The organism is Hyunsoonleella flava, assembly GCF_004310325.1.
Taxonomy (GTDB): Bacteria; Bacteroidota; Bacteroidia; order Flavobacteriales; family Flavobacteriaceae; genus Jejuia; species Jejuia flava.
Window position 1 is genome coordinate 1 of sequence record NZ_SIRT01000002.1, and the last position, 57,671, is coordinate 57,671.

The following is a 57,671-nucleotide window of genomic DNA, read 5'->3' on the forward strand; positions in this document are numbered from 1 at the left end:
GAGACTAATACGCACGATAGCTCTTTTTAGCTAGTTAGGGATATAAGTTCACTCTGTCCTTTTTAAATGTAATAACAATTAATAGTATTTGCTAATCTAAAGGTTAGGGATTGCAGAGGAAAGCCCACAGCGACGGAGGAGCGAGGACTTGGAACGGAAAGCCCGACCCGATAGGGGAACGCCCAAAAAAAAGGAAATAAACCTGACTGATGCCGTTATAGGGAAAACAAATTGCCCGTTTGTAAGCTTTGGAATATTTTTTGACTAATTTTGTGTAATTAAAACGAATTAAAAATTTTTTAAACACATATATTATGGCATTAGAGATAACGGATGCGACTTTTGAGGAAACGGTATTAAAGAGTGAAAAGCCTGTGCTGGTTGATTTTTGGGCAGCTTGGTGTGGACCTTGTAGAATGGTTGGTCCTGTGATTGAGCAGATAAGCGAGGAGTATGACGGGAAAGCTGTTGTTGGAAAAGTGGATGTTGATGCTAACCAAGAGTTTGCTGCTAAATACGGTGTTCGTAATATCCCAACGGTTTTGGTATTTCAAAACGGTGAAGTTGTTGGAAGACAAGTGGGTGTTGCGCCGAAGAATGCGTATACAGATGCGATAGATTCGCTTTTGTAATAGAAAAAGAAAAGAAAGTTGAAAAGGTTTGCCTTATGGTGAACCTTTTTTTATTTTAGATGATTATTAAACTAAAATTAAGATGAGTAAAAATAAAGTTCAGGACGCGATAGATAATAAATTATTAGAACAACGCAAGGTGTTTTTGTGGGGGCAGGTGGATGATAAGTCGGCAAAACATGTGATAGACCGCTTGTTGTATTTGGATGCTTTGGAAACTGCGGATATTCAGTTGTACATTAATAGTCCGGGTGGTTATGTAACCTCTGGTTTTGCTATGTACGATTGTATTCAATCTTTAAATAGCGATGTGTCAACCATTTGTACAGGGTTGGCAGCTTCTATGGGTTCTATTTTATTATCGGTTGGTGCTAAGGGTAAACGTTTTATACAACCACACGCGCGTGTGATGATTCATCAACCTAGTGGTGGTGCTCGCGGGCAGGCTAGTGATATTGAAATTACTGCACAGGAGATTTTGAAAACAAAAGAATTGAGTGCAAAAATTTTAGCTGATAATTGCGGACAGACTTTTGAAAAAGTAATGAAAGATTTTAATCGTGACCATTGGATGGGGGCTGAGGAGTCTGTAGCTTATGGTATTGTGGATAAACTAATCTAAAAATCCTCACCTAACCTCCCCAAGGGGAGGAACTCTTACCTTGTCTTTGAGGAGTCGTGGGGTAGAAAAGTATAATGTTTAATCAGATAAAAAGATTTAGCTCGTTTTAATAGATTATGAGTGAAATTCCTCCCCCCTTGGGAGGGCAGGTGGGACCTCTCAATGGATTTACAAGCAGAACTAAATAAAGCCGAAGGTTTTAAAAACCTTGAATTACTTGCAAAACAGGTAGTTGAAGGCTTTATTGCTGGTATGCATAAAAGTCCGTTTCATGGGTTTTCGGCCGAATTTGCTGAACACAAGATTTACAATCGCGGCGAGAGTACACGCCATATTGATTGGAAATTATACGCTAAAACAGATAAGCTGTATACCAAGAGATACGATGATGAGACGAATTTGCGCTGTCACATCATCTTGGATAATAGTAGCTCTATGCATTATCCAAAGTTGGAGCAGTTTTCCATGGATAGTTTAAATAAGATTGGATTTTCGGTATTGGCAGCAGCATCTTTAATGCAGATTCTAAAGAAGCAGCGTGATGCTGTTGGTTTAAGTATTTATAGTGATAACTATGATTATTATGCGCCAGAAAAGGGTAGCGAACGCCATCATCAAATGTTGCTGAATCATTTAAGTGATGCTGTGATTTCAAAACCTTTGAATAAGGCAACAGAAACGTATAAGTATCTGCATGAAATTGCTGAAAAGATTCATAGACGCTCTATGATATTTTTATTTACCGATATGTTTCAAACTGCTGAAGATGAGGTAAAGCTATTTGAGGCGCTTAGACACTTAAAATACAATAAACATGAGGTGATTTTATTTCATGTATTTGATAAGGAAAAAGAGTTACAGTTCGATTTTGATAACAACCCCAAGCGTTTTATTGATGTAGAAACAGGCGAATATATCAACTTATATGCGGACACCATAAAGGAAAATTACAGTGAAGCGGTAAATGACTATTTTGAAGCGTTACGCTTAAAATGCATGCAGTATAAAATAAAATATGTTGAGGCTGACGTTAATAAGGATTTCAATTCTATATTGACAACTTATTTGGTGGAGCGTCAGAAATTTAGATAAAAAAGCACCTCCTAACCTCTCCATGGGGGAGGAACTCTAGCTGAAACGATCAAGTTATAAGAAGGTAAAAAATTACTCAAAAAACTTTAAAAAACATTTGACTTATAAAAAAAGGCGTGTATATTTGCAACCGCAATAACGCAACGGTCTGGTAGTTCAGTTGGTTAGAATATCTGCCTGTCACGCAGGGGGTCGCGGGTTCGAGTCCCGTCCAGACCGCAACTTAAAAAAGTTGTGTTGTTTATCTCGAAAGAGATAACGTAGTGAAAGCCCAATAATAATGGGCGATCCAATGAGAAGCTTTCCTTTTTTCTTTAGAGAAAATTGTGAAGCTTTTTTGTTTTATAACTATCCGAAAAAAGCTTTAATAATCTTATCCTTGATTTAACGTATACATTTTAAATAAATTTTTTCCTAAGTTCTACTGCTAAGATGATGACATTCTTTAGGAGTTACGATGTGTATTAAAAGTCACTCTTTAACACATCAGAAAAATGAAAACCAAAACATTAACTCTAAAAATTTTACTATTATTTGTTCTTTTATTTTTTACAGCATGCAGTAAAAACGAAGAATTAAAAGAAACACGTTCTACCGATTTTGCACCAGTTGAGGTAACCGTTGAGGTACCAGATGGAGCTAATTTGAATATGACTTCAACTAAAATGTATTCATTAAGCGTTACCTCCGATGTTACCGATACAGGAACGGGAATGCTGCCTTTTAACGAAAGCTTTAATGATTTAGCTTTTCTTTTGGATGAAAACGACAACGTGCTATTAGCAGCTTTTTTAACCAATAATAGGAAGGAAATTTCTATTGAAACAACTGCCGAGGTATTGGTTTATTATGCGTTGGATTACTATTTGCTTCCAAATAAATCTAAAGAAAAGTACATAAAAGCTATACAAGAAACAGGAAGTTTTGACGATTTGATAACCAATTTGAAAGAGCTGTTTGCCCAAAACAATTTAATGTTTCAACAAGGTGCCTATTTTGAAGATTTGAATAGTTTCTTGTCTTCCTTAACAAGTAAACATCCAGATATTAAGGACATATCCCATACAGGAAAAAGGATATTCACCAAAGATAAAAGAACTAAAAGTGGAATTACTGTGGCTAACGATGAAGATTCCAATGTTATACTCCAAAATTCATATCCGCGCAGAGGTAAGGTTTTTATTTATAAAAAAACATCATTGGATAGAGATGGTGTTGAGACTCAACTAAGCAATTACACAGACACGCCATTTTTGGAATTTGATTTAGAACCAGGAAAAACCCTGAATATTGAGGCCTTCAAAGTAGGATTTAAGGTGTCTCAAATGAACGCGCAATCAAGCGCCATAGAAAATACGGTAAGTAGTGACCCGATAAACCTACCTGTTAGCAGTAGCGAATATTCAGCTGGATATGAGTTTGTGATTTTGGGTTCTGGGGATTTATCAAATGCACCAAGGGCTTTAACCGATAAAGAGCAAATAGCCTACAATGAATTGACAAAGGAGGCTTATATATTAGACTATTTTCTACCCACGCTTCTAGATGTTGGCGGAAATAAAGAATTGTTGCCACCACCAGGCGACCCCAAGGAACAAGCACTTGCAAATGCTGTTTTGCCTATTTTAGAAGCTAACCCAGAAGTTCTGGAAGCTGTTATAAATAATGATTTTAAAACAGCTACCGAATTATTTTTGCCTGAACTTTATAGTGATGTTAGATTGTCGGATGATTTGCGAGATATTCTTAATAAGGTGTACGGAACGCTTTCTGAAGATAAAAGTTCCCCCAATACATTCATTCAAAGTCAAGAATTAGTTAGCAGCGGACATCCCAGACTGCAAAAAGTACTTAGTGTAGTTTATAAAAACATGGATTTGAAAACTAAGGGCAATATTCCTTTTTTAAGAACGGATGCCAATGCCATTGAAGATTGGTTTATAAAATCTATAGATGCTGACGTAAACATTAGCAATGATATTGACAGATTGTGTTTGGGGCAACCTACGGAAATTAGGGTTGGTGTAATAACAGAATACGAACCAGATTTTGAAGAGGTGGAGTTCCACTGGCAAACAAGTGGAGAATTTAAGGGTAGAATTCAAGATATTAATGATAATCCAAATAATTTTGGTACTTCTATAATCACAAAAACAAACTCAGTATCATACATAAGTGTTGCACAGGAATCAGAATTAGGTAGTGGTGATAATATTGAAACGGTTGAGGTTATTATTTATATGAAAAACAAAAGGAACGGGCAATTATCTGAAGTTGGAAGGGACTCAATGACCATAAACCATAAAATTTGTGTATCGTTTTATGTAGGATTTCAAAAAGAAGTTAAGATTTTAGAAAATGAGAATGCTTTGATTTGTGGTGGTAATACGGAGTATACCGTTGGTCACCCAACTTTTGTAGCAAAGTTTTCTGCTGTTGATGATGCCAAATCCTATAAAGGTAGAGTAAAGAGAAAAGACGGTACTTTTGCCGCAGAATTTCAAATGCAACAAATCAATGATTTAGGTGGTGGGAATTTAGAATATAAGTTAGGAGTGGGGCCTATTCATATAATTAAAACATGTAATCTTGAGCAAGCAGAGGAAGAACAACAAAAGAAATTTGATTATTTAGATGAAGTAGGGCACCAAGGCATAGAAATAACACCTATATTTTAAAGCCCGAAAATCAAAATTTCTGGTGTTATTCACCAACTGAAATCAGAATTCAAAAAAATACTTCCCTTTCTTTTCTAGATGAAATTATGGGGAGTATTTATTTTAAATAGTTGTAAATTTTATATTTTGTATCTTTATACTGTTACACTGTATATTATACATCATGAAAAGAAAACAACGTATTATATTATCCATTTTTTTATGTCTTATCACTGGTGCTTTCTATGCTCAGAAGAAAAACAAACAGAAAGTGGTCAAGTCAATCACTGGTATAGTAAAAGACATTAATAACAATCCCTTAACTGGTGTTTATATTTATTTAGATTCTGTGAGAACTAAAGTACGAACAAATAAAAAGGGATTTTATAAACTTAAAATTAAGCCTAATACTAAGGTTATTTCTGCATATTCACCAAATCATGGCATTTTAAGTTTAAGTTATTCTGGAGAGAAGAAAGTGAGTTTTGCATTTTCTGATGACGCTAAGCCACTACATAGAAGTGAACTGTCTGAAATGGGATTCGGAGATCCCTTGAGAGTAGGTGGTACTAAAGTTAGTTTCGAAGGTGTTAGGGGGTTAAATGGTTTCAACGATATTTACCAGTTGCTAGAAGGTGTTTTTGCCGGGGTTTCGGTTACAGGTACAAGCATAAATATAAGAGGCGCTACTACATCAACAACAAATTTTGGAAATCCTACGGAGCCACTATTACTGGTTGATAATGTGCCTTTTTTAGATATTAGCAATATTATCCCTTCCGAGGTAAAATCTATTGAGGTAATAAAAGGTCCTGATGCTGCTTATTATGGAGCGAGAGGGGTTTACGGTGTTGTAAAAATAAATTTGAAGAATTAGTCTATTTCTCAAGATTATTTTCTTCAAATTCATGGATAAATAAAAGTCATAAAGTAATTTTACTTTATGACTTTTACGTTTAATGGAGTATTTAATTTTTTAGCAAAATTACTCAAATACTGTTCCCACTCATATTGGTTTTTGAATTGCCCACTTTTTTGCCAAGTAAAACCTGCATAATATACCGTTTTACCATTGATTACTTTTAGGTGTGAAAAGGCGTTACTCAAATCTTTGGCTTCAGTTTCATATTTTTCAGAATCTATAAAGTATGTTGAAGGAGCTACTATGGCTGTACCCAATTCAGAATCACCATGTGGCTGCCAATAGTTTAACCACGTTTCGTCTTCATGCGATGTTACTACACCATCTTTTTCATGTAAAGTTAAACCAGCAGAAATAGTATCTACCCCTTTGATGGAAATTTCAAATTTTGAAAGGTTATTACCGTAATCTAAACTAATTTTTTTGGATTCCTTTACCGTTGTACCATCAGCTTCCCAAGTGCCGTAATCCAAAATAAAACTGGTTCTAATTGGTCCATTGGTTAATGTTTTGTGACTGATGAAATTTTTAGAAATATAGTATGTACTGTCCTTTTTGTAAGCAATACCTCCAACACCACGACTTGTACCCACATGAAAATTGTCTAATCCTTCACCTGTGTCTTCGTGATATGTCCCTGTTTTTTCTGTGTATTTTTTATACCATTTATCAATAATAGAATACTCCACACGTTTTAACCAAGCATCAATACCACTAGACAATGTGCCTTCTTTTAGTTTGTTTTCAAACCTATATTGTGCATTTGGGCCGTAGGTTCTAAAGGCTACTTTATTGTTTTCCCAGGCATAGTCATCTGTTCTTTCGGGAACAAATCGTGAGTAACATATTTTTTCATTTGAAGGTACAAAATCATCAGGAAGCTTAGCAATCTCGTACAATGCTTTGCTATTAGCTTTTACCTCAGGTTGAAATAGTAAGACGTCCATATTGCCATCTCCGTTACTGTCTATCAACTGGGAGACTAAGAACGTTTTTGAAGACACAGTTTTAATTCCCAAATTGTTTAAACTTTCAACCCCTAGTAACTCTTTAGAGATTTCTACAGTTTCAAAAGCTCTATCTAAGGACAACTCGTTTGAAACTTCAACGGTAATGTTTTCTTCTTGATGCTCACATGAAAAAGAAAAAAAGCCCAATGCTAAAGCAAAAAATAGCTTAATGAGTTTCATGGTATTATTTTAATTCGTTTGTTGGACATACATCCATATCTCCATAATCTAAATTTTCTCCTGCCATACCCCAAATAAAACTATAACTGCTAGTTCCAGAACCAGAGTGGATAGACCAAGGTGGTGATATTACAGCCTCATCGTTACCCATCCAAATGTGTCTGGTTTCATCTGTTTGTCCCATAAAATGACACACGGCTTGGTCTTCAGGAACTTCAAAATAAAAGTATACTTCCATGCGTCTGTCATGAACGTGAGCGGGCATTGTATTCCAAGAACTGCCTGTTTTTATCGTAGTCATTCCCATTTGCAGCTGGCACACATCTACAACACTGTTTACAATATATTTTCTTAGTGTTCTGGCATTAGCTGTTTCTGGAGCTCCAAGTTCAATAACTTCCAAATCTTCAGTACCAATTTTTTTGTTAGGATATGCTTTATGTGCAGGTGTCGAATTTAAATAGAATTTAGCAGGATTAGAGGCAGAATCACTAGAGAATATAACTTCCTTATTTCCGCGGCCAATATATAAGCCCTCTTTGTTATCTAAATCATACTGAGTGCCGTCCACAGAAACAGAGCCACTTCCCCCAATGTTTATGATACCTAATTCTCGTCTTTCCAAGAAATATTCTGCCTTTAACGGATCTATGGTTTCTAAACTAACTTTTTGATTTACTGGAGACACTCCCGCAGTTATAAATCTATCATAGTGAGAATAGATGTAACTGATTTCATCTTGCTTAAAAATATTTTGAATTAAGAACTCATCTCTTAATTCTTTAGTGTCCATTCGCTTTACTTCTCTTGGTGAGGCTGCATAACGCACTTCAAAATTGTTTGCCATCTTACTATATTTTAGTTTTTTTATTAGATAATTTCAGTAAAAATAATAAATTTCAATGAAAATACAATCGATTGTATTTATTAGTTTTTTTATATATTTATCACCTTAATAGAGAAACGTAAATCTTACGTAGTATATATTGTCAGAATGAATTCAGGAAAGGCTACTATTCACGATATTTCGAAGGCTTTAAATATTGATAGTTCTACGGTTTCGCGTGCTTTAAACAATAGCCCAAGAGTCTCTAGCAAAACAAAGGCAAAGATTTTAACAAAAGCCGCTGAGCTAGGATACCAAAGAAATAGTTTGGCTTCAAACTTAAGAACAAACAAAACCAACACTATCGGGGTTATTGTTCCTAGAATTTCCCGTAGTTTTTTCTCAAGTGTAATATCAGGAATTGAAGAGACGGCTTATAAGAATGGTTATAACGTGATAATCTGTCAATCCCTAGAGGATGTAAATAGAGAGAAAAAAATCATGGACAACTTACTATCTAATCGTGTAGATGGTGTTTTGATTTCTATTTCAATGCAAACAAGCTCTTATGAGCATTTGAAACCATTTAGGAATCATGGAGCGCCCATTGTTTTTTATGACAGACCATGTAATTTTGAAGGTTGCACCAGTGTAAGTATCGATGATTTTGAAGCAAGTTTTAAGGCCACTGAACATTTGATTTCCAATGGTTGTAAAAATATTGTGCACTTCGGTGGTCCTCAAAACATTGCATTATATAAAAACAGGAAAAAAGGCTATTTAGCTGCACTAGAAAAATATGGTTTAGAGATAAACGAGATATTTTGTTTTGAAAATGAGCTGAGTGAAAATGATGGAGTAATAATGGCAAAAGAAATATTGAAAATGAAAAATGTTGACGGGATTTATGCTGCCAATGATACTTCAGCAATAAGCGCACTACAATATTTAAAGTCTAAAGACGTGAAAATACCAGAGGATATTGCGATAGTAGGTTTTAATAACGACCCCATCTCATCTGTTATTGAGCCCTCACTCACTACTATAAATCAGCCAGATTTTGAGATGGGTAGGATGGCAACAAATGCTTTAATAGATCAAATTAAAGACACATCTTTAAGTGTAAGGCCTATTGTTTTGAAGTCGGAATTGATAGTGCGAAGTTCATCTAAAGTAATGCCCTAAAGATAAATAGTTAGCTAATTTTTCATGAAATTGTTGTATTATTGCATTTTGTATACAAAATGCAAAATAAGTTTATGATTGAATATACAGACTTAAGCCAACCTATCTATAAACGCCTTAAAGAGATGATTCGCAATGGCGAATTGAAACAAGGTGAGAAAATAGTGCAGGAGAAAATTGCTGAGGAGTTGGGTGTAAGTAGAACACCCTTGATGAAAGCACTTTTGGCTTTGGAAAATGAATATTTGGTTGAAAGTATTCCTAGACGGGGCATGTATTTACGTGTGTTAGACTACAAGGAAATCATTGATATATATGTATGCCGAGAAGCATTGGAAGGGATGGCAGCGAGAGTTCTTGCTGAAAAAAAAGACAAATCAGCAGTTCAAAAACTAAAAACCTGTTTTGCCCCTTTTTTAAACCAAAGTGAAATCGACGAAAAAGAATATGCCGAGGCTGATGAAAATTTCCATTCGCTATTAATTAAGTTAACCGGAAATGCGCCACTGGATAATATTTACTTTTTCAGTAACATACATGATAAAGTTGTGGGGCATGGTTTGGTAAGAACACCACAAGACACTTTGGAGGAACATTTCAACATTATAAAAGCTATAGAAGATGGTGACGCTGATAAAGCTGAAACGCTTGTGAGGTCCCACATCAATAAATCAAAAGAATTATTAATAAATCAACATAAAATTCAAAAAAGTGAGTAATTACAAAATTGCAGTTGTACCTGGAGATGGTATCGGAAACGAAATAGTACCTGAAGGATTAAGAGTAATTAAAGCAGTTGCTGAAAGGCATAATTTTTCAATCGAAACCGAAGAATTTGGTTGGGGTGCTGGTTATTATTTAAAGAACAATCAGTTTTTACCAGATGATGGTATTGATAAACTTAGAGCATTTGATGCTGTTTATTTTGGATCAGTAGGTCTTCCAGCTGTAGATGATACTTTACCAGCTAAAGATTATACATTTAAAGTGCGTACACATTTTAACCAATACGTAAATCACAGACCAGTAAGAACGTATCCTGGAGTAACTAGACCAATTCGTTCTGAAAAGCATATTGACTTTGTAATTGTTAGAGAAAACAATGAAGGTGAATTTGTGCAAATGGGTGGGCAGTATTTACCCGATTTTGAAAACGGTATGGGTATAGATACCAGCGTTTTTACACGAAAAGGTATAGAGCGTGTAGCGCATTATGCGTTTAAATTGGCACGAACAAGACGCAATAAAGTAACACATATTACAAAGTCTAACACGTTAATTAACAGTTTGTCCTATTGGGATAGAGTTATTGGCGAGGTTGCAGCACAATACCCAGATGTAGAGCATCAACAAATGTATATTGATAATTCTACAGCAATGTTCGTATTAAAACCAGAACAGTTTGATGTTGTTTTAACCACGAACTTATTTGGAGATATTTTAAGTGATTTAGGTGGTGCTATTATGGGAAGCCTTGGTTTAGGTGGAAGTGGAAACATAAATCCTGAAAAAGAATTTCCTTCTATGTTTGAGCCTATTCACGGTTCTGCTCCTGATATTGCAGGACAAAATATTGCTAATCCTTACGGACAAATTTGGTCAGCAGCATTAATGCTAGAACATTTAGGTGAAACTGAAGCGGCAAATAATATTATGGAAGCTATTGATAAATCTACCACTCAAGGTGTTTTAACTGTAGATTTAGGTGGTAATGCTAGCACTTCAGATGTTGCAGATGCCGTAATAGCTAATTTATAAGCGTAAAACTAATGAGTCGTGTTGTAGATCTTACATTGTCCTACCATAACAATGTTAATGGTTTTTCAAAAGAAATAGCAAGAACCAAAGACAAAGATGGGTGGAACGCTAGTACGCTAACGTTCTACTCTCATATTGGTACGCACATGGACGCGCCATTTCATTTTAATGTTAGTAACCAAACTATTGATGAAATACCAGTGTCTGATTTTGTAGGTGATGCTTGGGTTATTGATGCAAGAGATGTTGGCCCAAAAGGGTTAATTACTGTGGAGCATATTTCAGCAGATATCAAAGCGCGTTTTAAAGCAGGCGATAGTTTGATAATTTGGACAGGTTGGTCTCAATACGCATGGACTCAAAAATATAGAGATGAATTACCTAGAATTAGTGAAGCATTAGCATATTGGTGTATTGATAACAAGGTAAAAATGATTGGTGTTGAACCGCCTTCTGTTGCCGATGTTAATAATATTGAAGAAGTGACTAAAATTCATGAAATTCTCTTGGAGGGCGTCGTTATTATTGAAGGGTTAACTAATATTGAAAAATTAACCTCAAATAAGGTAGAACTTATTGCTTTACCCTTAAAAATTGAAGGTGGAGATGGTGCGCCGGCACGAGTAATTGCAATTGAAAGATAAATAATGAGTGTAAGCTTAAAAGAGATAATTAAAGGATTCCCTAGTGAAGATGAAAGCGATTATCGTTCTAAAAATAGAGCGCTTTTTTCTGAATTAGATAAAATCCTTGTAGTTGTTGATGATGATCCCACAGGAAATCAAACGGTATATGATATACCGCTTTTAAGTGCTTGGAGTACTGATGTTTTTGTAAAAGAATTTATTGAAGGTACACCAGTATTCTATGTTCTAACTAATTCTAGAAGTTTAACACCTGAAGCTACTTCTAAAGTTTACAAAGAAGTGGCTCAAAATTTACTGAAAGCCTCAGAGTTAACCCAAAAAAAGTTTACGGTTTTAAGTAGAGGAGACTCAACATTGCGTGGACATTTTCCGCTCGAACCAGAAACGCTTCAGCAGCATTTAAAACTGAATAATGCTATTACGGTTTTTATTCCTGTGATGTTTGAAGGCAATAGGGTTACAGTAAACAGCACGCATTATATTAAAGATGAAGATACACTTACACCAGTAAACGAAACACCATTTGCTCAAGACCATTCGTTTACATATTCAAAAGGAAACTTAAAGGAATATATTGAGGAAAAATCTAATGGCCACGTTAAATCTGATGAGGTATTTTCATTTGCAATTGAAGAGATACGACGTTGGGATGTGAAGATATTGGCTGAACATATTTTAGAAATACCCGAGGCATCTTATTGTGTTTTTGATAGTTTAAATTATAACGATTTAGATAAAGTAACGCACGCGCTTTTGCTTGCTGAAAAGTATGGGAAGCAAATTATATATAGAACCTCTAGCTCATTTGTACCTTCTTATATAGGTTTAAAGCCTAAAGGGTTACTGCTTCCTAAAGATGTTATAGATGACAATACTAAACATGGCGGCTTAACGGTTGTTGGGTCTTATGTTAAGAAGTCTTCAGAGCAATTGGCAAATGCTTTATCTCTCTTTGATGCAAGTCAAATTGTTGAAGTAGATGTGTCTCAAGTGCTTTCTGAAACATCAAATCAATATATAGCTGACTTAGTTTCGAGTATTGATACTACTATTTTAAAAGGAGAGGATGTTATTGTTTATACAAGCCGAAAACTTGTTACAGGAACAGATGGAAATGAGACGGTAAATATTGCAAGCAAAATTTCTAATGCTTTAGTTGCTATTGTAAAAGGTATCCGTGAAAGACCAAAATACTTAATGGCGAAAGGCGGTATTACCTCGCACGATTTGGCCACAAAAGGTTTGGGTATGGAGCGCGCTAAAGTATTAGGGCAAATTCAACCGGGAATTCCACTTTGGGAAATGGGAAGCGAAACTAAATTTTCAAAGTTACCATATATCGTTTTTCCAGGAAATGTAGGCGACGAAAACACACTTCAAACCATAATAACTAAACTAAACCACCATGATTAACAATTCCAAACGTTATCGCTTTTTCTTAGGCTCTTTCTTAATTACGCTTTTATTGTATGTAGACCGTGTATGTATATCGTCAGCAAAAGACGCTATCTCGGGAGACTTAAGTTTAACCGATATACAAATGGGGTGGGTGTTAAGTGCTTTTGCATTAGGTTATGCATTGTTTCAGGTACCGGGTGGTGCTTTGGGAGATAAATATGGTGTCCGAAAGGTAATGACAGGTATTATGGTATTATGGTCAATCTTCACATCACTAACTGGTGCCGCTTGGAATTACATTTCAATGCTATGTTTTAGATTCATTTTTGGTGCTGGAGAGGCTGGCGCTTTTCCAAACATATCTAGAGCAGCATTTTCTTGGATACCAACCAAAGAGCGTGGTGCTTTTCAAGGCATAAATTTTTCAGGATCAAGGTTAGGAGCAGCTTTTGCATTACCATTAGTTGCTTATTTAATAGATTCTTGGGGATGGCGAAACATATTTTATTTCTTTGGAGCCATTGGTATTTTGTTTGCTCTGATGTTTTATGCGTTTTTTAGAAATAAACCAGAGGACCATCCCGGATTATCCGACACTGAAAAAGATTACATTGTAAAAAATAGACAGCAGGAGGTAGAGAAGGAAGGCGGGAATTTACCTTTAGGGAAAATTCTTGGTTCCAAAAATGTTATTCTTGCCATGATTCAATATATAGGCAGTAATTTTATCTTCTTCTTTACGCTTACATGGTTGTTTCCCTATATAAAAGCTAAGTATGAGTTGAGTTTGGTAGATACTGGTTTATACGCCATGTTACCACTATTGGCCGGGGCAGTAGGTAACTGGACATCAGGTTTTATGGTAGATGCTATTTACAAAACTGGAAAATGGAAATTATCAAGACAGCTCCCAGCAACTATTGGATTCGTCCTGGTTGTAATCGGCATACTTTCTAGTTTATATATGGATACTGCTTTAGGGGCAGTACTTTGTTTGTCAGTAGCCATTTTTGGAGCAGATATGACGCTAAGTCCATCTTGGTCATTCTGTATGGATATAGGAGAAGAAAACTCCGGTAAAGTATCAGGGATGATGAATATGGCAGGAAATATAGGCGCATTTACCACAGCTTTAGCATTTCCTTATTTACAAGAATGGACAGGTTCTAACGAGCCATTTTTCTACGTAGCAGCAATTCTAGGTTTTATAGCCATCTTTTGTTGGTACTTTATGAATCCGGATAAAAAATTAAGCGATGCATAAATTAAAAGGAGTAGCCATCGGTGCAGGATATTTTAGTCAGTTTCAATATGAAGCATGGACAAGAATACCTGAAGTAGAAATTACAGCATTGTGTAATTCTAATCAAGGGCGCGCAAAAGGCATAATGGATGCCTATGGGGTTAAAAATCACTATACAGATTATAGGGAAATGATACTTCAGGAAAAACCTGACTTTGTAGATATCATTACACCTCCAGAAACCCATTTTGAAATGTGCAAATTTGCTGCAGATAATGGGGTTCATATCATTTGTCAAAAACCTTTAGCACCAACATTAGAGGAATCTCAGAAAATAGTAGACTATGTTTCAAAAAAAAATGTTCGGTTTGTAGTTCATGAAAATTTTAGATTTCAACCTTGGCACAGAGAAATTAAAAAGTTGATTGATAACGACGAGATTGGAGTACTTTTCAATTTAAATTTCAGATCCCGCATGGGAGACGGCTGGGGTGAAGACGCCTATTTATCCAGACAACCTTATTTTAGGGATTATAAAAAATTACTTATTTACGAAACAGGAGTACATTTTATAGATACATTTAGATACCATGCTGGAGAAGTAAAAAATGTATTCGCCATATTAAAACGCTTAAACCCCGTGATAAAAGGAGAGGATGCAGGATTGATGTTGTTAAATTTCGAATCTGATACCACAGCGCTTTGGGACGCTAATAGATATAATGAAAATAATTTTGCAAACCCTCGCTATACTTTTGGAGAGTATTTAGTTGAAGGTTCAAAAGGCACTATTCGCTTGTATACTGATGGTAAGATCACCATACAGCCTTTAGGTAAACCTGAAACAGAACATTCATATACTCATAATGATATTGGTTTTGCAGGAGATTGCTGCTATATTTTTCAAAGAGATTTTATAGATAGTTTAATTGCAGATAAACCTTTTGAAACCAATGGTCCTAATTATTTAAAAACCTTAAAAGTACAGGAAGCGGTCTATAAATCGGCCGAAACTAAACTGCCTGTAACTATTATTTAGGCTTCAATTACTGAAAACTTAGTTTTTTAGGGTTCTATTTTTGTAAATTGCATTCTCGTTTTAATCAATTTGAAATTATGGTAACCCTAAAACAGCTAGCTAAGGAGTTAAACGTATCCATTTCAACCGTTTCTAAAGCACTTAATGATAGTGAGGAAATTGGTGAGGAAACGAGAAAGCGCGTTAAAGAGCTTGCCAAATTATACAACTATAAGCCTAATAAAGTTGCGCTAAGCCTTAAGCAAAACAAAACAAAGACGATTGGTGTAATCATCCCGGATATTCTTAATCATTTTTTGTCAAAAGTGCTATTTGGAATTGAAAGAGAGGCAAATTTACATGGCTATAATATTATTACATGTATATCAAATGAATCGCTTCAAAAAGAAAAAGATAGCTTGCAACTACTAGCTAATGGCAGTGTAGATGGCTTTATTTTAAGTATTGCTGAAGAAACACAAACCGAAAATGAAATAAATCATTTTAAAGAAACAATTAGTCAAGGATTACCAATAGTAATGTTTGATAGGGTAGCACATGATGTAAAATGCGATAAGGTAATTGTTGATAATTTTGAAGCTACCTACAACGCTACAAAAAACCTAATTGCAGAAAATCGAAAGCACATTGTTTTTATTAGTAAAATTGATAATATTAGTGTAGGTAAACTAAGAGAGCGGGGTTACAACAAAGCTATGCTTGAAGAGGGTTTAGAAACCAATGTACTTAGAATTTTAAAGGGTGACGATACTCAACAAAAAATTAAGCGCCTTTATAAAAAGCATACAGAAATGGATGGTGTAGTTGCAGCCGATAGTGCTTCAGGGGTTATTGCCATTAATATGGCAAGAAATTTTAAGAAAAAAGTACCAAAAGATATTTCTGTAGTAGGGTTTTCAAGCAAAAGTGTATCAAACCATTCTGTGCCAAAATTGTCTATTATTCGTCAACATGCAAAAAAAATTGGAGCACAAGCAGCTCAATTGTTAATAGATAGATTGAATTCTAGCTCTGAAACTCATAACGATTACACAACCAAAATAGTAAAGACTACCTTGGTGAAAAGTAAATCTACCTTATAGAATTGGAAATTAACATTTTATAATATTTAAGGTTAAATATTGCCAGTTGTTTAGGTATGCAGTTCAACCTATGTATTTCGTCGATAAAAAAAGCATTTCATCGATTATATTGTATTCACTGTGTCTATTGCATGTAATTTAGCAGTGCTTTAGAGCACATAATCCCTCCGCTCACTAATAAAGCTTAATTAATCCTTTTTTTGACCCCTCGGTCTCAAATCCCCTCAAAAGAAAATAGCTTCGTATGCTTTTATGCATTCGATTTTAGTTAATTATTCCATTTATCCCTTCATCAAAACTTTTGTGTTAAAGGTTTTGATGTTAGAAAATTAACACAAAGGAAAAGTTTAAATTAAAATTGAATATTTATGAAAGCCCTAAAAATTACATTGATTTTAGCAGTATTATTTGGATCATTAACATCTTGTGTAAGACAAGACTTAAATGAAGACGATTTATTAGAAAACACAGAAACCGAATTGCAGATGCCTCCAACCGGTGGTCAAGGTCAAGATGGATAGACAAAGTATGATATAAAGTAGAAAGCCTCATTGTATAACTCAATGAGGTTTTTTTTATTTAATAAATATAGATACATTTGATTGAACTGTATGGCATATCTGTATTTTGAAAACTAAAAAATTTGTCCTTGCTTTTGTAATATTTGTAAATTATTTGAATACACAAAATGAAATCTTTACACGTAAGATAGATTCAGTAAAAGCCATTTTGTCAAATAAAAACGCTTCAGATTCATTAGCTGTTTCACGAGAGTATTATGTCTTAGGGGAGCTTTATCGAAAAACTTTAACAAATAATGATAGTGCCTATTTTTACTATCAAAAGGCTGAAAAATTATTTAGGCAAAATAATTTGCAACTTGAGTTTGCTCAAGCATTGTTTGGTATAGCAGTTTTACAAACAAATGACAAGGACTATACGGGAAGCGAAGTCACTTCAATTGAAGCAATAAGTGTTCTAGACAAGTTAACACGAACTAATGAGGTAGATAAGTATAAGGCATATCTTTACAATAATCTTGGTATCGTTTTCAATGAGCTAGGTCAATTTGATGAGTCTGTACGATACTATCAAATTGCCTTAGATTTAAAAAAGAGCCTTGAAGGTGATTTCAGAAGAAGCATTGCTTTGTCTGAAAATAATCTGGCTTTTGCTTATAAAAATGCTGGACTATATGAATCAGCTATACCTATTTATGAAAAAATGTTGGCTGATAAAGCTCTTATTGAAGAGTATCCTGATGTTCATGTTTTAGTGCTGGGTAACTATGCAAATACTCTTTATTTATCTAATAAACAAGAGCAGCTACCAACTCTATACCTCAAAGCTTTAAAAATTTGTGATAGCATAAATGATACATACAATTCCATCATAATAAATCAACATCTCGCGGAATTTTATAACGATAAAAATAAGATAGATTCCGCAAAATATTATGCTTACAAGGCTAAGGAAATGTCTGAGAATTATGCAAATGACGACTTGTTGAAATCACTTTTGCTACTTTCAAAAATTGAAGAGGGCGAAAAAGCAGCAGAACACTTAAAGGCTTATGTTAAATTAAGTGATAGCTTGCAAAAAGCCGAACGGAAAATTAGAAATAAATCAGCAAGAATCCGTTTTGAAACTCAACAAATAGAGCAAGAAAATATCAGGATAGCCCGAGAGCGTATGTGGTTGGTTATTATATCAATTATTTTACTTGTGGCTGGGGTACTTATCTATATTATCATATCTCAACGAGCGAAAAATAAGGAATTGAAATTTGCAAAACAACAGCAAGAGGCAAACGAAGAGATATATAATCTGATGTTAGGCGAACATGAAAAAGTAGAAGAGGCAAGAGCAATTGAAAAACAGCGCATTTCCCAAGAACTGCATGACGGTGTTTTAGGTAGGTTATTCGGAACAAGATTGAGTTTAGATAGTTTAAACATGAACAATAGCGATGAGGCTATCAAAACTAGAGGGCAATATATAAGCGAACTCAAAACCATTGAAGAAGATATTAGAAAAGTATCCCACGAGTTGAATACAGATTTTATTTCTGGTTCTGGCTTTATTGATATCATAAAGACGATGGTTGAAACGCAAACTGCAGTTTATAAATTGAATTATGATTTAAATTATAACGATGACATTAATTGGGACGCTGTGTCAAACAAATCTAAAATACATATTTACAGAATATTACAAGAATCGCTTCATAATATCCATAAACATGCTAATGCTACTTACATTATTATTAGCATAAAACTAGAAAATAATGTAATTTGCTTAACAGTGACAGACAATGGTTCTGGCTTTGACGTCTCAAAATCAAAAGCAGGAATCGGTCTCAAAAACATGAATGCTAGAATAAAAGAAGTAGATGGTTCAATATTAGTTGAATCGGAAAAAGATAAAGGAACAACTGTAAGTATAAAGGTCCCAACCAAATACCTGTAGCTTATGAATAAACCTGAGCACATTAAAATATTAATGATTGATGATCATCCTATCATTATTGAAGGGTATCAAAACACATTACAATTTACTAAGAAGGAACACCAAGAATTGGATATTGACATTGCCAATAACTGCGATGAAGCACTAGCCTACATGAGAAAGTCTGTAGATAGTAATACCCCCTATGATTTGCTGTTTGTTGATATAAGTTTACCACCTTCTAGTGATGGACGTATGAATTCAGGAGAAGACTTAGCGGAATATGCGCGTAAAGTTTTACCAGATGCAAAGATTATCATCCTTACTATGTTTAATGAATCGTTTAGAATTCATAATATCATAAAAAATATAGATCCTGAAGGGTTTTTGATTAAAAGCGACTTAACGTCGAGTGAACTCGCCAGTGCATTTCAGGCTGTACTTAGTAATCCTCCTTTTTATAGTGGTACCGTAAATAGTTTTATTAGAAAATCCATTACTAGTGACATCGTAATTGACGATAAAAATAGAAAGATTCTGTACCTACTCTCGCAAGGTGTAAAAACTAAAAACTTAGCATCTCATTTAGATATCTCTTTAAGTGCTGTAGAGAAAAGAAAAAAACAACTAAAAGAACTTTTTGAGATTGAAGATGGGCAGGACGAATCGTTATTGAATGCAGCTCGCGCAAAAGGATTTATTTAATAAAACACACTTTATTTCCTATTCAAAAGGTAGATTTTCGAAAATACGTTACTTTTTTTGAGCTTGAACCCCTTATTATGATTAGCTTCTATAAGTTCACCGTAATCTTGTTACGGTTTTTCCGCACCTTGAAGAGAAAACTTATACCTAAATTTGTAAAGTCAACATATCAGATTAATTAATCCCTCGATTTTTTTTGTTGATAATAGCAATTTACAAGGCCCTGTGGAGGTGAGAGACCCACAGGGCTTCTTCTTTTTAGTTATACATTAAAAAGTACTTCGCTGTATTCAATAAGCTTTCCAATATAAAGCCCAAAAAATATTACGGCCACAATAAACTTTAAAAGTGTTGAGGTTAAAAATCCAATAAAGGATCCAAAAGCAGCTTTCACGGCAGTTTTAGAGTCATTTTTATTAATCAATTCACCAATTAACGCTCCAACAAAGGGGCCAATGATGATACCACCGGGAATAGGCGACAACAATCCAACAATCAAACCTATAGTTGTACCAATCATACCATATTTAGAACCGCCAAAGCGTTTTGTGCCAATAGCAGGAATAATATAATCCAGTATCCATATAGAAGCAGCAATTATAAAAGTAACCACTAAAAACGTGGTATTCATTGGTATGACTTCAGTGAAATGTATAATGAGCAGACCTACCCAACTTGTAATAGGCCCGGGCAATACGGGTAGAAAGCTACCAAGTATACCAAGCAGCATAAAAAGAGCCGCAATAATTATTAGAATTATATCCATTTTTTTAATATCAGTCGATATAAAAATTTAATTGTTACAAAGTAATTAATTTCCCATATTTAGAATCTAAAAAAATTGTACTTTTCGCTTTCAGAAGAAACCTATGAAGCAATTTTGTGTCATTCTCTTAGTTTTGATGGTGAGTTCTTGCGACTATTTCAACGTAAAAAAAACATCATCAGAAGCTATTTTAAAAGAAGAATTACAAGCTTTTGATTGGGAGCATGTGGATACCTATCCAAGTTTTGCGCAATGCGATAGTCTTCAGCTAAAAGAAGAACAAAAAGCTTGTTTTGAGAGCACCTTGTATGCTGAGATTAGTGAGTTTCTTCAAAATGAAATAATTATTGTTACACAAGATATCAATGACACGTTAATATTAAAGTTAAGGGTTTCAAAAGAAGGAGATGTATCGTTATTGGATACAAAAATGGATTCCCTAACAAGAAGTGAAATTCCAGAGTTACAAAATCTTATATTGAAAAGTTTAGACGCGCTACCTAAGATAAATGCAGCGATCAAACGCAGTCAGCCCGTTACTACAGAATTTGAAATGCCTTTAATCGTTAAGGTTGAATAATAAAAAGCTTATTATTGATTAAAACCGAATGGCCAATTTTCGCATGAGTCGGAGAATTTCAACATATAACCAAACAAGCGTTACCAATAGTCCCCACGTAGCTAACCATTCCTTATATTTTGGAGATTTGTTCTTGTGCCGCTCAATATAATCAAAGTCCAGAAGCAAGGATAAAGAAGCAAAAATAGCCGCAACAATATTAAAAATGATAGCGGGCCAGGAAGTGCCCCAAATAAAAACTTTGATGCCAAAGAAACTAAGTATCCATGAAATGATATATATCACAAAAATGCTTGTTGCCACAGTAATAATAACGCTTCTCAGTTTTTTAGTTACTACAATAATTCGCGTTTGATACAGTAAGAGCATCACAAAAAAAGTCACCATCGTGATACCTATTGCCTGATAAGGTAAGTTTGGGAAATGTGCATGGGCATATGCCGTAGTAGCTCCAAGAAAAAACCCTTTGGCAATAGCATAGAGCGGTACCAAAATATGTGCCCAATGCTGTCGCACGGAAATCACAATACTAATTATAATGGCAGCCAACATGCCTCCCATGGAATACCATTTTATTGTGGCGCCCTCACTGTGCAACTTCCAAATGCCAATACAAATAATTATCATGATAAGAATAGACAGCAATGATTTTATGAAAATTCCAGTAACGGTCATCTTTCTAGGAGACGGATTGTCATTATTAAAAAAGTAACTGTTAAAAGCGGGGTTGGTAGTCCTATCAAGTAATTTCATGTCTAAATCTAATAAATTATCTTTTAAAACTGCGTCCTTTCCACTTGTAGCCTTTGAATAATGACAGTATAGCAACATAAACACTAAAAAAAGGATATATAAAAAAACTGATTAGAAAACTTCTAAACACTTGTCTTTGATTGAAAAAAGCAGAGGTTTTATATAATAGCAGGAAGTCAATATTAAGCTTAATAACCAAGATATAAACCCAAATTTTAATATTAAAAAAACCGAAAAGTGAAAGTACTGGTAAAATCAAAATCATAAGATTCATGAGAAAAACGGATAGTCCCGTGAGTTTCCCAAACCAACTATGATAGTTTCCCGTTTTTGCTGCCCACCGTATGCGTTGTTCAATGAGTGCAGCCCATGATGGTTGGGGTTTTGTGGAGACAATAGCCTTTTCGAATTTTAAATAATGTATCAATTTAGGATACTTAATAATAATTTTTTCAAGTAGAAAAATATCATCACCACTTGAGATATTGGAGTTACCTTCAAACCCATTTAGCTCTTGAAAAGTTGCTTTGGTGTATGCGAAATTTGCACCATTACAAAGAAAAGGTTGGCTTACACCGAAACCTCCAATCGTAGCACCTTGTAAACTCATGAAATCGAGACTTTGAAACCGACTTAAAAATGAATGTTCATCATAATATGTTACAGGAGCTGTTATACAAACCGTATTGTGATTTTGAATAAACCCATCAAAACTATCCAACCAAAATTTTGGTAAAATGCAGTCGGCGTCTGTTGTAACAATCCATTCATGTTTTGCTTGTTTTATTGCATTTGTAATAGCATCTTTTTTTGGTGCATTTGTAATGCGATCATTCTGAATAATTTTAAGATTCAAACCTGAATTGTTTAATGCAGTATTGATTAGGGCAACTGAATTATCTTCGGACTCATCATCAATTAAAATAACCTCAAACAGATGCTTTGAATAATTAAGATGTTCTAAGGAACGCAATAATTTTGGTAAGTTATAAGCTTCATTTCTAAATGGAATCACAACAGAAAACCTTGTTTTTGCTTGTATATCAGATAATACAAAGGTTTTTACTTTATCAAAACCAATAGTGAAACTTACTATCAACGCCAAGTATAAAACTGTGATGGTTATACAAAGGATTATCATGCTAATCGTTTTGGGTTAATTTAAAATTCAATACGTAGTAGCTTCCAAAAATACTTGGTATTGCAAAATTCAATAGCCACATGATAGTGATAGTACTTAAAATAATGAGTTCGTTTACTCCTAAAATACCAAAAAGGTAAACGGCAATACTGCCTTTTATAACCACATCAAAAATAAAAATTGATGGTAGTAGTGAAGCTATAAAATACATGCTTGTGATAACAGACATTGCCTCTAAATACGAAATATCAACTTTAAACAATGATAAAATGAGATAGAATTGGAACGAAAAAACGAGATAACGCATAAAAGATAAAACAAAGGCTATATAGAATTTTTGTTTGGGAAAATCAGAAAAAAATATTTTTATGCGTTCTATCGAAAATCCTTTTAATTTAAAACGCTTATGGGTAATTCCAAAAGCGGTAAGTAATACAACGGATAAGATTATAATTAAAAATCGACCAATGCTATAGTAATCTAGCTCTACATGGTAAGTATTAGCAAAAAAGCTAAAACCAATAATGCCCATTGCTACGGTTACACTCATTTGTAACATATTGCTCAAAAGGTTTGTGAGCATTACTTTTTTACGCAGATGAGGCAGATAGTAAATGGCTTTAGCACCATATTCTCCTATCCTGTTTGGTGTAAATAATGACGCGGTAAGTGAGCCCAAACTTTGCTCCATTGCATTTTTGAAGCTTATTTTGTTGATTGGACTTATCAAATTTTGCCATTTCAAAATTTCTAAAAACCAATTGAAAATAGATAAAAACAGTAGAAAAATGATATTTTTTGATGAGAAAACGCCATTTTTTGAAGTAAATTGAATAAAACGGTGAAATTCCAAATCGGGATTTTTTGCTAGTTTTTGATAAATAAAATAACTGGCCCCAACTACTATACTTAATTTAATAAGTACAAAAAAGAATTGTTTAGTTTTGTATGGAAGCCTGTAACCCATAGTTTGAGATTGCAAAATAATCATTAATGCAGTTATGAGTCCAAAAATCAACATACTTAAATGGAACCTTCTAATGGTTTGGTGTTATTTGAGTTGTTTTTCGGTTTCTGGACAGGGAGATACCAGCACATTTAAAGCTCAAATAGCGTTAGGGGTTAATAGTCCATCCAATGACGGATTTGTTCAAAATTTCAAAGGAAAGTCTGTTAATTTTCCAACAGTAAATTTGGGATTGCAGTATATGTTTACAAGACATTTGGGAGGTAAATTAGATTATGGTTTTAGTCGAATTTCGAATGAAACAAATTCACCAGAATTTAAATTAAACTATTCCCGTGTAAATCTACAGGCAGTTTATGATGCATCTAGAGTTGTTTCGTTTTCTCAAAGAATGGGGACGTTTTTACATGCTGGCCCAGGATTTTCAATGGTCAAGCCTTTGGGGAACTACACCAATAATGATGTGTCGTTCTTAAATGTTATGGGAGGTGTGGAGTTTCATTATGGTATTTCAGATAGTCTAACGTTGTTTTTAGATACGTCTTATATTCTTGGGATGGGCAGTGATTTTAATCCTGTATCTTCAGGTTTTGGAGCTTTTAATGGCGATTTATTAACAATAACCTTTGGTGCATCAATTTCACTAAGTGGTTGTTATTTTTGTGGAGATTGATGCAAAAGGAAAAAATTATTTTGGGTATTGACCCTGGAACAACCATTATGGGGTTCGGGCTTATAAAAGTGGTTGGTAAGACGATGACGTTTTTACAATTGAATGAACTGGATTTAAAAAAATACAGCGATCATTACTTAAAATTGAAGCTTATTTTTGAACGCACCATCGAGCTTATAGATACCCACAACCCAGATGAAATTGCCATTGAAGCCCCGTTTTATGGCAAAAATGTACAGAGTATGCTAAAATTGGGGCGCGCCCAAGGCGTAGCTATGGCAGCAGGTTTAAGCAGGGAAATACCCATTACGGAATATTTACCCAAGAAAATAAAAATGGCCATTACGGGCAACGGAAATGCTAGTAAAGAGCAGGTCGCCAAAATGCTACAAAGCTTATTGGGCTTAAAAACATTGCCAAAAAATTTGGATGCTACAGATGGATTGGCTGCTGCGGTATGTCACTTTTATAATTCTGGTAGAGTTGAGGTTGGTAAAAACTATTCGGGGTGGGCTAGTTTTGTGAAGCAGAATGAAGATAGAGTAGGCCCCCTAACCCCCAAAGGGGGAATGAAAAACGCAAAAAAATGAGTATGAGTAAGGGTTCCTTCCCTTCGGGGAGGCTAGGAGGGGCTGCCGGCATCTACATCCATATACCATTTTGTAAACAAGCATGTCACTACTGTGATTTTCATTTTTCAACATCATTAAAAAAGAAAGATTCGCTCATCGCATGTTTGGTTAAGGAACTTGAACTTAGAAAAGAAGAGCTTCAAAATAAAACTGTTGAAACTATTTATTTTGGTGGCGGAACACCCTCTTTATTGACGACTGATGAGTTACAATTTTTGATTTCGGAAGTCTATGAGAATTTTAAAGTTGCAGAACACCCTGAAATTACCTTAGAAGCTAATCCCGATGATTTAATGTCTGTTCGAGCGCAGTCGAGAACTATTTTTGAAGACTACAAGCAAATTGGAATAAACCGTCTTTCAATAGGTATTCAGTCGTTTTTTGAGCGGGATTTAAAACTGATGAATCGTGCGCATAATTCAGAGGAAGCCAAAGCCTGTTTAGAAGAAGCTACAAAATATTTTGATAATATTTCAGTCGATTTGATTTATGGAATTCCTGGATCAAGCAATAAAGAATGGATTCAAAATATAGATACAGCTTTGTCTTATGGCGTACCTCATGTTTCGTGTTACGCCCTAACAGTAGAGCCAAAAACGGCATTAGCATCATTTATTAAAAAAGGCATTATTGAAAATGTAGACGATGATTTGGCGCAGGAACAATTCAATATTTTAGTTGAAAAATTGGAGGAAGCAGGATTTGTAAATTATGAGTTGTCCAATTTTGGTAAACCTGAATATTTCAGTAAAAATAATTCGGCGTATTGGCAAGGGAAACCCTATTTGGGCATCGGGCCATCGGCACATTCCTTTAATGGTGACCAACGCAGTTGGAATGTGTCTAATAATACAAAGTATATTAAGAATATTCAACAAAACATATTGCCATCAGAACTGGAAGAACTCTCAACAACTGATAAGTTTAATGAGTATATTATGACGGGTTTAAGGACTATTTGGGGCGTGTCCTTAAACAAGGTTAATAACGACTTTGGAGGTGCTTACAAAAAGTATTTACTTGAGCAATCTGAAGTTTTTATAAATGAACATTTATTGTATATTGATGATGATAAACTTTTAGCCACAAAAAAAGGTAAGTTTCTAAGCGATGGTATCGCTTCCAGTCTTTTTAAAATTAATTTGTCTTGATTACAACGATACAATACAATTCCAGAAAATTACAAATCGATTTATCCAAACCGCTAGATATTTCAATACCCATGCGTGCGTCAAAATCCAATGTAAATGCATGGTATGTCGATGCTCCAAAAATTGAACCTGTAAAAGACGGCGATTGGGTTGCTACTGTAAAAGACGGGGCATGTATTAACTTCAACAACATTGAATTTAATCCTCATGCACATGGGACACATACAGAATGCGTAGGGCATATTACCAATAAGGTACATTCTGTAAACCAAAATTTAAAACAGTTTTTCTTTTTAGCAGAGGTAATTACCGTTGCGCCAGAGAATTACTTAAAAGACAAGGTTATTTCTAAAAAACAACTGCAGTTTGCCTTGGGCAATAAGAGAAGAGATGCTGTGGTGTTAAGGACTATCCCTAATACCAAGGAGAAATTATCGCGCCAGTATTCTAATACTAATTGGCCCTATTTGCTTAAAGATGCTGTTGAGCTTTTGGTGAAAAAAGGGATAAAGCATTTGCTAATTGATACTCCAAGTATAGACAGGGAAAAAGATGAATGTGAGTTATTGGGGCATAATGCCTTTTGGAATACCAAAGGGAAATTGCGAATGGATGCCACAATTACCGAACTTATTTTTGTGCCACATACCATTCCTGACGGGGAGTATTTTTTAAATTTACAAATAGCTCCTTTTGAGAATGATGCTACCCCAAGTAAACCTGTTTTATATAAAGTGATGAGCTAAATGGAAATTTTTATAACTATAATACTAGCAGTTTTGGTAACCTTAGGTGTGGTTACCGTTATAAAATCGTTTAAGAGGAAGCAATTGGTAAACGCACAGTCCACTATTCTCTTGAACAAGATTAAAAAGGTGTGTAAGTTTATTACTGTTGAAGGCGATTTTGCTGAGATTTACCATTATGAGGATGTAAAACAAAAATTTTTAAAATTGATTTCTAGCAAGAAGAAGGCCTTGGTGGTAATAAACGCAAAAGCCCATGTTGGATATGATTTGTCTAAAATTCAGTTGAAGTCTGATGTGGATAAAAAACGAATTATTTTGGAACATTTTCCGCAGCCTGAAGTGTTATCTATTGAAACGAATTTGAATTATTATGATAAATCGGACGGACTTTTTAACAAGTTTGAAGCTGCAGATTTAACCGGTTTACACAATGAAGCCAAGGTACATATAAAGGCTAAAATTCCAGAAAGCGGATTGATTCAAGTGGCACAGAAAGAAGCATTGGAGACTATTTTATTGATTGAAACTATTGTGGAAACAATCGGTTGGAAGTTGGATTATTCAGCTTTGAAAATTGACTCGGCAGATAAAAAGTTGCTGGAATAGATACTGCTGTTGGCGGATACGCCCGCGTTAGGGATTGAACGGTATGTTGGAGCTCCCGACGCAGGAGGAGCGACTAGTAAAAGCCCGACCACGCTTGAAGCGTGGTAACGTCCAAAATACCTTGCCTAGTTGTAATGAATATAGAACAAATAAGAGCATACTGTTTAGCTAAAAAAGCATCTACGGAAGAATTTCCTTTTGACGAGCACACCTTAGTTTTTAAGGTGCTGGGGAAAATGTTTTTGATGGCGCCATTGCGGAAATGGGAAGCTGGAGAGGCTACAATTACCTTGAAATGCGACCCAAACCGCACCATGGAATTGCGAGACCGTTACCCTAGTATATACGCTGGGCCTTATGTGAGTAATAAACATTGGAATACTGTTGATTTGTTTAAAGGTGAAATTTCTGCTGAGTTTACAAAGGAGCTTATTGACCATTCTTACGATATGGTTGTAAAGGGGATGACTAAAAAAATGAGGGATAGTTTATTATAAACGAGCGATGTTTTTAAAATGCCCTAAAAAACCTTATTCTTGCATAACAAACCATATAGATGAGCGTTTTACAGACTTTAAAGGATAGAAGTGGTAGCACTTGCGAGTTGTGTGCTTCTAAGAATGATTTACAACAATATAATATACCGCCCACACAAAATGAAAATGTTGAGCATGCTATTTTGGTTTGCAATACGTGTTTAAATCAAATTAATGGTGATGAGGAGATGCATCCCAACCACTGGCGTTGTTTAAATGATAGCATGTGGAGTGAACATATGCCAGTACAAGTAATGGCTTGGAGAATACTACAGAGGCTGAGAGATGAAGGGTGGCCGAAAGATTTGTTGGATATGATGTATTTATCAGATGAGGCACTTGCTCTAGCCAGAGCTACTGGGGAGCATGAGGAAGCTGAAAACAAAATAGTACATAAGGATGTAAATGGAGTGACGCTAACTACTGGAGATAATGTGGTACTTATTAAAGATTTAAAGGTGAAGGGTTCAAGCATGGTGGCAAAGCAAGGAACAGCGGTACGTAATATTCGTTTAGACCATGAAAACGAGAAATATATTGAGGGCAAAATAGGTGCGCAACAGATTGTAATTATTACAGATTTTGTTAAGAAAACTTAATCTTGATTCTTCTTTTTAAAAATCTCTAATCCTAAGGGGAACATAAAAACAAGGAAAACATATCTACCTGTTACCAAACCGTAGATGGTAATTGCTGCAAGAACTATCATGAGTAATACTTTGTAGCTGTATTTCATTTTTCTTAAATGATTATTTATTATTTTCAATGTATAAAAATAAATATACATGCTAGAGATTAGGCCAACTTGTGAAAATTGTAATACGCCCTTACCCTTCGATTCCGAAGAAGCGATGATCTGTACTTTTGAATGTACGTTTTGTAAAGACTGCGTAAATACTGTTTTGCAGCACGTTTGTCCTAATTGTGGTGGTGGTTTTGAAAAGCGGCCAATTAGACCAGCACGATTGCTGGAAAAATATCCTGTTTCAAACAAGATAGTCCACAAGCCCGTAGACGTAAGTAAGCATAATGATTTTCTTAATGGACCTAATAATAAACAAACCTAAACGGAAGTATCAGCAATAATTTTCCATTTACCATCAATCTTTTTAAATACTAGCATAAAGAGGCCATCGGCATTGCCAACCTCTCGTTTAATGTGATATTCTCCTAGAACATAATATGAATCTGGAGCTATATTATTAACGGCATTTATTTTAAAACTTAATTTTCCAGTATAGGCGGCTGTGGGGTAATAGGTTAAATAATGGTCTAAGGTGTTTTCCCAACCGTAGATAACGCCCTTATTACCATAGAAAGCTAGTGAGTCACTTTGCCAATACCCTTCCATATAACCCTCTATGTCATTATTGGACCATGCTATACGTTGCTTTTTTAATACTTTATTTATTGCTTTTATATCAGAGTCTTTATTTACTTGAGCATTGGTAAAGCCAAAAGCCAAAAAACAAAAAAGTGTAATTAATTTTCTCATAATTGTAGGTTTTCAATAGTAATTCTGGGTAAATGTAAACAAAAAATCATGCCAAAAGTGCTCATCGTCGATGAAAATGACATCCAAAATTCATTCAACGTTAGTAAAAATGGATTTGTCGAAAAAAAAAGTATTTTTTGATTTATGTAGCTATATTTACAACATAATCAGACGATTAATAGCCCAAATTTATTGTTGAATTAAAAATTTATGTTCTATGGACTTAAGAATTACCAATTGTAATAATTTCTTCAAATTAAAAGGTATTCTGAATAAGGATAATGTTGATGTATTTCGTTCAGAATTCCAAGAAGCATTCGAAAAATTTGATAGCCTCACTATAAGCATAGAAGGTTTGGAAAGCGTTGACCGCTTTGGTGTGAATGCTCTGGCAGATTTGCATACGCAATCTTTGAAAGTTAACAAGCAGTTTTCAATTGTAGGTTTGGGCTGTAAGGAGCTTTACGATCATTTTAAATCCTGTGAAGCGGCATAATTTTAGGAGACTGAAATACGTAATTTAGCCTATATGTTTTCTGTTTCAAAATCTTTTTTACTTATAATTGTAAGAAATTTAAATTATTTTATTACATTTACATCGAAAATAATCGATTAAAACCCAAATTTATCGATATAAAGCATGTTGTGATATGGATTTAAAAATAATTTCTTGTAATAATTTCTTCAAATTAAAGGGAGAGCTTAACGAAAAAAATGTTGCCCTATTTAAAACCGAGTTTCAAGAGGCTTTAGAAAACTTTAATATGTTAACCATTAGCGTTGAAGAGCTAAAAAAAGTTGACAATACAGGAGTTAATGCTTTTTTGGAATTGCAGTCCCAGTCTGTTAAAAATGATATTCAACTTTCAATAGTTGGAAATGGCTGTGAAGCACTTTTCCACAGTTTTAAAACTACTGACGTTGCTGTAGCATAATATGTGCTGCTTTCTATAAAATAGATTTCTGTTTTTTATAGAAAGCATCAGCTTGTAGTTGCAGTAACTCGCGGGCTTTTTTGCTTTTATAGGCATACAATTCCTCATCACGCTCAATATCGGAATAAACACTATCATTAAGTGTATTTTCTGTATTCAATAATGCCGCTCTTTGGTGTTTGTTTTGTAATATCAAATTCTTAACAGTTTCTTCTTCATCTTGCAATTTATAATCGTAGGCGCCTCTCGGAGATATAAGTTTTGCAAATATCGGAGCTGTTTCAATGGCTAAAAACAACAGGAATATGAAGAATGAAGGCAACCATGGTAGTTTGTTTAAAGCATTAATACGCGCCATTAAACCATCAAAGTTTGAAATGATGGGTTGTGTGCTTAACACCTTGTTGTTGTAATCCCCTTTTAATTCGGCAATTTTTGTTTCCGCCACTTGAATTTTTGCTTTGTTTTCTGCTTTTAACGCTTGTAAGTCTGCTAAGGCAGCATCATGTTTTTCACGCTTTTCTTTGTATACCGGCCCTTTTCCTAGGAGTTTTGTTCCTGCTGTTCCTTCTGCTTCAGAAATGTAAACATTATATAAGCTATTTACTTCATTTTCTTTAGAAGTAATTTGATTTTGTAAACGCGTTATTTCAGTATTTAAAGTTTCGATTTCAGGCGTAAATTGTTCTGCTATTTGATTTTGATTAGCCAACGTCATGGCATTTTTTTCTTCTAGCAGTACTTGGTTTATTTCTTTTTCAAAGATTTTTAACTCTAACGGTTTTGCTATAACGATAGCTATTATTATGGCTAAAATGATTCGTGGTGTAGCCTGAATAAACTCATCTAGGGCACTTCCTGTTTTTTTGATGGTAGAAACGATATATCTATCCAAATTAAAAATGAGCAGCCCCCAAATTAAGCCAAAAAAGATGGCGGCAAATACATTATCAAAAACTGTGTATAATGCATATCCGGCAGCTATAAATGCCATTATAGCGGTAAAGAAAACAGTGGCGCCAATGCCAACATATTTGTTTTGTTCGCCTGGGGAACAGTGCTCTAAAATTTGAGTGTCTGCACCAGAGCAGAGGATAAAAAAGCGCTTTAACATGATTGATTGTTTTTTGATTGATACTTCGACTGTGCTCAGCACAGGATGACTATTAGAACGCAAAAAGTCCTTTTTTGTTACATAATTTAATAAAAAAGACCTGACAGGTTCTTGAAACCTGACTTGTCTTCATGAAATAACAACTAAATAAACTATTTATGTTTTTTTGATGTGTTTCTATTTTTTGCCAGATAACATTTTGGTATAGAGGTTTTCTAGTTCTTTGTATTCTGCTGCAGTATAAAACTTTCTACCTTTTGACAGTGCATGGGCTTTTATTTTATTATAAAGAGCATTTACTTTTTTTGTTTGCTCCGTTGTTAAACCTTTTAAACTTTTAATATATTCACTAATAACACTTGGAGATTCCACCTTTTCTTTTTGAGCATTAGACATTTTATTAAATAATGTTTTTAAGTATTGAAGATTGTTATTTCTGTTGATGGGAATAAACTTGGTTCTTTTTGTTAGATTATTATATGTGTAAATAGTATCCATTGCAGGTGGTGGAGGTGGAGGCGCAAATTTAGGAAAAGGTTCTGCATATTTTTCCTTTTGGGTTTTAGTCATTAAACTATATAAATACTTTAAGCGTTTCAAGTCTTTCAGTTTTATGATACGTTTGTTTTCAGGTTGTTCGTTAAGCTTTTTAACGATTTTATTATATTCAGCAATTTGCTCTTTCGATGCGCCTTTTTGATTATCTGAGCTAGAAATATCAATAGGTTTATTGCCTTTTTTATGAATTATTTCTTGGTTGTAAGTTACAATACGATGAAAGCCATAATCGAGAACCGAATTGTAAATAAACCATACTTCTTCATCAGATACTAGTTTTTGGTCGTTAACATGAATATTTATTATGCGATTACGAATTTCAGGTGTAATATCTTGATGTAATTTATTAATAGTTGGTATAAATGTTGCTTTAGTAGCAGCAATACCGTCTATTTTATATGTGCCGTTGTCTAGTACTTCAACTTCAATACTTCTAGCGGTATGATGCAGTGTTGAGGTTTCTGAAGCAATGTACTTCTCTACTTTTTTGTGTGCACTGAAACTGTATACTAGGACAGCTAATAATGGTAGAAGTATAATAATCCTGCTCCATATTTTTGTTTTTGATGTTTTTGTTTTCATGACTGTGAATCGTTTTTTGATTAATGAATAATTTATGGCGTTTGCCAATCGATTGTGAGAAGCATTTGATGAGAATGCTAATAATAATTTTTGATATTGTTTTGTATTTGCTCCATTGTATATAACTGCTTGATCTGCTAAAAACTCGTGATTAAGTTTAATGTCTTTTTTTATGAAATGTAATAGTGGATTAAACCAGAAAACTATTTGAAGTATTTCAATAAACAAGATGTCTAGAGCATGCTTTTGTTTAGCATGAACTTGCTCATGTAAAAGGACCTCTTTTGGGATTAGCCTGTTCTCGTATTCATTTTTATTGAGAAAAATGTAATTGAAAAAGGTGTGTGGATGGATTAAATCATGCAATAAAACGTTAATAAACTTTTCATCTTTAAACTTCGGATTGGTTTTTATTTTATGAATAATTTTATATATATTTTTAAAGAATCTGAAAGAAAACATAATTACACCAATGGTATAGGTACTCCACAAAATTATTGGGGTGTAGTTTTGTTGTTGCTTGGTTTCGGTAGCTTCAAAAGCAGGCTGATTTATAAATTCTAGAGTTGGAATATTATTTTCGGGTTGCACCAAAATATACTCAGTAAAAGTAATAAACGGAATGCCAATTGAAATTAAAATTGCAATAATTAAATAGAATCGTTTAAAGGTATGCGCACTTGTTTGTTCTAAACAAAATTTATAAAACAACATAAAAATAGCTAAACAAGCACTAGATTTTAACAGGAGTAAAAGCATAACTATTTATTTTTTATTTCACTATCAATTAAGGTTTTTAAGTCTTTTAACTCCTCTTTTGTTAAGTTGGTTTCTTTGGTAAAAAAGGAGGCAAACTGCGATGCGCTATCGTTAAAAAAGTTTTTAATCAACCCGTTTACATGCCTTGAGAAATAATCTTTCTTTTTAACTAACGGATAATATTCTCTAGATTTTCCATATAATTTATAACCAACAAAACCTTTATCTGTCATGCGCTTTAAAAGTGTTGCTACGGTTGTATTTGCGGGCTTAGGTTCAGGGTAAGCATCTAATAAATCTTTCATAAAGGCTTTCTCAAGCTTCCAGAGGTAATTCATTAAATCTTCTTCGGTTTTAGATAACTGCATTGTTCTACAAAATTAGAATATTCTCTACAAATGTAGAACAAATATTCATGTTCTACAAATGTAGAAGTAAAAAAATAGATTATGCTTTTCTAGATCTAACACTCTCAATAACCACAGTAGCTAAGATTAAAGCACCTCCAATATAGGTGTTTGCTGTTGGAATTTCATTAAGAAAAAAGTAGGCCATTATAATTCCAAAAATAGGTTGTGCGCTGCCAATAATGCTTGCGGTACTCACGGAGAAGTGTTTTAAACTACTAATGAATAACGAATGCCCGAGTGCGGTGGTTACTAAACCTAAAATTAATAAATATGGTAGTTGTGTTTTTGTTTGGTCCAAATCTATATTAAACAGTACAGGTATTAGTAATATACTAACGATAATACATTGCTGCATCATAAGTACTGTGCCATCATAGGTGGTGACGTGACGTTTTAAAATAAGATTTCTTAGAGCATAGCAAAAGGCCGAAAACACACCTAGAAGTATACCTCTTAAATAAGAGCTCTCAAAATTTATTTCTGGTGCGAGAATATAAATTCCTAAAAGTACCATGAGCCCTAAAATTACGTGTATAGGGTTTAGTTTAGATTTTGTAAAGAAAGGTTCTATTAAGGCAGTAATTACTGGAAATGTAAACATAGAGAGCATGCCTACGGCAACGTTAGAAAGCTTTAAAGCCAAAAAATATGTAATCCAATGTGTGCCTAAAAGTATGCCTCCAATTATAATTGTAGGAACATCTTTTTTTGAATGTAGCTTGATATTTAATTTTCGGTATTTGCAAAAAAGGAAGAGGAAAACTGCTGCCAATGCGCTTCTAAACCAAATTATTAAAGGAGTGGGAAGGTTTATATATTTTCCTAAAACACCAGATGTGCTTATAAAAAGTGTGGCTAGACCTAATAAAACAAGATGGTTGGTATGTTGGTTTTTCATGTATGTTATGTAAACATTCGGGTTGCGTTAGGGATTGAACGGCATGTTTGAAATCCCCGACGAAGGAGGGATTGAGTAGTGAAAGCCCGACCCCTTGTGGGTAACGCCCAAATTATGTTTTAGACAATTCGGTAAAATACTTATAAAAATAGGGAATAGTTTCAATGCCTTTTAGGTAGTTCCAAATGCCAAAATGTTCATTTGGGGAGTGGATGGCGTCGCTATCTAGCCCAAAGCCCATTAAAATGGTTTTGCTTTTAAGTTCTTTTTCAAAAAGTGCAACTATTGGGATGCTACCACCACTACGTTGCGGAATAGGTGTTTTTCCAAAAGTGTCTTGATACGCCATACTTGCTGCTTTGTAGCCAATATTATCTATAGGCGTTACGTAACCTTGACCACCGTGGTGAGGTGTAACTTTTACCTTTGCGGCTTTTGGTGCGATACTTTCAAAGTGTGTTTTAAATAGTTGTGTAATATGTTCCCAATCTTGATTTGGTACCAATCGCATAGATATTTTGGCGTACGCTTTACTTGCAATAACGGTTTTAGCACCTTCGCCTGTATAGCCACCCCAAATACCATTAACATCTAGCGTGGGACGAATGGAATTTCGTTCGTTTGTGGTGTAGCCAGCTTCTCCGTAAACAGCATCAATATCTAATGCGTTTTTATAATCTTTAAGGTTGAAAGGTGCTGTTGCCATTTCAGCACGTTCTTCTTTAGATAGTTCTTCTACGTTATCATAAAACCCTGGAATGGTAATATGGTTGTTTTCGTCATGAAGTGATGCAATCATTTTTGTGAGTATATTGATAGGGTTTGCTACGGCACCACCATAAAGTCCAGAATGTAAATCTCGATTTGGTCCTGTAACTTCAACCTCTAAATAACTCAATCCGCGTAAGCCAGTGGTGATAGAAGGTACATCTTTGGCAATCATACCAGTATCCGAAATAAGGATAACATCGTTCTTTAATTTATTGTGATTGTTTTTTACGAATGTAGATAGGTTTTTGCTGCCCACTTCCTCTTCCCCCTCAATCATGAATTTTACATTACAAGGTAGTTGTTTGGTTTCAGTCATAAACTCCATTGCCTTTACATGCATGTACATTTGCCCTTTATCATCGCAAGCACCGCGCGCAAAAATAGCGCCCTCTGGATGAAGCTCAGTTTTCTCTATGATAGGCTCAAACGGTGCGGAATTCCATAATTCTATCGGGTCTGGAGGTTGTACATCGTAATGCCCATATACTAAAACAGTTGGTAAATTGCTGTTTATTATCTTTTCTCCGTAAACTATAGGGTAGCCATCGGTTTCACAAATTTCGACGGTATCGCATCCAGCTTTTTTTAAACTTGATTTTATAGCTTCGGCGGTTTTTAACACGTCTTTTGCATAGGCTGAATCCGCACTTATTGATGGTATTTTAAGCAGTTGGATAAGCTCATTAACAAATCTGTCTTCGTGTTCCTGTATGTAAGATTTTATATGATCCATGGTTTATTTTGAAAGGTAATATTCAAAAGTATAAAAAAGAATACTTTTTAGAGTTATGAGTTTGGAATTTAAAAATCTTGATTATATTTGCAGTCCTTTTGCGGGCGTGGTGGAATTGGTAGACACGCTAGACTTAGGATTTAACCTAATAAAAGTTCTTAAAATATTGAAAAAGCGGATGTGGTGGAACTGGTAGACACGTCAGACTTAGGATCTGATGCCGCGAGGTGTGCAGGTTCGATTCCTGTCATCCGCACTTTTTCAACTGCAAAGTTGCAGTCATAAAACCTCTCAGAAATGAGAGGTTTTTTTGTTTGGGTACAACATAGGTACAACATTTGCACTTTTTTTAGCTCGAATTGTATATTGATACTATATGCTTTCATTTAAAATCAAACATTATTTCTGCTTATAGATTTTAATAAATTATGTGTTTTCTCAACTATACTTCTTCGATTGAGAGTTTATTATCATACAATATACACGCAAGGTAAACTCGTAAAATACTTCCATCAAAAGACTACGGCATAAAGCCGACGCTTCTTCCACTACTCATTTATTCCGTTTCCTTTTGAGCCAAGATTTTATCTTCCGTTTGGTTTCTGCTCAAATATTGTTTAATCAAAAATTTGAGTATTATGACAACAAAAGCAAGTACCACAAAGAAGCGCAGTAGAGCAAAAGCAACTGCCAAAAAAGAAGTAAACGGAAAGAAATCACCCGTACTTCAAATTCAGAACTTACCATTAGGCAAAATCAAGCCTGACCCAGAACAACCAAGAAAGACTTTCAACAAAGATGCGTTACAGCAACTTTCTGAAAGCATCGAAGAGCACGGTGTATTGCAGCCAATTACGGTAAGGCTACTAAATGGCCATTACATCATAGTAATGGGCGAACGTCGATATCGTGCAAGCAAGCTGGCAGGAAAAAAGACCATACCCTGTATTGTGAGGACTTATGAGAACAATGATGTACTTGAAGTTCAAATCATCGAAAATCTACAAAGACGGGATGTAGAACCTACCGAAGAAGCTGAGGCAATTGCTTACCTAAGTGAGAAATATGCTTCTACCGAAATTGCAAAGCGATTGGGCAGAACAGATAACTTTATCAGACAACGCCTAAAATTGGCAGGTTTGATAGAAGGTTTTAAGCACTTTGTCCGCAATGGCGAAATGACCATTTCCTTAGGTATTGGTGTCGCACTTTTTACACCAGAGGAACAGCAAATGATGTTGGAAACGATGGGTGAAGATTTTAATGCCCATCAAATCAACAGGATGATTAAAGACCAGACCTATGACTTGGAAAAAGCATCTTTTGATGTAACCGATAAGAAGTTGGTACCCAAGGCTGGGTCTTGTGTAGAATGTCCGTTCAATGCCGCCAATCAAGGCAACCTGTTTGGCGAGGGTAAAATGGTCTGTACAAAATCAGCTTGCTTTGAAACGAAGAAAAGTAAATCGTTGTTGAACTTGATTGAGAAATCAAAGAAAGAGAATATCCTGCTGATTCCTGAAATACGACAGTATTGGGCAGATGATGAAAACAATCAGCTCATTATTTCACAGTTAGAAAAAAATAGCTTGAAAGTCTATTTGCTAGATGATTTAGAAATAATCGAAGAACCTATTTGCCCTACTATAAAGGATATCCAAGAAGAATATCGTAATTATGGTTTTCAAGAAGGCGAATTAGAGGAATGCTTTGAAGAAGCAATGACGGCATATAATGAAGAATTAAAAAATTACAATTCAGCCACTGATAATGGATTTGTAAATGGCATCGTTTTCCATCCTGGAAACTTCCAGAGCAAGGAAGTGTTTGTTAAGTTAATTGAGAAGTCAAAAGATGAATCCACGGAATATTCAGCACCATTGGCCAATAGGAAAATGGCTGATTGTACGCCCCAAGAACAAATCGTGAAAATCAACGAAAGGGAAATCCGCAAGAAGCACATCGAGAACAACAAGCATTTTGAAGAAGTTGTTCAGATGATTCGTGAGACCGGATACATCAATACAAAGAAGACACTTTCAACGGATGAAATGGTTGCGTTTTCGATATCGCTCTTTGAAAATAATGTGGACTATATGAGCCAACAAAAGTATTTTTCAAAGCTATTAGGCAACACGTCCAAGATGACCAAAGTTGAAATGGTTGAGAATTTCAAGAAGAAGTTCAAAAAAGAAATCTTCCATAAGTTGATACGATATATGCTTACAAAGCAAGTGCATTTTGGCGAAAGTAATCACGTTAATAACCTGACCAACATTTCATTCTACAATGCGATGCAGGGATATTACAAATCCAAGATTGCCGGCATCGAGAAGGAATATGCCGATAAACGAGACAAGCGTGAAGCACGTTTGAAAGAGCGTATCACAGTTCTTGAAAAGAAAATTCAGGAACTCAGCGATTAGCTTTTGTTGTTTGAAGAAGGGTTGGCATTCGTGCTGGCCCTTTTTCTTTTTTATGATAGTGCCTAAAAGAATGTATTTGCAAGGAAGGGGTTATCAATCAATAGTTAGCGCAAAGATAAACTCGTAAAATACACCCATCAAAAGACTACGGCATAAAGCCATTGCGCTCATCCCTCTTCACATTTATTCCGTTTCCTTTTGAGCTGAGATTTTAGCTTCCGTTTGGGTACTGCTCAAATATTGTTTAACTAAAATTTCAATTTTATGAAACGAGTATCAAGTAATTCCAAAATTCAATTAAATGAAGTGGAAAACCACTATCAATCGAGTCGTGAAAATTATGATATCGAAAGTGCGGAAAGTCACTTGGCTTATTATAGAGAAAAGCATCCAATCAATTATGCGGTTTTATTACAAAATGTTTAATCTAAAAATCAAAAGCTATGTATTTACAAAATTTGCAACAAGATGAAATATTTGTTCCATCAGAAATGAAATCATTAAAGAGTCTGACTCAGATGGAATCCCGAAGAGGGCTTGAAAATGCCATTATCTCAAATGGTAAAATCGTTAATGTGGTCTCGAACAGCTATGGCCACATTCCGAATCAACTGTTCTTCAAAAAAGCCGAAGAAATGCTTACCGATGAACAACTGAACTTCCACAAGCGCACCATCAATAAAAACGATAGGTCATTTATTACCGATTTTATAATCGACGACAAAAGCCAGTTTACCGTCAAGAACCATAAGGATTTGATATTGCCGATGCTTCGGTTCAAGAACTCGTATGATGGTAGTGAAAAGACCTCTGGCCACTTCGGTTTCTACAGAAAAGTATGTTCTAATGGCTTGCACGTTTCACAAGCGGAAATTGAGTTTTCCATTAAGCATAGTAAGAACAATACACACCTCATTATGCCGAGGTTGAATAATCTGTTCGATAAATTTCTGGATAATGAGTTTTACACCATTACCAAGAAATTCGATAAGATGAAGGGATTTAAAATTATCGATACACAGGAATTTGTAAAAGCCGTTCTCGATAAGACAAAGCTATTCAGATACGAGTGTAGCGACAAGAATAGCGAGCCTTCAAAAAAGTCTCGTGAAGTCATTGAGATATTAAATTACGAAGCCTTGCTGCTCAATGAAGAACCGAACCTTTGGCTTGGCTATAATGCATTCAATTCTGTACTTCATAATGTATTGAAAAAGAGTTTTGGCCAACAAGAACGGTTGGATAAAAAGGTGTTTGATGAAGTCTATGCTATGGCATAAATTAAATAAAGGTTTGTCCAGTACCTCAAACTGGATTTTTCATTTAATGAGAACGGTATTTACAAAACCACTTAGCACATTCCCCTACATTTCGCGAAAAGCTACATTCCGGAAAAAGAGCTTCACTACAAATATCTTGGACACAATCCACAATTTCAGCTTTCCATTCCGTTAACCCTTCCCGATGCTCTGGGAAGGAACACTACATTCCCAAGCCAAAATTGTGAATTAAGTCCGCTTTTTCATCGGAAAGCCATCACTTCGGTTTTCTTAACAGGATTTTCGGCGCGGTCTTCTTGAGCCCTCACTCGAAAATCCTTAAAAACCGAAACGCTGTCTTACACATTTTAAGGGGTTTATAATAGATAAAGCCTTTATTGTTTTTCGGGGCGTCGAAAAACAGGCACGACATAACCAACTCTAATTTAATCACAGCTGCTTATTTCGCTTAACTGTCGGTACGCTCAAACGCAACTGCGCTTAAAAGAATTGCTAATGTCCTTATGGAACTTGTCAAGACTATACGAGTTTTAGTGAAAAATAAGGTTTCTACTTCCTTGAAATCCGCAAAAAAGGCGGATTTACTACGTCGCAAACACACCTGATTTATTCCCTAAAAGTCTTGACAAAACCCACTCTATCCATTGTGCGGTGCACGAAAGAAAAGAACAAACACCCCTTAAAATTTAAGCTGTTTTAAATCAATAGGGGAAATATAAATCTTTTAAATATTTTATTATGAGTACTATTAAAAATCACGTACAGTTAATTGGAAACGTTGGACAAGAGCCAACCATTACGAACCTTGAAAGCGGAAAGAAAGTAGCCCGTTTTTCATTAGCCACAAATGAGTATTACAAGGATAGCAAGGGCGAAAAGCAAACAGATACGAATTGGCATACAATTGTAGCCTGGGGCAAGACTGCCGAAATTGTAGAGAAGTATGTTGCTAAGGGAAAAGAAGTGGGAATATCGGGTAAACTAAAAACCCGAAGCTACACAACCGATGATAATGAGCAACGCTATGTAACAGAAGTTGTAGCCGATGAAATCCTTTTACTTGGAAGTAAAGGCGATAAGTAAACCTAAGAATTAAAGAGGGCGTAACCGTCGAAAGATGCGTCCTCTTTTTTCATTATTCAAATCTTAAAAATTTCAAACAATGAAAGCACAAGTTAACGAAATCAAAGAAAATTTACAGACGTTTAGCGGTACTGATTTCTTCTACCAAATACCACTTTTAAAAACTCGGTTTACGGATGGACTAAAATATCTGTCGGAAGTAGCCGAATGTTTTTGGCTTATTACAGACACTTCCGTAATTGCAAAAAGTCTGATGAACAGAAGCGAATTTGTAACCATAGACTTCAAAAGATTATCTGAAGAAAAGCAGGATTTTACAGGCTACGAAGCCGAGATAATTTACACCGACGGTAACGACAATATTTTAGAAAAACACGGCTATCGTACAACTGATTTTCCGCTTGATGAACTACGGTTATTTTTTGTAAATGACACGCTGATGTTACCTAGCGAATATTAAATTTTGAGGTTATGATTTACATTAAATTTCAAGATTTGAGCGAGGAAAAACAAGAGGAACTTTTTCAAGTTTCTAGGGAACACGTTATACATCTTTTTGGGGAATCTATTCAAAAATATGTTGACGAAACTGGTGCAGATTTTGACAAGTTGATAGACGAGGAAATGATTAAAAATCTATACACGTATAACTTCGTTTTTAACATCTAATTTCCTAAAGTTAGTTTTTAAGCACCTCTAATGTTAGGGGTGTTTTTGTGTGCAATTCACATTCAATTCAAGAAAAAAATGTATCTTTACAATGCTGAAATTCAGCGCACAAATTAAAGTAAGGTTATCCAATTTTTGACTTTCGCCGATACCCTTACACATCGAAAAATAACATATCGGAAAATCATTTTCCTTGAAAATGGCAATCGGCTTTTTAGCCGGATTGTATGGATTTTTGTCACGCTTGCGCGTGACGAAAAGGAATAGCAAGAGGGTAACACGCTTCGCGATGTTTCGGATTCCTTTTCGTTTCCAAATAGCTGATTACCAGCGATTTGAATATATTTTAATTTCCTAACAATCAACGATTTGCGACAAACGGGCTGAGAACGCCCATTTTTAGAGAAGGTTTTGCGACAAATCGGCGAAATATGGACTCATTTACTGGCATTAGATTTAAAAAAGAAACTGCGAAACGTTTCCAAACATTCTCACGCACATACTTCAAATCGCATACCGAGGCAATGTCCACAATGCTCGATTTTTTCTTCTATAACGAGATTTCCCCAAAAGAAAAATTAGGTCCAACAGGACGCACCATCGAAGCCAAACTCTTAAAAAGAATTAATGCGGTTATCGCCATAATGCGAGATGTAGAAAAGACACAAACCAAACCTACGGTAGCAATGATTCAATCGCTATTTGAAACAGAAGAACCCACAAAAAAATCGCTAATCGTAGAAAAGAAATATGCCGAAGAAAAGAAAGAAGTGCGCTTTCGCGAAAAGCAAAATACAAGTAATCAACTCTAATTTTTTGAATTATGTATATCACAATCACAGCTCAAAAAATGGGTGCAAATTACTCACAAAGTTCAGCGGATTTTGTGGGGTATTTAGAGAAAGAAAATGAAGGTTTAGAACAGCGAGATATGGAACACTTTTTTAATCAATATGGCGATGAGATTTCTGCAAAAGAAGTGGTAAAAGAGATTGATGGAAACACCGCAAAATTGAAAAAGAAAGAACCTAAATTTTATTCGATTACAGTCAGTCCATCGAAGTATGAATTAAGACGATTACAGAACAGTCGTGAAGATTTAAAAACCTACACCAAAGAGATAATGAAAGATTACGTTGCATCATTCAATCGGGAAATAAACGGACGACCCGTAACAATAGATGACATTAAATATTATGCAAAAATTGAACATCAACGCACCTTTAAAGGAACAGATTTTCAGATAAAAGAAAACCAACCTTTTGCCACAAAAATATTGCAGCTCAAAACAGAAATCAGAAATGTTCAAGAAGGAAGAGCTAAAGGGAACATTAAAAAAATGAGAAAAGAAATTGCCAAACTGGAACGCCAAGCACCACATCAACAAAATGGAAAACGGATAGTCCAGGGAATGCAAAAAGATGGAAACCAAAGTCATATTCATATCATCGTGAGTAGAAAAGATGCTTCCAATTCAATCAGTCTTTCCCCAGGAAGTAAACACAAAGCTTCGGAAGTTGAAATGCACGGAAAGAACGTAAAGCGTGGTTTTGATAGAGATAATTTTTTTGAGAAAGCAGAAAAGACGTTTGACAAGACTTTTGGTTATAAACGCAACTTTGCCGAGACCTATAAGGCACGAAAAGATTTTGTGAAAAACCCCAAGCTTTACTTTGCTGCCTTGATGAAATTACCAGCAAACGAAAGAGCATTGGCTTTCAAAATGATGACGAAAACGGGATTGCCAATCGTTCCAAGTATTCCTGTTACTCAGGCGCAAATTGCACTTCGTGTTTTCAAACGATTAAGACGTGGTGCAGAAATAGCAATTAAATCAAGTTCAATAGGAATATAGTGGGTATGGAAATAGACAATCTTATAACAATACTTTCAATCATTGGTTTGACCAGTACTGTTTTCTATGCGATGTTTCGCGTAAGCAAATATGCGTTCTTATTAAATATCACTATGCTTTCATTTCTCGTTTTCTATATTTCTGAAGGAAATGAATTTGTATCGATATTATTGTATTTAGTTTGTCCTCTTATGCTAATTAATACAGGACTGTATGTTTTTCTTCATAAAACTGAAAACGCACAAAATGGAAATACTAAATATCAGGTCAGTTTTTCTACGAATAAGGGAAACTTCAAATTAGATAATATTAAACGTGGCGCATCCGTCATCGGATCCGCCGGAAGTGGAAAAACCGAAAGTGTAGTTTATGGGTTTCTTGACCATTTCCAGAAAGAGGAATTTTGCGGTATCATTCACGACTACAAGGATTTTGAATTGACCGAAATGGCATATCCGCTTTTCAAGGATAGCGATATCCCGTTTAAGGTCGTTTCCTTTGATAATATCATACACAGGGTAAATCCTATTGCACCACGGTATTTAGAGAACGAGGAAAGCGTAAACGAAGTGTCTAGGGTGATGATTGAAAACCTTTTGGAACAAAGGGAATCGGGAACAACCGGCACAACAAAATTCTTTAACGATGCTGCTGAAGGTTTGATTGGCGGTTTAATTTGGAAACTGAAAATCGACTACCCTAAATACTGTACCCTTCCACATCTAATAGCTATTTATCAACTATTGGACACAGACAGTCTTATACAGTTTTTGGAAACCAATACCACATCGAGGGCAATGGCAGATGCTTTTATTAGTGGAAAGGATTCCGATAGGCAGACAGCTGGCGTTAAAAGCACCTTGGCCAATGCACTAAAACGCATTAGTACACAACGCATTTTTATGGCATTGTCCGCAGACGAAATACCACTGAATATTAATAGCAAAGATAATCCTGCCATCATTGCCGTAGTAAACAATCCGAAATATGAAACATCGTATTCGCCTGTGATTGCCACCATTATTCACACCATTACCAAACAAATGAGCGTGCGAAATTCTAATTCGTCGTTCTTGCTAATGGAAGAAGCGCCTACTATCCGATTATTGAATATGCATCGCATTCCTGCAACGTTGAGAAGCTATGATATTGCTACCATCTATGTGATGCAAGACAAAATTCAGAACGATATGATGTATGGGGATAAGGCGAGTAAAGCAATATTGAGTAATCTTTCTTACCAGTTTTTCGGTAAGGTAAACGACCCAGACACCGCTAAATATTACGAACGCTTTTTTGAAATCATCAAAGACTCAACAAAGAGTATTAGTCGTGGGCATAACCTTGATTTTGATACACGCATTACCACAGGTGAAAAGGAAATCCCAAAAATTAGAGCAGATGTGTTCTTTAGATTAAAGCAAGGGGAGTTTATTACCTATGCTGATGGAAAGGATAAGAAAGTTCAGTTCAAATTGGCGAACATTCAACGAGAACTACCGAGAGCATCAAAACCATTTTCTCAGGCTGATTTAGAGGCAAATTTTGAGAGAGTTTATGAGGAGGCGAGGTCGATTTTTCAAAATTAGTAATATGCGTTTAACTGGTACATCCTAGGTTCATAAGCCACCCCGTATTTTAAGATTTTAACCAATGGCATACATAATTTTAAACAAAGTTGAACCTCAAAAACTTGGTAACAGAATCGATTCTTTGTAACTTTACAGATTTGTGATTTAAGTTAAATTTAACACTTCAAAATGCTTTAATTATCGGGAGAAACATTCATTGAATGAATTGAGTTGAGTTAATATTTTAGACTCAACGGTATGAAATTTACCTAAGCCAATCAATCAAATGAGTACAAGATTTTAATGGTTTGAAGATATAAATTAGCTAGAAAACTAAAGGTTTCTGGCTTTTTTTGAATTTACTGGGTCATCAAATGAAAACATTTGGCCAATACATAACGAATATAATAATTTGGGTTCACAAAATATAAAATATACTTTTTCAGGACACGATTCTTTTCAGTGTCGACAACTGTGGTTGAAAAAAGGTTACGATTACGTAGTTGAGAATAGAAACTTTAACGATGAAGACGCTGTTGTTCAGCTTGGAGTTGGTAAAAATATGGTTTCTTCAATACGTTTTTGGCTAAAGGCATTCAACATTGTGGATAATAATGATTTGCCGACGGAATTTGGAAAGAGACTTTTTGACGATGAGATCGGTTATGACCCTTTTTTGGAAGATGAAGCAAGTTTATGGCTTTTACACTTTAATCTGGTAAAAACTGGATTTGCTTCTATATATAGCATTATTTTCAATGAGTTCAGAAAAGAAAAACTTTTCTTTAACAAAGAAACATATGTCAACTATTTGAAGAGAATTGCTGAGAGTGATAGTGATCTGAATTTCAATGAAAATACTGTTGCTAAAGATTTTAATGTCTTTACGAATTTGTATAAAAATGAATCTAAAGGAAAAAATATAGAAGATAGTTTTTCAGGAATACTATCAGAAATTGAACTGCTAAGTACAGCAGGAAAAGGAAAAGATGAGCAATTCTATATCGAGAACAGCGAAAGAGATAATCTATCTGAATACGTTGTGCTATATGCAATTCTTGAAAATGTAGATTACGGAAATTCCATCAGTTTAAATTCCTTAGAGTTTAATATCAATAGCCCAGGTTCAATTTTTGCACTGAATCGTTTGGGTTTGATGAATAAAATTTCTGAAATAGTTAGTGAATTTGACGGAATAACTTTTACAGATCAAGCGGGAATAAAAGAGTTACAGTTCAAAAATAAGGTTGAAGCATTCAAGGTATTAGATAAATATTATGGCAAATAATTTCACGACATCGGTTAATATCATTAGAGATACTGACAGGGATTTTAATTATATCCCAACACCAAATGCAAAACAAGTTGTTAGCCAAGTAGTTAATGATTTTAAAAAAGGTATTCGTTCTTTTAACATAGTGGGAACTTATGGTACAGGGAAGTCATCTTTTCTTTTAGCATTTGAACAAAGTGTAAAAGGAGAAAGACGTTATTTTGACCCTAATTTTATTAGTAACCCTAATATAGATTTTGTTAAAATAATTGGCTCTTACTCGTCTATAATAGAACGATTTGCAGGCGCATTTGATGTTGCGTCTCAAAAAAATCAGCAAGAAAATATTCTTTCTGAAATATTCAATAGATATCATTCATTAGGTGACCAGAATAAGGTCTTATTTATTTTGATTGATGAGTTCGGGAAATTTTTGGAATATGCTACGAGAAATAATCCCGAGAGGGAATTGTATTTTGTTCAACAGCTTGCTGAATTTTGTAACAATCCAGAACACAATATTGTTCTTATAACGACGGTTCACCAAAGTTTAGAGTCTTATGCTTATTCGCTAAGTAAAACACAGCAACAAGAATGGACTAAGATTAAAGGTCGTTTTCGTGAAATCACTTTTAATGAGCCAGTTGAACAACTGTTGTATTTAGCATCAGAATATCTTGTTGAAAAATTCGATACCAATTCATCGGCTAAAGATATTGAGAAGTGCTTGACGTTGACAACCGAAACTAAGGCTTTCAATTTCAATAAGGATTTCCTCAAAGATATTGCTTCAAAGTTATATCCTTTGGATATTCTTTCAGCAAACATTCTGACACTTTCTCTACAAAGATATGGTCAAAACGAAAGATCGTTATTTTCCTTTCTTGAATCCTCAGACCATACTGGTCTATCAAAATTCGATAAGCGTGAAAATCCATTTTACAATTTATCAAATGTTTATGACTATTTGAATTTTAATTTTTATTCATTTCTAACATCAAGGTATAATCCAGATTTTTCTTCTTGGGGTTCTATCCGTTCCGCAATTGAAGAAGTAGAAAGAGCATTTGACCTTGATATTAATAACTATATCAAGACTGTAAAAGTTATAGGTCTTTTGAATATTTTTTCAGCTAGCGGTTCAATTTTAGATTTCAATTTTTTAATTGATTACTTGAACATTGCTTGTGGCATAATCGATTCGAAAAATGTCATTAAAAATCTCGAAACGAAGAATATTATTCGTTACCGTGAGCATTCGAAACGATTTATTTTGTTCGAGGGAACGGATTTGGATATCCAAAATGCATTGATAGAAGCAGGAAATAAAATTTCAGAAGTTGTTGACATCACCACGCTCTTAAACAAGCATTTCCACTTTAGTCCTGTATTTGCAAAGCAATACTCTTTTACAACTGGCACCCCAAGGTATTTTGAGTTTGTTATTTCAGATTACCCTATTCAAGAAATACCCTTAGGAGAAGTTGATGGTTTCGTAAATCTTGTTTTTAATAGTAAGCTGAAAGAAAGTGATGTTAAAAATAAGTCTAAACTTCAAGAAGAAGCTATAATTTATTGTTTTTTCAACAATTCTAGCGAGATAAAAAATTTGTTATTTGAGATAGAAAAAATTCAGAAAGTAATAGAAGAAAACAAAGATGACAAGGTTGCAAAGAGGGAGCTTGAAAACATTGTAGAATCGCAAATAAGATTGCTTAACCACTATATAACGGACAGCATATATTCAGGAGGCAAAGATGTAAAATGGTACTTCAACGGTGAGGAAAAAACTATTGCCGATAAAAAGGACTTTAATAAATTACTTTCTCAAGTTTGCAGTTTGGTTTATGACGCAACACCTCTATTTAAAAATGAATTGGTTAATAAGCATAAAATTTCTTCATCTATTCATACAGCCAAAAGAAATTATTTTAGGGCCTTAACGAATTGCTGGGATCAGGATAACTTGGGTTTTGAAGATTCTAAATTTCCACCGGAAAAAACCATTTATCTGTCACTTTTAAAAGAAAACGGAATATCACCGATAAGAGAAAACAAAACAGGTGTTGTACACGTCGACAAATACTCTTCGTTCAATAAACTATGGAGAGCTTCCGAGGACTTTCTAGAAAGCGCCAAATCTGAACAACTCAAAATTTCCGAATTGGTTGATATGCTCGGAAAAAGACCTTTTAAACTTAAACAGGGATTTATTGACTTTTGGATTCCTACTTTTCTCTTTCTAAAACGAGATGATTTTGCAATTTTTAACGATGATAGCTATATACCAGATCTTTCCGAAGAAAATCTTGAGTTAATCGCTAAATACCCGGAAAAATATTCAATTAAATCCTTTGATATAGAAGGTGTTAAGTTAGATATTTTCAATAGCTATCGTATTTTTCTAAACATTGGAACTCAAGAAAAGTTTGATAACGAATCGTTTATCGAAACTATTAAGCCATTCATTGTTTTCTACAAACAATTACCAGAATACAGTAAAAATACCAAGAGATTATCTTCTTCGGCAAAGAAAATACGTAAAGCTATTGCGAACAGTAAAGATCCTGAGAAGACTTTCTTTGAAGCCTTTCCTGGTGCTCTAGGAATTACTTTAAGCACTTTGCAAAAGGACAAGTCAAAACTTCAAAATTACACAGTAAATCTTCAAAATGCAGTTAAAGAATTAAGAACAGCTTATGACGGCCTTCTCAATAGATTTGAGGAGTTCATTATAAATGAGTTTGTTGGTGAGAAAATTGAATTTGAGGAGTACAGAAAATATCTTCAAAAACGATTTTCAGGTTTAAAAAAGCATATGCTTTTAAACAATCAAAAATCTTTTATTCAGCGTCTTGACTCGCCATTGGATGACAAAAAGGCTTGGTTAAATTCCATAGGACAGTCTATAATGGGAAAAACCCTTGAAAGGTTTTCCGATGAAGATGAAGTTTTACTCTATGAGAAGTTTAAGTCAATGATTTTAGATTTAGATAGCTTGACGAAAATTTCCAAAACTGATATTGATGAGAGTAAAGAGGAAGTAATTGGCGTTAAAATTGATTCGTTCTTCAGCAAGATTGACCCCAAGGTAGTCAGAATGCCTAAAAGTAAGAGCAAAGAGATTGAGCAATTGAAAGAAGAATTAAAAAATAAACTTGGCAAAGACAATACTTCAAACATAGCAGCGGTATTGAATCTGCTGAAAGAATTATTAAAATGAGCAAAATAAGACACGTATTAGGTATATCAGGAGGAAAAGACAGTGCTGCTCTGGCAATTTACGTAAAGACAAAATATCCATCCATAGACCTAGAATTTTACTCTTGCGATACCGGAAAGGAATTGGAGGAAACGTACCAGTTAATTAGAAATTTAGAAGTCTATCTTGGCATAAAAATTAATCTTTTACAAGGAGCAGAAAAAAGTTCAGAGGACCCATTCGATCATTTTTTAAAAATGTATGGTGGTTTTTTGCCTTCATCCAATGCGCGCTGGTGTACTAAACAATTGAAATTAGCACCTTTTGAAAATTATGTTGGTGATGATCCAGTAGTTTCATACGTAGGTATCAGGGGTGATGAAGAAAGAGAAGGTTATATCTCTACTAAAAACAATATTCAGTCAATATTTCCTTTTCGCAAGAATATTTGGAGCAAGGATGTAATGACAAAGATGCTTTCAAACCAAAATATAGAGCAACTAATTCCGATATTTAAAAATACAGATTTCGGTCAAAGTCAAGAAAAAGTACATCAGGTTTTGTTCAGAAAAATAACCCCGGACTTTACTTTTGATCAGAAACTCAACACATTGTTAGACTCAAATGTTAAAGCCTTTAATCACTTAGTTTTCGACTTCTTAAAAACAACAGATTATCCTCTAGCAAAAGAAGAGGCATTTCCACTTATAGAAAATGACGAAATATTGGTTAAGGCTGATATTTTTAGAATATTAGAAGAAAGCGGTGTTGGTGTACCCGCCTATTATAATAAGATAGAATTTGAAATTAATGGTAAAAAAGGCGAATATGCGAGAAGCCGTTCAGGATGTTTCTTCTGCTTCTTCCAACAAAAAATAGAATGGGTTTGGTTATATGAACAACACCCTGAACTATATAAGAAGGCAATGGAGTATGAGAAAGATGGGTATACGTGGGGACAAAACGAAAGTTTAGAAGAATTAATACAGCCTGAAAGAATTGAGAAGATAAAAGAGGAATATATAAAAAGGATGGAAAGAAAATCCAAAGTGAAATCCCCCTATTTGGTAGATATTTTAGGAGATGACGAGGATGAAGGATGTGCAGCTTGTTTCATCTAGATAATATGTTTTTAGCACTATGACAGGCAGCGCATTTTCTTTAGGAGAAGAAGTAGAGTTAAGAAAAGTCGAGTACAAACTTCACGGAGAGCTGTGGAAGAAATTTACTTGTGCTGATTTTGACTTGAAATTTGAGAATTGGATAAAAATAAAGTACTTGAATGAAAATGCAGATGATTTTGATGGTGGTGTTCTTGATGTTCCAAATGATAAAGGTGGACTTTATATGTTTTATGTAAAATGTAATATAATTTCTGGAATAACCGAATATCCCCTGTATGTTGGAAGAGCGCAAATAACAGAAAATCAAAATCTTAGAAAACGAGTGAAAGAATATTTTCAGAAATATAGTAAGAACAACGAAAGGCCAAAACTAACCAGAATGTTCAATTATTGGAAGAATGATTTGCATTTAGCTTATTTTCCGTTAGACGACAACGAGGATGTGATTAGTATTGAAAATCAATTCATAAACTCATTACTCTTACCTATGAATACTGAAATTCCTGATACCGAAGTTAAACAGGCAATAAAAGCATTCCAATAATGAAAATACCTGCACTAAAATCCAAAATGGGAGATTGGGATTATTATGTAACCACCTTGACTTTTGAACAAGTGAGTATGTACGTCTCAAAAATTGATGAGCAATTGCATAAATCTGATTCCCTTAAAGATCTGATTCAGAGAAGTATTACGAATAATTTTTTGAGCATTAAAAGTTATATTCTCAATCAACCTTCTGTCTTTTTCAATTCCCTTGTGCTAGCAGTTTACGACGATTATCCCGATTGGCAGGAAATTGAGTTTAAATATGATGATATGGAAACCTATAAAATGGGCTTGCTAGATTTTCCAAGTAATCATAAAATTTTTCCAGTTGATGGTCAACATCGAGTAGAAGGCATTAAAGCGGCCTTAAAAGAGAACCCTGAATTCAAGACTCATCAAATAGCTGCAATTTTCATTGGTCATAAAAATGATCCGGAAGGAAAACAACGAACAAGAAGATTATTTACAACTTTGAATCGGTATGCAAAACCAGTGAAATTGGATGATATTATTGCGTTAGACGAAGATGACTCTGTAGCAATAGTAACTAGATATATGTTAGAAGAATATGATTTATTTACCGACAAAAGAGTGGTTTATGCAAAGCAAAAGGCAATACCAAATAGTAACAAGGAAGCAATAACTTCTATAATAACTTTGTATCAAGCTAATGTTGAGTTGTTTAATGTTTATTTTCAAAACAAATTCAATAAAAAACCAACTAAAAGTAAGGTTGCTGAATATCTCAAATTTAGACCATCTGACGAAGAAATTGAAGAATTTAAAGCCTTTTGCATTCAGTATTGGGATGCGTTTAAAAATAATCTTTCATTTATATCGGACTACCTAAACCTAGAAGTGAATGCTGCCGCACCTTTTAGAAATAGTGAAACAGGAGGAAATCTTCTTTTCCGTCCAATTGGCTTAATACCATTTATCAAAGCGTGCTTAACAATCTATAAAAGAGAAGAAAAATCATTTGATGAGATTTTAGAGAGGTTTAATGACATCAATTTTAACATCGATAGTAAACCTTGGCATTATGTTGTTTGGAACCCTATTGCAAAAAGAATGTTGATGAATTCTACTTCGTTGACCTATTTGCTATTGATTTACCTATATGATAGAGAATTAATTCAAGGAAATGAGTTGCAAAGGCTGAAAGAAGGATATGCCTCTAAAATTTCCTACGAACAGGATTTAGATAATGTTTTACAAGAAATCGATTGAGTCAAAAACAAAACATATCGTACCTAGACTACAATTCGACTACCCCAATCGATCCGAGGGTACTAGATGCAATGCTACCTTATCTAAAAGATAATTTTGGTAACTCAAGCAGTACCCATCATTTTGGTCAAATCATAAATAAAAGAGTAAAACAAGCTAGAAGTCAAATCGCTCATTTTATAAATTCAGAATCCAGTGAAATAATCTTTACTAGTGGGGCTACGGAAGCAATCAATATTGCTCTTAAAGGAATAGCAGAAAGCTATAATAACAAAGGTAACCACATCATTACTGTTTCGACCGAACATAAGGCAGTTCTAGACACTTGCAAAGATTTGGAAAGAAAAGGGTTCGAGGTAACTTTTCTACCTATTAAAGAAAATGGTCTACTTTGTTTAGATTTCTTAGAAGAATCCATTAGGACTGATACCATACTTGTTTCGGTTATGTTCGTCAATAACGAAACAGGAGTCATTCAACCTATCAAAAAAATTGCTGAGATAGTTCACGAGAAAGGAGCTTTATTTATGACAGACGCAACACAAGCGCTGGGTAAAATTGAAGTTGATGTTCAGGAATTAGGTATAGACCTACTCTGTTTCAGCGGACACAAGATGTATGCCCCAAAAGGCATTGGTGCTCTTTTTGTACGAAGAAGTGATAAAACGGTAAATCTTACACCTCAGACACACGGTGGTGGTCACGAAATTGGTTTGAGAAGTGGAACATTGAATGTTCCTGGGATTATTGCTTTAGCGAAAGCCTGTGAAATCTCTAGCCAAGAAATGACAGAAAATCGCGCTCTAGTTTCTGAATTAAGAGATACCTTGGAATATGAATTGTTGAAAATAGGCCAAACATCACTGAATGGTGATTTAACTAAAAGAATTTATAATACAACTAATATTTGTTTCAAAGGTAAAGATGCCAATGTACTAATTGGTAGAATGAAGACCATTGCAGTTTCGAATGGTTCAGCTTGTTCATCAGCTGTTTTTGAACCTTCTCACGTGCTCAAATCAATGGGGCTTAGTGATGATGACGCACTCGCTTCTTTACGTTTTTCACTCGGAAAATATAATACAATTGAGGATGTCAAACTAGTTGTGGAAACCATAAAAAAACTAACTGAACCTCAATCAAAATATGCTTAAAGATTGCGAATGGTCAAAAGATCGAGACTATAAAACAGATTCTGAAAATGAACCGCTACAATTTTACTTAGATGGGTTGGCCAATAGTAATGAGTTTAACCTACTACTAGGCTATTTCAGTTCTTCTGCTATCAACCTGCTTTCGGTTGGCTTTGCCACCTTCATCAGTAAAGGTGGTAAAATGAAAATGGTTATAAACCATTTGCTTTCTTCAAAAGACAAAGAAGCGATAACAAAAGCAGATACTGAACCTCAAGGAAAGGTTTTTGATTTAATGGATGTCGTTTCCTTAGGTAAAGTTTTGGATGAATACGACACTCACTTTTTTGAGTGTTTAACTTACCTCATTTCTGAAAAACGAATTGAAATCAAAGTGATTAAACCGAAAAATGGAAAAGGAATAGCCCATTATAAATCGGGAGTTTTCAGTGATGGACAGGACTCAGTTGGCTATAAGGCATCCTGCAATTTTACACTGTATGGATTATCAGAAAATTTAGAGGAGCTAGAAGCTTTTCTAAGTTGGGAAAATGGACGATCAAACACATTAATAAAAAAACAACGGAAATTGATCGATGCTTATTTTTCTGAAAAAGATGAAGATGTAGAATATATTCCTGTGGATGAAATAGAAGTTGTACTTAAAGATAAGTTCGGCAAAAAAGATATTAATGAATTACTTGTTCAAGAAGAACAACTCTTAAAAAAGAAACGAAGCCTAATTTCAAATCCCAAATTAAAAAAAACGATTACAAAGCTTTTCAATGAAATCGACGTCATTCGCAGATCACCTAAATTTCCTTACAAGGAAGGACCTAGAGAATATCAAATTAATGCATATAAAGAATGGGTTGACAATAATTACAAGGGAATTTTCGCAATGGCGACAGGGACGGGAAAAACGATTACATCTCTTAACTGCTTATTGAACGAATATAAAGCAACAAACATTTATAGAGCCATTATAACCGTACCCACAACCGCATTAGTAGAGCAATGGAAAAAAGAATGTGCCAAATTTAACTTCAAAAATATCATTACCGTAAGTTCAAAGGAAAATTGGGATAATAATCTTGCTTTCTTCAACACAGCGTCAAAACTTATTGATGCATCATTCATTGTCATCGTTACATATGCTTCCTTACCAAGAAAGAAATTTCAGAGTTATTTTACCCAACTTCCTAATGACACTATCTTAATTGCAGATGAGACCCATAATCTGGGTTCACAAGGCCTTTTAAAAATTTTACCGACTCTACATTTAGAAAAGAGAATAGGGTTGTCCGCCACACCACATAGAAAATTCGACGAACTTGGAAATACAGCCATTCAAGATTTTTTCAATGACAAACCGCCTTACATAGTTTCATATTCTATGGAAGAAGCTTTAAAAATAGGATGGTTGTGCAGTTATACGTATTACCCACACGTGGTTAAACTCACAGATCGGGAATTGGAGGAGTATAGGAAATTATCGTTACAATTACTAAGAATGGGAATGTTTGATAAAGAAACGGGTGCTTTTAAAAGCAGTCCTGAAATCGAGAGGTTGCTTCTTCAAAGAAAACGCATCATTCACAAAGCAGCTAATAAATTGGACGCTTTTAAAAAAATCCTTAGCAAAGAATATGATGAGCGTGGAAATCTAAAATACACATTGGTATATGTTCCAGAAGGAGTAGAATCAAATTTTGAAAATGTGGATTTTAGTACTGAAACGGAAGATGAAAATAGATTAATAAATGAATATACTAAAGCTGTAAGTCAAACGGATGACTCTATTATGGTAAAGCAATTTACGTCTAATTCGATTAATCGTGAAAACATATTAAAGGATTTTGAATCTGGGAATGTTCACGTATTAACATCAATGAAGTGTTTAGACGAAGGTGTAGATGTCCCTCGTTCCGAGTTGGCAGTATTTTGCGCTAGTACCGGAAACCCAAGACAGTTCATTCAACGTAGAGGAAGAGTTTTACGCTTGCACGATGATAAAACCCACGCAACAATTCACGATCTAGTAGTAGTCCCAGAGGTTGGTTCTGAAGAAAATACTTTTGAGATGGAAAAAGGATTGGTAAGGAAAGAACTAGAGAGAGTTGTTGATTTCGCTAATCTTGCTATGAATAAGTCTGACACTTACGAAACATTAAAGAATATTTTGGACTATTATAGTTTGAATCTGAACGATATATAAAATAACTCTTATGGCAAGAAAAGATACTATACTTAAAAGTTTTTTGACTCACGACTTACTTGAATCTAAATATGAATTTGATAAGGCAGATTTACCTTCTACAGTGAGAGAAGCGCTATCCTCTGACAAACCAGTTATTAAAGCGATTGCCTTGATAGTAGAAGGATTAGACGGTACTTCACCAGTTACGGACTCAGTACTAAGGAATCAAGTCACACAATTTCTAAACGAGGCCTTATGATTATCAGAAAAATACAAATAGACAATTATCTATGTTACTACGACACTAATACTTTTGTGTTGTCGGAAGGTTTGAATATTATCCTCGGTGAAAACGGAGAAGGGAAAACGAAATTTTTTGAAGCTGTCGATTGGCTGTTCAATGGTGAGAATGAAGATTTAGAATTACTTGTTTCGGCCAAAAAGTTAAGTGAAACTGAAATTGGTGAAAGCTTTAGGGTTAGGGTCTCAATGACTGTTGAACAGTATGGCGATAGTAAAATAATAACCAGGTCCTTTTTAGCTAAGAAGGAAAAAGAAAACCAATGTTCGACTTCAAGCTTTATGATTGAAGGTATTGAAGAAAATAGTTCAGGTGAGCGAAGTCAGGTCGATGGTGCAACTCTTCTTGATAGGGTATTCCCTTTTCAAATTCGAAAATATTCTATGTTTAAAGGTGAAGCTGATTTAAACATTTTTGAAAGCGACAATGCCCTAGTCAACCTTATCAACTTATTTTCAGAAGCAAAACACTATGATAAATATTCAGATAAAGGTACTTTTCTTAGAGAGAAAGCTGAAAAAGCAGTCGAAGATTCTGCGAAACGTGATAAGAAAAACGCAAACCTTTACAAGAAGCTTGAGGGAGAAATTTCGCTTCTTGAAAAAGAGAAAGCTAAATACGAAGTTCATTTAAATTCTACTGATGAGGAAATTAGGAAAATTGAAGGGAATTTACAATTAGCTGAAAGTTACGTTAAGAACGCCAAGGCTTTAGAAACTTTAAATAAACGGATTAAAGAAGTTGAAGAAAAAATTTCTTTTCTCAACGGTAGAATTGATGAAAACTATACCACATCCCTGTTTGATGAAAATTGGATTCTTGTCAATTTCGAACCATTTCATAAAGAGTTTGCTGAAAAGGTATCTGAGCATAGCAAAAAGCGAAGAGAACTTCAATCTGAGTTTGACAAAGAGAAGGGAATTAAACTTGGTGAGAAAAAAGCAAAAGCAGATTTGCTGAACAATGCAGTTCCACTTCCTACCGGTGTGCCTTCAAAGGCGCATATGGAAGAAATGCTAAATGATGAAATATGCAAAGTGTGTAATCGCGATGCAAAAAAGGGTTCTGACGCATATGAATTTATGATGGGAAGACTTAAGAATTATCTAGAAAGTCAGGTTGTTGATGAAACCGAAGATGAAGAAGATGAGCCTCTTTTCAGGCTAGATTATACAAATAGGCTAGAAAATTTGAGTATTAGTCACGAGGACAATTTGAAAAATCTTCGATCAATAAGAACAAAAATTAAAGACCTCTTCCAATTTAATGATGAAAGAAAAAAAGAGATTGAAGAACTTAATGAGCAATTGGAGAAGGAGAAATTAGAAAGAGAGAGAATTTTAGGTGATACTAGCATTGCTGAGGATGAGCTGATAGATGTATTCAAAAACTACAATGGGTGGCAAAATGATTTGAAAGTTAGAAATCAAGATCAGCTTCGATATACATTAGAGTACGAAAAGCTTGAAAGCCAATTGAAAATAAAAAAAGAGGAAAAAGACAAAATAGATATTGATTCA

General features: G+C 34.6%; 58 protein-coding genes and 2 tRNA genes (1 of these 60 running past the window's edge). 47 read left to right on the plus strand and 13 right to left on the minus strand.

The annotated features are described in order from the left end of the window. The first annotated feature begins 314 nt into the window (after positions 1 to 314). From trxA to EYD45_RS03165, 6 genes are all read left to right on the plus strand, one after another. Positions 315 to 632, plus strand: a complete 318-nt coding sequence (trxA, locus tag EYD45_RS03140) for a thioredoxin (RefSeq protein ID WP_130962910.1) — start codon at positions 315 to 317, stop codon at positions 630 to 632. An 82-nt stretch (positions 633 to 714) separates the two neighbouring features. Next, complete coding sequence (locus tag EYD45_RS03145; RefSeq protein WP_207303285.1) at positions 715 to 1,254, plus strand: ClpP family protease; 540 nt, start codon at positions 715 to 717, stop codon at positions 1,252 to 1,254. Positions 1,255 to 1,416: 162 nt separating this feature from the next. Then, a complete protein-coding gene (locus EYD45_RS03150) occupies positions 1,417 to 2,346 on the plus strand; it encodes a DUF58 domain-containing protein (RefSeq protein WP_130963276.1) in 930 nt (309 codons plus the stop codon). A 145-nt stretch (positions 2,347 to 2,491) separates the two neighbouring features. Further along, positions 2,492 to 2,565, plus strand: a tRNA-Asp gene (locus EYD45_RS03155). Positions 2,566 to 2,840: 275 nt separating this feature from the next. Then, complete coding sequence (locus EYD45_RS03160) at positions 2,841 to 5,024, plus strand: hypothetical protein (protein WP_130962912.1); 2,184 nt, start codon at positions 2,841 to 2,843, stop codon at positions 5,022 to 5,024. A 163-nt stretch (positions 5,025 to 5,187) separates the two neighbouring features. Beyond that, complete coding sequence (locus EYD45_RS03165) at positions 5,188 to 5,880, plus strand: TonB-dependent receptor plug domain-containing protein (protein WP_130962913.1); 693 nt, start codon at positions 5,188 to 5,190, stop codon at positions 5,878 to 5,880. 59 nt (positions 5,881 to 5,939) lie between these two features. Here EYD45_RS03165 and EYD45_RS03170 read toward each other — a convergent pair whose 3' ends face one another. Beyond that, positions 5,940 to 7,115 (minus strand): DUF4861 family protein, encoded by a 1,176-nt coding sequence (locus tag EYD45_RS03170; RefSeq protein ID WP_130962914.1) that lies wholly within the window; start codon positions 7,113 to 7,115, stop codon positions 5,940 to 5,942. 4 nt (positions 7,116 to 7,119) lie between these two features. Next, positions 7,120 to 7,962 carry a 5-dehydro-4-deoxy-D-glucuronate isomerase gene (gene kduI, locus EYD45_RS03175; RefSeq protein WP_130962915.1) on the minus strand — a complete coding sequence of 281 codons (843 nt, stop codon included), beginning with the start codon at positions 7,960 to 7,962 and terminating at the stop codon, positions 7,120 to 7,122. A gap of 147 nt (positions 7,963 to 8,109) precedes the next feature. Between kduI and EYD45_RS03180 the strand changes: the two genes are divergently transcribed. The 11 genes from EYD45_RS03180 (at position 8,110) to EYD45_RS03225 (ending at position 19,446) form a co-directional block, all read left to right on the plus strand. Next, complete coding sequence (locus EYD45_RS03180; RefSeq protein ID WP_130962916.1) at positions 8,110 to 9,126, plus strand: LacI family DNA-binding transcriptional regulator; 1,017 nt, start codon at positions 8,110 to 8,112, stop codon at positions 9,124 to 9,126. Between the two features lie 74 nt (positions 9,127 to 9,200). Beyond that, on the plus strand, positions 9,201 to 9,845 hold the full coding sequence (locus EYD45_RS03185) for a GntR family transcriptional regulator (protein WP_165453879.1): 645 nt from the start codon (positions 9,201 to 9,203) through the stop codon (positions 9,843 to 9,845). Further along, the gene (locus tag EYD45_RS03190; protein WP_130962918.1) at positions 9,838 to 10,884 is read left to right on the plus strand and encodes an isocitrate/isopropylmalate dehydrogenase family protein; all 1,047 of its coding nucleotides are present in this window, start codon (positions 9,838 to 9,840) and stop codon (positions 10,882 to 10,884) included. Before EYD45_RS03185 ends, EYD45_RS03190 begins: the two co-directional genes overlap by 8 nt. 11 nt (positions 10,885 to 10,895) lie before the next feature. Further along, the gene (locus EYD45_RS03195) at positions 10,896 to 11,528 is read left to right on the plus strand and encodes a cyclase family protein (protein WP_130962919.1); all 633 of its coding nucleotides are present in this window, start codon (positions 10,896 to 10,898) and stop codon (positions 11,526 to 11,528) included. A 3-nt stretch (positions 11,529 to 11,531) separates the two neighbouring features. Continuing rightward, positions 11,532 to 12,944 carry a four-carbon acid sugar kinase family protein gene (locus EYD45_RS03200; RefSeq protein WP_130962920.1) on the plus strand — a complete coding sequence of 471 codons (1,413 nt, stop codon included), beginning with the start codon at positions 11,532 to 11,534 and terminating at the stop codon, positions 12,942 to 12,944. Next, on the plus strand, positions 12,937 to 14,193 hold the full coding sequence (locus tag EYD45_RS03205; RefSeq protein WP_130962921.1) for an MFS transporter: 1,257 nt from the start codon (positions 12,937 to 12,939) through the stop codon (positions 14,191 to 14,193). The genes EYD45_RS03200 and EYD45_RS03205 overlap by 8 nt, the downstream gene beginning before the upstream one ends. Further along, positions 14,186 to 15,211: a Gfo/Idh/MocA family protein gene (locus EYD45_RS03210; protein WP_130962922.1), complete on the plus strand. Its 1,026-nt coding sequence runs from the start codon at positions 14,186 to 14,188 to the stop codon at positions 15,209 to 15,211. Before EYD45_RS03205 ends, EYD45_RS03210 begins: the two co-directional genes overlap by 8 nt. Before the next feature lie 77 nt (positions 15,212 to 15,288). Beyond that, a complete protein-coding gene (locus tag EYD45_RS03215) occupies positions 15,289 to 16,293 on the plus strand; it encodes a LacI family DNA-binding transcriptional regulator (protein WP_130962923.1) in 1,005 nt (334 codons plus the stop codon). 368 nt (positions 16,294 to 16,661) lie between these two features. Further along, on the plus strand, positions 16,662 to 16,814 hold the full coding sequence (locus tag EYD45_RS16705; protein WP_165453880.1) for a hypothetical protein: 153 nt from the start codon (positions 16,662 to 16,664) through the stop codon (positions 16,812 to 16,814). A 106-nt stretch (positions 16,815 to 16,920) separates the two neighbouring features. Further along, on the plus strand, positions 16,921 to 18,762 hold the full coding sequence (locus EYD45_RS03220) for a tetratricopeptide repeat-containing sensor histidine kinase (protein WP_130962924.1): 1,842 nt from the start codon (positions 16,921 to 16,923) through the stop codon (positions 18,760 to 18,762). A gap of 3 nt (positions 18,763 to 18,765) precedes the next feature. Beyond that, entirely contained in the window at positions 18,766 to 19,446 is a 681-nt protein-coding gene (locus EYD45_RS03225; RefSeq protein WP_233702506.1) for a response regulator, read from the plus strand. A gap of 262 nt (positions 19,447 to 19,708) precedes the next feature. Here EYD45_RS03225 and EYD45_RS03230 read toward each other — a convergent pair whose 3' ends face one another. Further along, positions 19,709 to 20,212 (minus strand): DUF456 domain-containing protein, encoded by a 504-nt coding sequence (locus tag EYD45_RS03230; RefSeq protein WP_130962925.1) that lies wholly within the window; start codon positions 20,210 to 20,212, stop codon positions 19,709 to 19,711. Positions 20,213 to 20,315: 103 nt separating this feature from the next. On the opposite strand from EYD45_RS03230, the gene EYD45_RS03235 reads away from it, so the two are divergent. Beyond that, entirely contained in the window at positions 20,316 to 20,792 is a 477-nt protein-coding gene (locus EYD45_RS03235; protein WP_130962926.1) for a hypothetical protein, read from the plus strand. Between the two features lie 18 nt (positions 20,793 to 20,810). On the opposite strand, the gene EYD45_RS03240 is transcribed toward EYD45_RS03235, so the two are convergent. Genes EYD45_RS03240 through EYD45_RS03250 form a run of 3 tightly spaced genes read right to left on the minus strand, consistent with a single transcriptional unit; the run spans position 20,811 to position 23,653 of the window. Further along, positions 20,811 to 21,545: a Bax inhibitor-1/YccA family protein gene (locus EYD45_RS03240; RefSeq protein ID WP_130963278.1), complete on the minus strand. Its 735-nt coding sequence runs from the start codon at positions 21,543 to 21,545 to the stop codon at positions 20,811 to 20,813. A gap of 16 nt (positions 21,546 to 21,561) precedes the next feature. Then, positions 21,562 to 22,686 (minus strand): glycosyltransferase family 2 protein, encoded by a 1,125-nt coding sequence (locus tag EYD45_RS03245; RefSeq protein WP_130962927.1) that lies wholly within the window; start codon positions 22,684 to 22,686, stop codon positions 21,562 to 21,564. A 1-nt stretch (position 22,687) separates the two neighbouring features. After that, on the minus strand, positions 22,688 to 23,653 hold the full coding sequence (locus EYD45_RS03250; protein WP_130963279.1) for a lysylphosphatidylglycerol synthase domain-containing protein: 966 nt from the start codon (positions 23,651 to 23,653) through the stop codon (positions 22,688 to 22,690). 34 nt (positions 23,654 to 23,687) lie between these two features. Between EYD45_RS03250 and EYD45_RS03255 the strand changes: the two genes are divergently transcribed. From EYD45_RS03255 to EYD45_RS03285, 7 genes are all read left to right on the plus strand, one after another. Continuing rightward, positions 23,688 to 24,326 carry an outer membrane beta-barrel protein gene (locus EYD45_RS03255; RefSeq protein ID WP_130962928.1) on the plus strand — a complete coding sequence of 213 codons (639 nt, stop codon included), beginning with the start codon at positions 23,688 to 23,690 and terminating at the stop codon, positions 24,324 to 24,326. Further along, entirely contained in the window at positions 24,326 to 24,916 is a 591-nt protein-coding gene (gene ruvC, locus EYD45_RS03260) for a crossover junction endodeoxyribonuclease RuvC (protein WP_130962929.1), read from the plus strand. Before EYD45_RS03255 ends, ruvC begins: the two co-directional genes overlap by 1 nt. 2 nt (positions 24,917 to 24,918) lie before the next feature. Then, positions 24,919 to 26,109 carry a radical SAM family heme chaperone HemW gene (gene hemW, locus EYD45_RS03265; protein WP_130962930.1) on the plus strand — a complete coding sequence of 397 codons (1,191 nt, stop codon included), beginning with the start codon at positions 24,919 to 24,921 and terminating at the stop codon, positions 26,107 to 26,109. Continuing rightward, a complete protein-coding gene (locus EYD45_RS03270) occupies positions 26,106 to 26,855 on the plus strand; it encodes a cyclase family protein (protein ID WP_130962931.1) in 750 nt (249 codons plus the stop codon). Before hemW ends, EYD45_RS03270 begins: the two co-directional genes overlap by 4 nt. Then, the gene (locus EYD45_RS03275; protein ID WP_130962932.1) at positions 26,856 to 27,464 is read left to right on the plus strand and encodes a DUF4230 domain-containing protein; all 609 of its coding nucleotides are present in this window, start codon (positions 26,856 to 26,858) and stop codon (positions 27,462 to 27,464) included. Between the two features lie 134 nt (positions 27,465 to 27,598). Continuing rightward, positions 27,599 to 27,961, plus strand: coding sequence for an MmcQ/YjbR family DNA-binding protein (locus EYD45_RS03280; protein WP_130962933.1), 363 nt, complete (start codon positions 27,599 to 27,601; stop codon positions 27,959 to 27,961). A gap of 59 nt (positions 27,962 to 28,020) precedes the next feature. Continuing rightward, positions 28,021 to 28,599, plus strand: a complete 579-nt coding sequence (locus EYD45_RS03285; protein ID WP_130962934.1) for a PhnA domain-containing protein — start codon at positions 28,021 to 28,023, stop codon at positions 28,597 to 28,599. Here the strand turns inward: EYD45_RS03285 and EYD45_RS16710 are convergent. Beyond that, positions 28,596 to 28,736, minus strand: a complete 141-nt coding sequence (locus EYD45_RS16710; protein ID WP_165453881.1) for a hypothetical protein — start codon at positions 28,734 to 28,736, stop codon at positions 28,596 to 28,598. The genes EYD45_RS03285 and EYD45_RS16710 overlap by 4 nt on opposite strands. A 49-nt stretch (positions 28,737 to 28,785) precedes the next feature. Here EYD45_RS16710 and EYD45_RS03290 point away from each other — a divergent pair, with 49 nt between their 5' ends. Further along, entirely contained in the window at positions 28,786 to 29,067 is a 282-nt protein-coding gene (locus EYD45_RS03290) for a DUF1272 domain-containing protein (protein WP_130962935.1), read from the plus strand. Here EYD45_RS03290 and EYD45_RS03295 read toward each other — a convergent pair. Beyond that, complete coding sequence (locus tag EYD45_RS03295; protein WP_130962936.1) at positions 29,064 to 29,495, minus strand: YybH family protein; 432 nt, start codon at positions 29,493 to 29,495, stop codon at positions 29,064 to 29,066. The genes EYD45_RS03290 and EYD45_RS03295 overlap by 4 nt on opposite strands. A gap of 217 nt (positions 29,496 to 29,712) precedes the next feature. On the opposite strand from EYD45_RS03295, the gene EYD45_RS03300 reads away from it, so the two are divergent. Continuing rightward, on the plus strand, positions 29,713 to 29,991 hold the full coding sequence (locus EYD45_RS03300; RefSeq protein ID WP_130962937.1) for an STAS domain-containing protein: 279 nt from the start codon (positions 29,713 to 29,715) through the stop codon (positions 29,989 to 29,991). Positions 29,992 to 30,145: 154 nt separating this feature from the next. Then, positions 30,146 to 30,430, plus strand: coding sequence for an STAS domain-containing protein (locus EYD45_RS03305; RefSeq protein ID WP_130962938.1), 285 nt, complete (start codon positions 30,146 to 30,148; stop codon positions 30,428 to 30,430). Between the two features lie 13 nt (positions 30,431 to 30,443). Here EYD45_RS03305 and EYD45_RS03310 read toward each other — a convergent pair whose 3' ends face one another. The 5 genes from EYD45_RS03310 to EYD45_RS03330 all read right to left on the minus strand — a co-directional run bounded on the left by EYD45_RS03310 (position 30,444) and on the right by EYD45_RS03330 (position 36,255). After that, positions 30,444 to 31,544, minus strand: coding sequence for a DUF4407 domain-containing protein (locus EYD45_RS03310; RefSeq protein ID WP_130962939.1), 1,101 nt, complete (start codon positions 31,542 to 31,544; stop codon positions 30,444 to 30,446). A gap of 177 nt (positions 31,545 to 31,721) precedes the next feature. Beyond that, on the minus strand, positions 31,722 to 33,443 hold the full coding sequence (locus EYD45_RS03315) for a M56 family metallopeptidase (protein ID WP_130962940.1): 1,722 nt from the start codon (positions 33,441 to 33,443) through the stop codon (positions 31,722 to 31,724). Between the two features lie 2 nt (positions 33,444 to 33,445). Further along, positions 33,446 to 33,811 (minus strand): BlaI/MecI/CopY family transcriptional regulator, encoded by a 366-nt coding sequence (locus EYD45_RS03320; protein ID WP_130962941.1) that lies wholly within the window; start codon positions 33,809 to 33,811, stop codon positions 33,446 to 33,448. A gap of 79 nt (positions 33,812 to 33,890) precedes the next feature. Further along, positions 33,891 to 34,751, minus strand: a complete 861-nt coding sequence (locus EYD45_RS03325; protein ID WP_130962942.1) for a DMT family transporter — start codon at positions 34,749 to 34,751, stop codon at positions 33,891 to 33,893. A gap of 112 nt (positions 34,752 to 34,863) precedes the next feature. Continuing rightward, on the minus strand, positions 34,864 to 36,255 hold the full coding sequence (locus tag EYD45_RS03330) for a dipeptidase (protein WP_130962943.1): 1,392 nt from the start codon (positions 36,253 to 36,255) through the stop codon (positions 34,864 to 34,866). A gap of 174 nt (positions 36,256 to 36,429) precedes the next feature. Here EYD45_RS03330 and EYD45_RS03335 point away from each other — a divergent pair. From EYD45_RS03335 to EYD45_RS03420, 19 genes are all read left to right on the plus strand, one after another. Then, a tRNA-Leu gene (locus tag EYD45_RS03335) sits at positions 36,430 to 36,511 on the plus strand. A gap of 382 nt (positions 36,512 to 36,893) precedes the next feature. Beyond that, positions 36,894 to 38,681, plus strand: coding sequence for a ParB/RepB/Spo0J family partition protein (locus EYD45_RS03340; RefSeq protein ID WP_130962944.1), 1,788 nt, complete (start codon positions 36,894 to 36,896; stop codon positions 38,679 to 38,681). Between the two features lie 264 nt (positions 38,682 to 38,945). Further along, on the plus strand, positions 38,946 to 39,107 hold the full coding sequence (locus tag EYD45_RS16715) for a hypothetical protein (RefSeq protein WP_165453882.1): 162 nt from the start codon (positions 38,946 to 38,948) through the stop codon (positions 39,105 to 39,107). A 17-nt stretch (positions 39,108 to 39,124) separates the two neighbouring features. Continuing rightward, positions 39,125 to 39,961 carry a DUF932 domain-containing protein gene (locus tag EYD45_RS03345; protein ID WP_130962945.1) on the plus strand — a complete coding sequence of 279 codons (837 nt, stop codon included), beginning with the start codon at positions 39,125 to 39,127 and terminating at the stop codon, positions 39,959 to 39,961. Positions 39,962 to 40,699: 738 nt separating this feature from the next. Continuing rightward, a complete protein-coding gene (locus EYD45_RS03350) occupies positions 40,700 to 41,044 on the plus strand; it encodes a single-stranded DNA-binding protein (protein ID WP_099543840.1) in 345 nt (114 codons plus the stop codon). Between the two features lie 79 nt (positions 41,045 to 41,123). Then, positions 41,124 to 41,504, plus strand: coding sequence for a DUF6876 family protein (locus EYD45_RS03355; RefSeq protein ID WP_130962946.1), 381 nt, complete (start codon positions 41,124 to 41,126; stop codon positions 41,502 to 41,504). 11 nt (positions 41,505 to 41,515) lie between these two features. Further along, positions 41,516 to 41,713: a hypothetical protein gene (locus EYD45_RS03360; RefSeq protein WP_130962947.1), complete on the plus strand. Its 198-nt coding sequence runs from the start codon at positions 41,516 to 41,518 to the stop codon at positions 41,711 to 41,713. 431 nt (positions 41,714 to 42,144) lie between these two features. Beyond that, complete coding sequence (locus EYD45_RS03365) at positions 42,145 to 42,525, plus strand: BfmA/BtgA family mobilization protein (protein ID WP_130962948.1); 381 nt, start codon at positions 42,145 to 42,147, stop codon at positions 42,523 to 42,525. An 11-nt stretch (positions 42,526 to 42,536) separates the two neighbouring features. Then, on the plus strand, positions 42,537 to 43,568 hold the full coding sequence (mobB, locus tag EYD45_RS03370) for a MobB family relaxase (RefSeq protein WP_130962949.1): 1,032 nt from the start codon (positions 42,537 to 42,539) through the stop codon (positions 43,566 to 43,568). A gap of 5 nt (positions 43,569 to 43,573) precedes the next feature. Continuing rightward, positions 43,574 to 45,157 (plus strand): type IV secretory system conjugative DNA transfer family protein, encoded by a 1,584-nt coding sequence (locus tag EYD45_RS03375; RefSeq protein WP_130962950.1) that lies wholly within the window; start codon positions 43,574 to 43,576, stop codon positions 45,155 to 45,157. A 394-nt stretch (positions 45,158 to 45,551) separates the two neighbouring features. Continuing rightward, the gene (locus EYD45_RS03380) at positions 45,552 to 46,427 is read left to right on the plus strand and encodes a DUF4007 family protein (protein WP_130962951.1); all 876 of its coding nucleotides are present in this window, start codon (positions 45,552 to 45,554) and stop codon (positions 46,425 to 46,427) included. Then, the gene (locus EYD45_RS03385) at positions 46,417 to 49,635 is read left to right on the plus strand and encodes a hypothetical protein (protein ID WP_130962952.1); all 3,219 of its coding nucleotides are present in this window, start codon (positions 46,417 to 46,419) and stop codon (positions 49,633 to 49,635) included. Before EYD45_RS03380 ends, EYD45_RS03385 begins: the two co-directional genes overlap by 11 nt. After that, positions 49,632 to 50,735 (plus strand): phosphoadenosine phosphosulfate reductase family protein, encoded by a 1,104-nt coding sequence (locus tag EYD45_RS03390; RefSeq protein ID WP_130962953.1) that lies wholly within the window; start codon positions 49,632 to 49,634, stop codon positions 50,733 to 50,735. Before EYD45_RS03385 ends, EYD45_RS03390 begins: the two co-directional genes overlap by 4 nt. 19 nt (positions 50,736 to 50,754) lie before the next feature. Beyond that, positions 50,755 to 51,282 (plus strand): GIY-YIG nuclease family protein, encoded by a 528-nt coding sequence (locus tag EYD45_RS03395; RefSeq protein ID WP_130962954.1) that lies wholly within the window; start codon positions 50,755 to 50,757, stop codon positions 51,280 to 51,282. Beyond that, positions 51,282 to 52,517 carry a DNA sulfur modification protein DndB gene (locus EYD45_RS03400; RefSeq protein ID WP_130962955.1) on the plus strand — a complete coding sequence of 412 codons (1,236 nt, stop codon included), beginning with the start codon at positions 51,282 to 51,284 and terminating at the stop codon, positions 52,515 to 52,517. The genes EYD45_RS03395 and EYD45_RS03400 overlap by 1 nt, the downstream gene beginning before the upstream one ends. Beyond that, positions 52,514 to 53,671 (plus strand): cysteine desulfurase family protein, encoded by a 1,158-nt coding sequence (locus tag EYD45_RS03405; protein ID WP_207303286.1) that lies wholly within the window; start codon positions 52,514 to 52,516, stop codon positions 53,669 to 53,671. The genes EYD45_RS03400 and EYD45_RS03405 overlap by 4 nt, the downstream gene beginning before the upstream one ends. Next, positions 53,664 to 55,868, plus strand: coding sequence for a DEAD/DEAH box helicase family protein (locus EYD45_RS03410; protein ID WP_130962956.1), 2,205 nt, complete (start codon positions 53,664 to 53,666; stop codon positions 55,866 to 55,868). The genes EYD45_RS03405 and EYD45_RS03410 overlap by 8 nt, the downstream gene beginning before the upstream one ends. A gap of 43 nt (positions 55,869 to 55,911) precedes the next feature. Beyond that, positions 55,912 to 56,109, plus strand: a complete 198-nt coding sequence (locus EYD45_RS03415; RefSeq protein WP_165453883.1) for a hypothetical protein — start codon at positions 55,912 to 55,914, stop codon at positions 56,107 to 56,109. Continuing rightward, positions 56,106 to 57,671 carry the 5' portion of an AAA family ATPase gene (locus EYD45_RS03420; protein WP_130962958.1) on the plus strand. Its footprint extends 585 nt past the window's final position, so the window shows 1,566 of its 2,151 coding nt (coding positions 1–1,566); its start codon is at positions 56,106 to 56,108; the stop codon falls past the right edge of the window. Before EYD45_RS03415 ends, EYD45_RS03420 begins: the two co-directional genes overlap by 4 nt.

Coding starts and splice junctions, on each gene's coding strand:
- trxA (WP_130962910.1), top strand. CDS start 315: ATGGCATTAGAGATAACGGATGCGACTTTTGAGGAAACGGTATTAAAG.
- EYD45_RS03145 (WP_207303285.1), top strand. CDS start 715: ATGAGTAAAAATAAAGTTCAGGACGCGATAGATAATAAATTATTAGAA.
- EYD45_RS03150 (WP_130963276.1), top strand. CDS start 1,417: ATGGATTTACAAGCAGAACTAAATAAAGCCGAAGGTTTTAAAAACCTT.
- EYD45_RS03160 (WP_130962912.1), top strand. CDS start 2,841: ATGAAAACCAAAACATTAACTCTAAAAATTTTACTATTATTTGTTCTT.
- EYD45_RS03165 (WP_130962913.1), top strand. CDS start 5,188: ATGAAAAGAAAACAACGTATTATATTATCCATTTTTTTATGTCTTATC.
- EYD45_RS03170 (WP_130962914.1), bottom strand. CDS start 7,115: ATGAAACTCATTAAGCTATTTTTTGCTTTAGCATTGGGCTTTTTTTCT.
- kduI (WP_130962915.1), bottom strand. CDS start 7,962: ATGGCAAACAATTTTGAAGTGCGTTATGCAGCCTCACCAAGAGAAGTA.
- EYD45_RS03180 (WP_130962916.1), top strand. CDS start 8,110: ATGAATTCAGGAAAGGCTACTATTCACGATATTTCGAAGGCTTTAAAT.
- EYD45_RS03185 (WP_165453879.1), top strand. CDS start 9,201: ATGATTGAATATACAGACTTAAGCCAACCTATCTATAAACGCCTTAAA.
- EYD45_RS03195 (WP_130962919.1), top strand. CDS start 10,896: ATGAGTCGTGTTGTAGATCTTACATTGTCCTACCATAACAATGTTAAT.
- EYD45_RS03200 (WP_130962920.1), top strand. CDS start 11,532: ATGAGTGTAAGCTTAAAAGAGATAATTAAAGGATTCCCTAGTGAAGAT.
- EYD45_RS03205 (WP_130962921.1), top strand. CDS start 12,937: ATGATTAACAATTCCAAACGTTATCGCTTTTTCTTAGGCTCTTTCTTA.
- EYD45_RS03210 (WP_130962922.1), top strand. CDS start 14,186: ATGCATAAATTAAAAGGAGTAGCCATCGGTGCAGGATATTTTAGTCAG.
- EYD45_RS03215 (WP_130962923.1), top strand. CDS start 15,289: ATGGTAACCCTAAAACAGCTAGCTAAGGAGTTAAACGTATCCATTTCA.
- EYD45_RS16705 (WP_165453880.1), top strand. CDS start 16,662: ATGAAAGCCCTAAAAATTACATTGATTTTAGCAGTATTATTTGGATCA.
- EYD45_RS03225 (WP_233702506.1), top strand. CDS start 18,766: ATGAATAAACCTGAGCACATTAAAATATTAATGATTGATGATCATCCT.
- EYD45_RS03230 (WP_130962925.1), bottom strand. CDS start 20,212: ATGGATATAATTCTAATAATTATTGCGGCTCTTTTTATGCTGCTTGGT.
- EYD45_RS03235 (WP_130962926.1), top strand. CDS start 20,316: ATGAAGCAATTTTGTGTCATTCTCTTAGTTTTGATGGTGAGTTCTTGC.
- EYD45_RS03240 (WP_130963278.1), bottom strand. CDS start 21,545: ATGAAATTACTTGATAGGACTACCAACCCCGCTTTTAACAGTTACTTT.
- EYD45_RS03245 (WP_130962927.1), bottom strand. CDS start 22,686: ATGATAATCCTTTGTATAACCATCACAGTTTTATACTTGGCGTTGATA.
- EYD45_RS03250 (WP_130963279.1), bottom strand. CDS start 23,653: ATGGGTTACAGGCTTCCATACAAAACTAAACAATTCTTTTTTGTACTT.
- EYD45_RS03255 (WP_130962928.1), top strand. CDS start 23,688: ATGAGTCCAAAAATCAACATACTTAAATGGAACCTTCTAATGGTTTGG.
- ruvC (WP_130962929.1), top strand. CDS start 24,326: ATGCAAAAGGAAAAAATTATTTTGGGTATTGACCCTGGAACAACCATT.
- hemW (WP_130962930.1), top strand. CDS start 24,919: ATGAGTAAGGGTTCCTTCCCTTCGGGGAGGCTAGGAGGGGCTGCCGGC.
- EYD45_RS03275 (WP_130962932.1), top strand. CDS start 26,856: ATGGAAATTTTTATAACTATAATACTAGCAGTTTTGGTAACCTTAGGT.
- EYD45_RS03280 (WP_130962933.1), top strand. CDS start 27,599: ATGAATATAGAACAAATAAGAGCATACTGTTTAGCTAAAAAAGCATCT.
- EYD45_RS03285 (WP_130962934.1), top strand. CDS start 28,021: ATGAGCGTTTTACAGACTTTAAAGGATAGAAGTGGTAGCACTTGCGAG.
- EYD45_RS16710 (WP_165453881.1), bottom strand. CDS start 28,736: ATGAAATACAGCTACAAAGTATTACTCATGATAGTTCTTGCAGCAATT.
- EYD45_RS03290 (WP_130962935.1), top strand. CDS start 28,786: ATGCTAGAGATTAGGCCAACTTGTGAAAATTGTAATACGCCCTTACCC.
- EYD45_RS03295 (WP_130962936.1), bottom strand. CDS start 29,495: ATGAGAAAATTAATTACACTTTTTTGTTTTTTGGCTTTTGGCTTTACC.
- EYD45_RS03300 (WP_130962937.1), top strand. CDS start 29,713: ATGGACTTAAGAATTACCAATTGTAATAATTTCTTCAAATTAAAAGGT.
- EYD45_RS03305 (WP_130962938.1), top strand. CDS start 30,146: ATGGATTTAAAAATAATTTCTTGTAATAATTTCTTCAAATTAAAGGGA.
- EYD45_RS03310 (WP_130962939.1), bottom strand. CDS start 31,544: ATGTTAAAGCGCTTTTTTATCCTCTGCTCTGGTGCAGACACTCAAATT.
- EYD45_RS03315 (WP_130962940.1), bottom strand. CDS start 33,443: ATGCTTTTACTCCTGTTAAAATCTAGTGCTTGTTTAGCTATTTTTATG.
- EYD45_RS03320 (WP_130962941.1), bottom strand. CDS start 33,811: ATGCAGTTATCTAAAACCGAAGAAGATTTAATGAATTACCTCTGGAAG.
- EYD45_RS03325 (WP_130962942.1), bottom strand. CDS start 34,751: ATGAAAAACCAACATACCAACCATCTTGTTTTATTAGGTCTAGCCACA.
- EYD45_RS03330 (WP_130962943.1), bottom strand. CDS start 36,255: ATGGATCATATAAAATCTTACATACAGGAACACGAAGACAGATTTGTT.
- EYD45_RS03340 (WP_130962944.1), top strand. CDS start 36,894: ATGACAACAAAAGCAAGTACCACAAAGAAGCGCAGTAGAGCAAAAGCA.
- EYD45_RS16715 (WP_165453882.1), top strand. CDS start 38,946: ATGAAACGAGTATCAAGTAATTCCAAAATTCAATTAAATGAAGTGGAA.
- EYD45_RS03345 (WP_130962945.1), top strand. CDS start 39,125: ATGTATTTACAAAATTTGCAACAAGATGAAATATTTGTTCCATCAGAA.
- EYD45_RS03350 (WP_099543840.1), top strand. CDS start 40,700: ATGAGTACTATTAAAAATCACGTACAGTTAATTGGAAACGTTGGACAA.
- EYD45_RS03355 (WP_130962946.1), top strand. CDS start 41,124: ATGAAAGCACAAGTTAACGAAATCAAAGAAAATTTACAGACGTTTAGC.
- EYD45_RS03360 (WP_130962947.1), top strand. CDS start 41,516: ATGATTTACATTAAATTTCAAGATTTGAGCGAGGAAAAACAAGAGGAA.
- EYD45_RS03365 (WP_130962948.1), top strand. CDS start 42,145: ATGGACTCATTTACTGGCATTAGATTTAAAAAAGAAACTGCGAAACGT.
- mobB (WP_130962949.1), top strand. CDS start 42,537: ATGTATATCACAATCACAGCTCAAAAAATGGGTGCAAATTACTCACAA.
- EYD45_RS03375 (WP_130962950.1), top strand. CDS start 43,574: ATGGAAATAGACAATCTTATAACAATACTTTCAATCATTGGTTTGACC.
- EYD45_RS03385 (WP_130962952.1), top strand. CDS start 46,417: ATGGCAAATAATTTCACGACATCGGTTAATATCATTAGAGATACTGAC.
- EYD45_RS03390 (WP_130962953.1), top strand. CDS start 49,632: ATGAGCAAAATAAGACACGTATTAGGTATATCAGGAGGAAAAGACAGT.
- EYD45_RS03395 (WP_130962954.1), top strand. CDS start 50,755: ATGACAGGCAGCGCATTTTCTTTAGGAGAAGAAGTAGAGTTAAGAAAA.
- EYD45_RS03400 (WP_130962955.1), top strand. CDS start 51,282: ATGAAAATACCTGCACTAAAATCCAAAATGGGAGATTGGGATTATTAT.
- EYD45_RS03410 (WP_130962956.1), top strand. CDS start 53,664: ATGCTTAAAGATTGCGAATGGTCAAAAGATCGAGACTATAAAACAGAT.